The 57,671-nt window shown below is 41.7% G+C and carries 60 protein-coding genes, 1 tRNA gene and 1 pseudogene (1 of these 62 running past the window's edge); 6 read left to right on the top strand and 56 right to left on the bottom strand.

Annotated features, from left to right (window positions below; all coding sequences use genetic code 11):
* Nucleotides 1-414 carry the 3' portion of a LacI family DNA-binding transcriptional regulator gene (locus tag F602_RS0104475; RefSeq protein ID WP_018166764.1) on the top strand. Its footprint begins 552 nt before the window's first position, so the window shows 414 of its 966 coding nt (coding positions 553-966); the start codon falls outside the window, past its left edge; its stop codon occupies nucleotides 412-414.
* Between the two features lie 188 nt (nucleotides 415-602).
* Here F602_RS0104475 and F602_RS0104470 read toward each other — a convergent pair whose 3' ends face one another.
* From F602_RS0104470 to uvrA, 11 genes are all read right to left on the bottom strand, one after another.
* Entirely contained in the window at nucleotides 603-1,205 is a 603-nt protein-coding gene (locus F602_RS0104470) for an alpha/beta hydrolase (RefSeq protein ID WP_018166763.1), read from the bottom strand.
* A gap of 8 nt (nucleotides 1,206-1,213) precedes the next feature.
* Nucleotides 1,214-1,825: a flavin reductase family protein gene (locus tag F602_RS0104465; protein ID WP_018166762.1), complete on the bottom strand. Its 612-nt coding sequence runs from the start codon at nucleotides 1,823-1,825 to the stop codon at nucleotides 1,214-1,216.
* The gene (locus F602_RS0104460) at nucleotides 1,825-2,727 is read right to left on the bottom strand and encodes a VOC family protein (RefSeq protein ID WP_018166761.1); all 903 of its coding nucleotides are present in this window, start codon (nucleotides 2,725-2,727) and stop codon (nucleotides 1,825-1,827) included. The genes F602_RS0104465 and F602_RS0104460 overlap by 1 nt, the downstream gene beginning before the upstream one ends.
* The gene (locus F602_RS0104455; RefSeq protein ID WP_018166760.1) at nucleotides 2,711-3,703 is read right to left on the bottom strand and encodes a ring-cleaving dioxygenase; all 993 of its coding nucleotides are present in this window, start codon (nucleotides 3,701-3,703) and stop codon (nucleotides 2,711-2,713) included. Before F602_RS0104455 ends, F602_RS0104460 begins: the two co-directional genes overlap by 17 nt.
* A 60-nt stretch (nucleotides 3,704-3,763) precedes the next feature.
* Nucleotides 3,764-4,189 (bottom strand): MarR family winged helix-turn-helix transcriptional regulator, encoded by a 426-nt coding sequence (locus F602_RS0104450; protein ID WP_018166759.1) that lies wholly within the window; start codon nucleotides 4,187-4,189, stop codon nucleotides 3,764-3,766.
* Between the two features lie 237 nt (nucleotides 4,190-4,426).
* Nucleotides 4,427-4,849, bottom strand: a complete 423-nt coding sequence (gene nusB, locus F602_RS0104445; protein WP_026183303.1) for a transcription antitermination factor NusB — start codon at nucleotides 4,847-4,849, stop codon at nucleotides 4,427-4,429.
* On the bottom strand, nucleotides 4,839-5,231 hold the full coding sequence (locus F602_RS0104440; protein ID WP_018166757.1) for an Asp23/Gls24 family envelope stress response protein: 393 nt from the start codon (nucleotides 5,229-5,231) through the stop codon (nucleotides 4,839-4,841). Before F602_RS0104440 ends, nusB begins: the two co-directional genes overlap by 11 nt.
* A gap of 21 nt (nucleotides 5,232-5,252) precedes the next feature.
* Entirely contained in the window at nucleotides 5,253-5,810 is a 558-nt protein-coding gene (efp, locus tag F602_RS0104435) for an elongation factor P (protein ID WP_018166756.1), read from the bottom strand.
* 141 nt (nucleotides 5,811-5,951) lie between these two features.
* Nucleotides 5,952-7,028, bottom strand: coding sequence for a M24 family metallopeptidase (locus F602_RS0104430; protein ID WP_018166755.1), 1,077 nt, complete (start codon nucleotides 7,026-7,028; stop codon nucleotides 5,952-5,954).
* A 109-nt stretch (nucleotides 7,029-7,137) separates the two neighbouring features.
* A complete protein-coding gene (locus F602_RS0104425; RefSeq protein WP_018166754.1) occupies nucleotides 7,138-9,945 on the bottom strand; it encodes an SHIRT domain-containing protein in 2,808 nt (935 codons plus the stop codon).
* A gap of 151 nt (nucleotides 9,946-10,096) precedes the next feature.
* Nucleotides 10,097-12,922, bottom strand: a complete 2,826-nt coding sequence (gene uvrA / locus F602_RS0104420; RefSeq protein ID WP_018166753.1) for an excinuclease ABC subunit UvrA — start codon at nucleotides 12,920-12,922, stop codon at nucleotides 10,097-10,099.
* A 403-nt stretch (nucleotides 12,923-13,325) separates the two neighbouring features.
* On the opposite strand from uvrA, the gene F602_RS0104410 reads away from it, so the two are divergent.
* The gene (locus F602_RS0104410) at nucleotides 13,326-14,270 is read left to right on the top strand and encodes a magnesium transporter CorA family protein (RefSeq protein WP_018166751.1); all 945 of its coding nucleotides are present in this window, start codon (nucleotides 13,326-13,328) and stop codon (nucleotides 14,268-14,270) included.
* Between the two features lie 39 nt (nucleotides 14,271-14,309).
* A complete protein-coding gene (locus F602_RS0104405; protein ID WP_018166750.1) occupies nucleotides 14,310-14,954 on the top strand; it encodes a DUF1129 domain-containing protein in 645 nt (214 codons plus the stop codon).
* A gap of 74 nt (nucleotides 14,955-15,028) precedes the next feature.
* Here F602_RS0104405 and rpsR read toward each other — a convergent pair whose 3' ends face one another.
* The 15 genes from rpsR to truA all read right to left on the bottom strand — a co-directional run bounded on the left by rpsR (nucleotide 15,029) and on the right by truA (nucleotide 26,589).
* Complete coding sequence (gene rpsR, locus F602_RS0104400) at nucleotides 15,029-15,268, bottom strand: 30S ribosomal protein S18 (protein ID WP_018166749.1); 240 nt, start codon at nucleotides 15,266-15,268, stop codon at nucleotides 15,029-15,031.
* Nucleotides 15,269-15,301: 33 nt separating this feature from the next.
* Nucleotides 15,302-15,790 carry a single-stranded DNA-binding protein gene (locus F602_RS0104395; protein WP_018166748.1) on the bottom strand — a complete coding sequence of 163 codons (489 nt, stop codon included), beginning with the start codon at nucleotides 15,788-15,790 and terminating at the stop codon, nucleotides 15,302-15,304.
* A gap of 11 nt (nucleotides 15,791-15,801) precedes the next feature.
* Complete coding sequence (gene rpsF, locus F602_RS0104390; protein WP_018166747.1) at nucleotides 15,802-16,092, bottom strand: 30S ribosomal protein S6; 291 nt, start codon at nucleotides 16,090-16,092, stop codon at nucleotides 15,802-15,804.
* Between the two features lie 167 nt (nucleotides 16,093-16,259).
* The gene (locus F602_RS0104385; RefSeq protein ID WP_026183302.1) at nucleotides 16,260-17,927 is read right to left on the bottom strand and encodes a DAK2 domain-containing protein; all 1,668 of its coding nucleotides are present in this window, start codon (nucleotides 17,925-17,927) and stop codon (nucleotides 16,260-16,262) included.
* A gap of 2 nt (nucleotides 17,928-17,929) precedes the next feature.
* Complete coding sequence (locus F602_RS0104380; protein WP_018166745.1) at nucleotides 17,930-18,295, bottom strand: Asp23/Gls24 family envelope stress response protein; 366 nt, start codon at nucleotides 18,293-18,295, stop codon at nucleotides 17,930-17,932.
* Nucleotides 18,296-18,435: 140 nt separating this feature from the next.
* Nucleotides 18,436-18,624 carry a 50S ribosomal protein L28 gene (gene rpmB / locus F602_RS0104375; protein ID WP_018164578.1) on the bottom strand — a complete coding sequence of 63 codons (189 nt, stop codon included), beginning with the start codon at nucleotides 18,622-18,624 and terminating at the stop codon, nucleotides 18,436-18,438.
* A 125-nt stretch (nucleotides 18,625-18,749) separates the two neighbouring features.
* Nucleotides 18,750-20,054 (bottom strand): APC family permease, encoded by a 1,305-nt coding sequence (locus tag F602_RS0104370; RefSeq protein WP_051070662.1) that lies wholly within the window; start codon nucleotides 20,052-20,054, stop codon nucleotides 18,750-18,752.
* A gap of 276 nt (nucleotides 20,055-20,330) precedes the next feature.
* Complete coding sequence (locus F602_RS0104365; RefSeq protein WP_018166743.1) at nucleotides 20,331-21,212, bottom strand: class II fructose-bisphosphate aldolase; 882 nt, start codon at nucleotides 21,210-21,212, stop codon at nucleotides 20,331-20,333.
* Nucleotides 21,213-21,372: 160 nt separating this feature from the next.
* Nucleotides 21,373-21,458, bottom strand: a tRNA-Leu gene (locus F602_RS0104360).
* 316 nt (nucleotides 21,459-21,774) lie between these two features.
* Nucleotides 21,775-22,359, bottom strand: coding sequence for a DNA-directed RNA polymerase subunit delta (gene rpoE / locus F602_RS0104355; protein ID WP_018166742.1), 585 nt, complete (start codon nucleotides 22,357-22,359; stop codon nucleotides 21,775-21,777).
* 152 nt (nucleotides 22,360-22,511) lie between these two features.
* Nucleotides 22,512-23,795, bottom strand: coding sequence for a trigger factor (gene tig / locus F602_RS0104350; protein WP_018166741.1), 1,284 nt, complete (start codon nucleotides 23,793-23,795; stop codon nucleotides 22,512-22,514).
* A gap of 264 nt (nucleotides 23,796-24,059) precedes the next feature.
* A complete protein-coding gene (locus F602_RS0104345; protein WP_018166740.1) occupies nucleotides 24,060-24,623 on the bottom strand; it encodes a TIGR01440 family protein in 564 nt (187 codons plus the stop codon).
* Nucleotides 24,620-25,096 carry an ECF transporter S component gene (locus F602_RS0104340; protein WP_018166739.1) on the bottom strand — a complete coding sequence of 159 codons (477 nt, stop codon included), beginning with the start codon at nucleotides 25,094-25,096 and terminating at the stop codon, nucleotides 24,620-24,622. Before F602_RS0104340 ends, F602_RS0104345 begins: the two co-directional genes overlap by 4 nt.
* On the bottom strand, nucleotides 25,083-25,850 hold the full coding sequence (locus F602_RS0104335) for a bifunctional hydroxymethylpyrimidine kinase/phosphomethylpyrimidine kinase (protein WP_018166738.1): 768 nt from the start codon (nucleotides 25,848-25,850) through the stop codon (nucleotides 25,083-25,085). Before F602_RS0104335 ends, F602_RS0104340 begins: the two co-directional genes overlap by 14 nt.
* Entirely contained in the window at nucleotides 25,840-26,589 is a 750-nt protein-coding gene (gene truA / locus F602_RS0104330; RefSeq protein WP_018166737.1) for a tRNA pseudouridine(38-40) synthase TruA, read from the bottom strand. The genes F602_RS0104335 and truA overlap by 11 nt, the downstream gene beginning before the upstream one ends.
* 164 nt (nucleotides 26,590-26,753) lie before the next feature.
* On the opposite strand from truA, the gene F602_RS0104325 reads away from it, so the two are divergent.
* Entirely contained in the window at nucleotides 26,754-27,221 is a 468-nt protein-coding gene (locus F602_RS0104325) for a Fur family transcriptional regulator (RefSeq protein ID WP_018166736.1), read from the top strand.
* 49 nt (nucleotides 27,222-27,270) lie between these two features.
* Here the strand turns inward: F602_RS0104325 and F602_RS0104320 are convergent, their stop codons facing one another.
* From F602_RS0104320 to hisS, 20 genes are all read right to left on the bottom strand, one after another.
* Nucleotides 27,271-27,942 carry an amino acid ABC transporter permease gene (locus tag F602_RS0104320; RefSeq protein ID WP_018166735.1) on the bottom strand — a complete coding sequence of 224 codons (672 nt, stop codon included), beginning with the start codon at nucleotides 27,940-27,942 and terminating at the stop codon, nucleotides 27,271-27,273.
* A 127-nt stretch (nucleotides 27,943-28,069) separates the two neighbouring features.
* A complete protein-coding gene (locus F602_RS0104315) occupies nucleotides 28,070-28,948 on the bottom strand; it encodes a transporter substrate-binding domain-containing protein (protein ID WP_018166734.1) in 879 nt (292 codons plus the stop codon).
* A gap of 167 nt (nucleotides 28,949-29,115) precedes the next feature.
* On the bottom strand, nucleotides 29,116-30,573 hold the full coding sequence (locus F602_RS0104310; RefSeq protein WP_018166733.1) for an amidase: 1,458 nt from the start codon (nucleotides 30,571-30,573) through the stop codon (nucleotides 29,116-29,118).
* 93 nt (nucleotides 30,574-30,666) lie between these two features.
* Nucleotides 30,667-31,797 (bottom strand): molecular chaperone DnaJ, encoded by a 1,131-nt coding sequence (gene dnaJ, locus F602_RS0104305; protein WP_018166732.1) that lies wholly within the window; start codon nucleotides 31,795-31,797, stop codon nucleotides 30,667-30,669.
* 514 nt (nucleotides 31,798-32,311) lie between these two features.
* A complete protein-coding gene (gene dnaK, locus F602_RS0104300) occupies nucleotides 32,312-34,135 on the bottom strand; it encodes a molecular chaperone DnaK (RefSeq protein WP_018166731.1) in 1,824 nt (607 codons plus the stop codon).
* A 281-nt stretch (nucleotides 34,136-34,416) separates the two neighbouring features.
* Nucleotides 34,417-34,932 carry a nucleotide exchange factor GrpE gene (gene grpE / locus F602_RS0104295; protein ID WP_018166730.1) on the bottom strand — a complete coding sequence of 172 codons (516 nt, stop codon included), beginning with the start codon at nucleotides 34,930-34,932 and terminating at the stop codon, nucleotides 34,417-34,419.
* Nucleotides 34,933-34,961: 29 nt separating this feature from the next.
* Nucleotides 34,962-35,996 carry a heat-inducible transcriptional repressor HrcA gene (gene hrcA / locus F602_RS0104290; RefSeq protein ID WP_026183301.1) on the bottom strand — a complete coding sequence of 345 codons (1,035 nt, stop codon included), beginning with the start codon at nucleotides 35,994-35,996 and terminating at the stop codon, nucleotides 34,962-34,964.
* A gap of 295 nt (nucleotides 35,997-36,291) precedes the next feature.
* A complete protein-coding gene (locus F602_RS0104285; RefSeq protein ID WP_026183300.1) occupies nucleotides 36,292-36,987 on the bottom strand; it encodes a histidine phosphatase family protein in 696 nt (231 codons plus the stop codon).
* A gap of 143 nt (nucleotides 36,988-37,130) precedes the next feature.
* Complete coding sequence (locus F602_RS0104280) at nucleotides 37,131-38,468, bottom strand: PFL family protein (protein ID WP_018166727.1); 1,338 nt, start codon at nucleotides 38,466-38,468, stop codon at nucleotides 37,131-37,133.
* 18 nt (nucleotides 38,469-38,486) lie between these two features.
* Nucleotides 38,487-38,753: an ACT domain-containing protein gene (locus F602_RS0104275; protein ID WP_018166726.1), complete on the bottom strand. Its 267-nt coding sequence runs from the start codon at nucleotides 38,751-38,753 to the stop codon at nucleotides 38,487-38,489.
* Between the two features lie 116 nt (nucleotides 38,754-38,869).
* Nucleotides 38,870-39,982 carry a type 2 isopentenyl-diphosphate Delta-isomerase gene (gene fni, locus F602_RS0104270; protein ID WP_018166725.1) on the bottom strand — a complete coding sequence of 371 codons (1,113 nt, stop codon included), beginning with the start codon at nucleotides 39,980-39,982 and terminating at the stop codon, nucleotides 38,870-38,872.
* 34 nt (nucleotides 39,983-40,016) lie between these two features.
* A complete protein-coding gene (locus tag F602_RS0104265; RefSeq protein ID WP_018166724.1) occupies nucleotides 40,017-41,096 on the bottom strand; it encodes a phosphomevalonate kinase in 1,080 nt (359 codons plus the stop codon).
* Nucleotides 41,093-42,124: a diphosphomevalonate decarboxylase gene (gene mvaD, locus F602_RS0104260; protein WP_018166723.1), complete on the bottom strand. Its 1,032-nt coding sequence runs from the start codon at nucleotides 42,122-42,124 to the stop codon at nucleotides 41,093-41,095. Before mvaD ends, F602_RS0104265 begins: the two co-directional genes overlap by 4 nt.
* Before the next feature lies 1 nt (nucleotide 42,125).
* Complete coding sequence (gene mvk / locus F602_RS0104255; RefSeq protein ID WP_018166722.1) at nucleotides 42,126-43,052, bottom strand: mevalonate kinase; 927 nt, start codon at nucleotides 43,050-43,052, stop codon at nucleotides 42,126-42,128.
* Between the two features lie 109 nt (nucleotides 43,053-43,161).
* The gene (locus tag F602_RS0104250; protein WP_018166721.1) at nucleotides 43,162-44,433 is read right to left on the bottom strand and encodes an MATE family efflux transporter; all 1,272 of its coding nucleotides are present in this window, start codon (nucleotides 44,431-44,433) and stop codon (nucleotides 43,162-43,164) included.
* Nucleotides 44,434-44,477: 44 nt separating this feature from the next.
* The gene (gene thrC / locus F602_RS0104245; protein WP_018166720.1) at nucleotides 44,478-45,962 is read right to left on the bottom strand and encodes a threonine synthase; all 1,485 of its coding nucleotides are present in this window, start codon (nucleotides 45,960-45,962) and stop codon (nucleotides 44,478-44,480) included.
* A 140-nt stretch (nucleotides 45,963-46,102) separates the two neighbouring features.
* Nucleotides 46,103-46,804 carry a hypothetical protein gene (locus F602_RS0104240; RefSeq protein ID WP_018166719.1) on the bottom strand — a complete coding sequence of 234 codons (702 nt, stop codon included), beginning with the start codon at nucleotides 46,802-46,804 and terminating at the stop codon, nucleotides 46,103-46,105.
* Between the two features lie 186 nt (nucleotides 46,805-46,990).
* Nucleotides 46,991-49,639, bottom strand: a complete 2,649-nt coding sequence (gene adhE, locus F602_RS0104235; RefSeq protein ID WP_018166718.1) for a bifunctional acetaldehyde-CoA/alcohol dehydrogenase — start codon at nucleotides 49,637-49,639, stop codon at nucleotides 46,991-46,993.
* A 322-nt stretch (nucleotides 49,640-49,961) separates the two neighbouring features.
* Nucleotides 49,962-50,375: a DUF2871 domain-containing protein gene (locus F602_RS0104230; RefSeq protein ID WP_018166717.1), complete on the bottom strand. Its 414-nt coding sequence runs from the start codon at nucleotides 50,373-50,375 to the stop codon at nucleotides 49,962-49,964.
* Nucleotides 50,376-50,408: 33 nt separating this feature from the next.
* Nucleotides 50,409-51,686: a histidine--tRNA ligase gene (gene hisS, locus F602_RS0104225; protein ID WP_026183298.1), complete on the bottom strand. Its 1,278-nt coding sequence runs from the start codon at nucleotides 51,684-51,686 to the stop codon at nucleotides 50,409-50,411.
* A 559-nt stretch (nucleotides 51,687-52,245) separates the two neighbouring features.
* On the opposite strand from hisS, the gene rpmF reads away from it, so the two are divergent.
* Together rpmF and rpmG are read left to right on the top strand one after the other, a co-directional pair.
* Nucleotides 52,246-52,428, top strand: a complete 183-nt coding sequence (gene rpmF, locus F602_RS0104220) for a 50S ribosomal protein L32 (protein ID WP_018166715.1) — start codon at nucleotides 52,246-52,248, stop codon at nucleotides 52,426-52,428.
* Between the two features lie 15 nt (nucleotides 52,429-52,443).
* Nucleotides 52,444-52,593 carry a 50S ribosomal protein L33 gene (gene rpmG, locus F602_RS0104215; protein WP_002262412.1) on the top strand — a complete coding sequence of 50 codons (150 nt, stop codon included), beginning with the start codon at nucleotides 52,444-52,446 and terminating at the stop codon, nucleotides 52,591-52,593.
* Nucleotides 52,594-52,648: 55 nt separating this feature from the next.
* On the opposite strand, the gene F602_RS0104210 is transcribed toward rpmG, so the two are convergent.
* The 10 genes and pseudogenes from F602_RS0104210 to F602_RS10575 all read right to left on the bottom strand — a co-directional run.
* On the bottom strand, nucleotides 52,649-53,131 hold the full coding sequence (locus F602_RS0104210; RefSeq protein ID WP_018166714.1) for a hotdog domain-containing protein: 483 nt from the start codon (nucleotides 53,129-53,131) through the stop codon (nucleotides 52,649-52,651).
* A gap of 127 nt (nucleotides 53,132-53,258) precedes the next feature.
* Nucleotides 53,259-53,564, bottom strand: coding sequence for a BTAD domain-containing putative transcriptional regulator (locus F602_RS0104205; RefSeq protein WP_040839767.1), 306 nt, complete (start codon nucleotides 53,562-53,564; stop codon nucleotides 53,259-53,261).
* A gap of 101 nt (nucleotides 53,565-53,665) precedes the next feature.
* A pseudogene (locus tag F602_RS11185) lies at nucleotides 53,666-53,980 on the bottom strand (DUF1697 domain-containing protein); the annotation flags it as partial.
* A 31-nt stretch (nucleotides 53,981-54,011) separates the two neighbouring features.
* Entirely contained in the window at nucleotides 54,012-54,332 is a 321-nt protein-coding gene (gene imm40 / locus F602_RS0104195) for an Imm40 family immunity protein (protein ID WP_018166711.1), read from the bottom strand.
* Between the two features lie 138 nt (nucleotides 54,333-54,470).
* Nucleotides 54,471-54,773 (bottom strand): hypothetical protein, encoded by a 303-nt coding sequence (locus F602_RS0104190; RefSeq protein WP_018166710.1) that lies wholly within the window; start codon nucleotides 54,771-54,773, stop codon nucleotides 54,471-54,473.
* Nucleotides 54,774-54,946: 173 nt separating this feature from the next.
* Complete coding sequence (locus F602_RS0104185; protein WP_018166709.1) at nucleotides 54,947-55,300, bottom strand: hypothetical protein; 354 nt, start codon at nucleotides 55,298-55,300, stop codon at nucleotides 54,947-54,949.
* Nucleotides 55,301-55,311: 11 nt separating this feature from the next.
* A complete protein-coding gene (locus tag F602_RS0104180; RefSeq protein WP_018166708.1) occupies nucleotides 55,312-55,614 on the bottom strand; it encodes a hypothetical protein in 303 nt (100 codons plus the stop codon).
* 10 nt (nucleotides 55,615-55,624) lie between these two features.
* Nucleotides 55,625-56,389 carry an RHS repeat-associated core domain-containing protein gene (locus tag F602_RS0104175; protein ID WP_018166707.1) on the bottom strand — a complete coding sequence of 255 codons (765 nt, stop codon included), beginning with the start codon at nucleotides 56,387-56,389 and terminating at the stop codon, nucleotides 55,625-55,627.
* Nucleotides 56,390-56,619: 230 nt separating this feature from the next.
* Entirely contained in the window at nucleotides 56,620-57,006 is a 387-nt protein-coding gene (locus F602_RS0104170; protein WP_018166706.1) for a barstar family protein, read from the bottom strand.
* Between the two features lie 2 nt (nucleotides 57,007-57,008).
* Nucleotides 57,009-57,671, bottom strand: a 663-nt coding sequence (locus tag F602_RS10575; protein WP_051070659.1) for an RHS repeat-associated core domain-containing protein, incomplete at its 5' end; no start/stop codon positions are given.

The following is a 57,671-nucleotide window of genomic DNA, read 5'->3' as shown; positions in this document are numbered from 1 at the left end:
AGTGATTCCCCAACCACACGGCGAAGAATTGGCTTTAGCACCGTCCTTCCCCAGGCAACCTACATCAATATTTCCAGCGATTTTTCACCAACAAGGAAAAAAATGGAGATTAAGTCGCTCATTGAACATTTAAAACCAGATGGCATCTTTGCCTCTGACGATATGACGGCATTATTGATTATGAAAATAGCGGATGATCTTGGTATCTCTGTTCCGGAACAATTAAAAATTATTGGCTATGATGGGACGAGTTTCATCGAACACTATGTTCCCAATCTAACCAGTATCAAGCAACCCATCTCTGATATTGCCAAACTGATGGTCGATCTTCTCATTCAGAAAATCAATGGGAATCCTACCTCATCTTTAGAGTATACCCTGCCCATCTCTCTCCTTCCTGGAAAAAGCATCTAGAAACACAACTTATCCTCCAAAGCAAATAAAAAAGGATGACACCCTATATTAGAATGGGCGCCATCCTTTTTGGTTATAAACATGAAGAGATAACTCGAGTACATCGAAAAAGCACTCCAAAATCAGATTACTCACCCACTATTGAAGTGCGCTTCATCGTTCTATATCAACTCTTTCTTTGCAACGATTTAATGAAAGTGCTTTGTAAACCAATTGGTGTAACCTACAACAATTGACGATGTCAATTCGTGTGTGGTAACCCAATCCAGTTCTAAGTCAATACCTAGTCTGTCAAATAAATGAAGCAGTTCTTGGTTGTTTTCCATAGAGCATATCGGATCCATCCTTCCCATCGAAAGATAGATTTTTTTGTGCGAAAAGTCTTGTTCTTTCTCTACTTCGAGTGGATAAAGCGGTGCCATAAAAATACCAAAATTAAATTCATTTGGTTGATGTAGTAAAAGGTGAATCCCAATATTGGCACCATTGGAAAATCCGAAAAGGACGACTTTATCCATTCTAAAACCATATTCTTGACTAGATTTGAGAATAAACTCTCTTAAATGCAACATTTCTCTATCAAGACTGTCAAGGTCGTAAACACCTTCTGCTTTTCGAGCAAAAAAACGAAGAGCCCCATTTTCATTGACATTTCCACGAATACTCAAAATATTGCTAGATGTTTTTAAATGCTCAAGTGCTGGAAGGAGACTGGTTTCATTGCCTCCCGTTCCATGGAGGACCACAAATGTAGGAGCCTCGGAGCTGGTATGATGATAAATATGTTTCATGTTTCCTCCTAATTTGGACGCTCAAGAGTGATCATCTCACCTAAAGTGCTATAATTAGCACCCGCTAGACGACTAATCGGTGCCAATTCTGTCGGTAAAATATGGGTATCCTTTTTGACCGACTCATCTACATGCATATGCAAGACTTGCAGATAGAGAACATCTGCCACAACTTCACCATCTTCGCTGACAATAGTATCGTGCTTATATAAGGACAACTCATAAGCAATCTTGGCCTCTTGAACACGAGGGACAGCAACTATCTTGCTAGCCAATATATTAAGCTGTGTGAGCTCTATCTCACTTTTTCCTTGAGGTAGTGGTTGAGCCGTTTTGTTGACTTCCTCTAGTATCGAATGTGACAGAACATGACCGACAGCTTCCCCCTGCTCCACAATATTTCGGGCAGTGTCTTTCATTTGTCCCTCTTTACGTTGAACAGACACCATGAGAATAGCCGGATCATAAGAAACGAGATTGAAGAAGCTAAATGGAGCAGCATTGACAACGCCATTTTGATCCACACTGGTCAAAAACAAAACAGGTCTCGGAATAACAGAACCAATGAGTAGATTGTACTTTTCTTTTTTACTTAATTGAGCAAAAGTATATTCTAACATTAGTCTACCTTTCTTTGAATAGGGATCAATTTTTCTATAATCTCTTGCCGGCGAGACTCATAATGAGCTGGTAACATGAGATTGCTTCCTAACTCTGCTAAGTCCTCATCCACAGTAAAGCCCGGTCCTTCTGTCGCAAATTCTAAGATGACACCACCTACTTCACGGACATAAATAGCCTGAAAATATTTGCGATCTTTGACTTCTGTCGTAATATAATTGGCAGCAGCCAGTTGATCATGGATAGCTTGCTGATGCTGACGATCTTTGACACTGAAAGCAATATGGTGGACTGTTCCGACACCCCAAGCACCACGTTCTTTTGCTTCTTTTGGAATGTAGACATAGTGTTCCCGATCACCAGCCTGTAATACTAAATGACTATCTGTTTCTTTGACAAAGGTAAAACCTAATTGTTCAACGAAAAATGTCCGACTTGCCACCGGTTTAAAGGACCAAATTTCAGAACCATAAAAACCAAGCAATGCAGGTTTATCTTCCAACTTATCAGACTCCACAATACTCAACTCCAGTGCGTGTTGGTCTGTAAAGTCAATACTTGGGCGGTCAAACGTTTTTCCTTCTTCAACTGAGATGCCAAACGCAGCTAAGCGCTCTTTCCAATAATCCAAATGTCCTTTCCCAACGAAGAAAGCAATGCGGCCAACTTGACCACTACCTTTACGGCCAATATGCTTTGATTCCCAAGGAAAGAATGTAAAGACCGTTCCCTTCTCGACATTAGCATTGGAGAAATAAAGATGATAGGTATTTGGATCGTCAAAATTGACCGTTTGTTTAATCAAACGCAATCCCAGAATGCGCTCGTAAAAATCAAGTGCCTCATTCACATTCCCAACGATAGCGCTAATATGATGAATTCCATTAATTGTTGTAACCATTTGTTTGACCTCCCATTTGGTTTGTTTTAGATGTATCAAAATCACGTACTTCACTTTCAATATGCGTACGAAGTGCTTCCAAGAAAGGTGGCAAAGAGAGTTTCTCACCTAAACTTTCATAGGGTTCATCCTGCATAAAGCCAGGACCATCAGTCGATAACTCAATCAGGATATGCCCAATGCGAGCATAAAGTGCTCCAAAATAGAATCTGTCCACAAAGCCTGAATTTCCAATATTCATAGCTTGGTACTTGTCAATCCAATGTTGTAGAGCTTCTCTTGTTGCAACTCGGAAGGCAACGTGGTGGACCATTCCATAGCCTTCCATCGCATTTGGACTAGTCTGATCTTGTCGTAAGATGACACGACCTCCGTTGCCGCCTTCTCCCATTTCAAATAGTGTTCTACCTTCTTCTTTGACGATCGGTTTCATTTCATAAACTTGTTCAAGAATATCTGAAAATTCATCAAAATAGGAGACAGTTATCTCAACCGGACCCAAACCATAAATCGCAACATCTGTTGGTACTGGGCCATTTTCCCATGGTTCACCAGGTGCCACACCTGTATTATTTTCATCAGAAAATAGTCTGAAGAGTTGGCCATCTGCTTCTTCAAAAGGAAGAGTTTTCATTCCATACAATTCTTCAATCTCACCATGTTTCACGCCAAATTTTTCAAAACGGTCTAGGTAATACTCTAAAGCACGATCATTGGGTACACGGAAACCTGTACGCGAAATGGTATTTGTACCCTTACGACCACTTGGAATACCATTAAAATCAAAGAAGGTCATGTCTGTTCCTGCATTGCCTTTATCATCCGCATAAAAAGTATGGTAGGTCTGAAAATCATCCTGATTAACTGTTTTCTTTACCAATCGCATGCCCAAAACCTTGGTGAAAAAGTCATAGTTGCGTTGCACATCATCAGTAATAGCTGTCACATGGTGAATTCCTAAAAGTTTGTTTGTCATGTCATATTCCTCATCTTAAATTATTTCGAATTCGAATTTTCTTAGAAAGGATAATCTGGACTAGGTTAATCCAGATATTTTTTTTAATAAAAATCTCAGTTGAGTCAGTTCGCCGTCACTCAGACGATGAACTGCACTTTCAAGTACCCTTGCATGTTCAGGAAAAATTTTTGCCATCAACTTTTTCCCTGTCTCAGTTAAATCAATATAGGTAATACGTTTATCATTTTCGTCAATCTGACGAAAACAAAGTTCCTTCTCACATAATTTATTTAACAGGTAAGTGGTACTGCTATTTGCTACCAAAATCTTCTCTTTTATTGCTTGCACTTGCTGACGTCCCTTGTGGTAAAGCAACTCCAATACCGCAAACTCATTTACATTGAGATTGTGACGGTGCACATCCTGTCGCATAATGGACTCCAGATGCGCATTGACACGCTTGAGACCAACAATCGCTTTAAGAGCTTCTTCTTGTCTATCCATTAGTCATCCCTTTTATTTCGAATTCGAAATAATTATATCACCTCTAAAAATGGAAGTCAAGAATTTAAACTTGAATCATATTCATAGACCCTCTAAACTACTGCATCCACTATTAGAATGAGTCGACTTCTCTGAGATGAGTAGGGAAAATACCGACAGCTAAGAAGTAGTTTCTTTATTTAAAAATCTACCTTTCCATTCAAAGGAAGTAATAAAAAACCTCCGTACGGAGGTTTTTTAGTCTGTCACAAAGTGAGTCAGGATGCCGTTGATAAACTTGGCAGAAGCCTGATCTGAGAAGTCTTTAGCTAATTCGATAGCTTCGTTAACAGCTACTCGATCTGGCGTCTCATCACAATAACGAATTTCAAAGAGGCCTAGTCGCAAAATACTTTTGTCAATGGTGGTCAAACGATCCATACTCCAACCAGATTTGAGATGAGGTTCCAACTCCTTATCTAGCTCATCCCGATGTTGATCAACACCCGTCACCAACTGGAGAAGAAAGAGAGGAATCTCTGCCTCTTGGATCTCTTCTTGATCATAGAGATAAGAAAACTGAGCTGCTTGCAGAGGATCCTGCCCAAATTCTAGAGAGACGATAGCTTGAAGAGCCCGTTGACGCAAGTGCCTTCTTGAGTCTACAAGCTTATTCTTCATCTAGGAAGTCCTCGCCAAACAGATCTTGTAAATCTGGTTTTGGTGTTTCAACTGGTACGATACCTACAACATGGATATTAACAGCTGATACTGTGACATCTGCATAGTTAAAAACTGCTGTTTTGACAGCACGCTGGATATTCATGGAGACATTCGGCACAGACACGCCATACTCTAGATACACATAGATATCCGCTGTCAGATTACCTTCTTCGTCGGATTCTAGGTAAACACCACGGTTCAGGGAAGTCTTTGACCATCCATCTGTAAAACGCTTGTTGTGAAGAGAGTGGACACCTTCTACCTTAGCCGAAGCAATCCCAGTGATAACTTCTAGTACGTGAGGGGCAATAACGATTTCGCCGATATTTTCTACTGACATAACCTGTCCTTTCTAAGAGGCCTAAGCGCGAGATACGTAGGTGCCTTCTGCTGTATTAATGACTAATTTTTGACCAGCTTCAATAAAGTCTGGTACGTTGACAACCAAACCAGTTTCCATAGTGGCTGGTTTTCCTGAACCGGTTACCGTCGCACCTTTGATAGATGGTTGGGTCTCTGTAACGGTCAGTTCAACAGTAGTTGGTACCGTAACACCGATAACTTCTGTTCCATAAAATTGAATTTTGACATCTGAATTCTCTAAGATATAGAGCAATTCTTCTTGAATGGTCGCTACAGGGATTTCATACTGATCATATGTTTCAGTGTTCATGAAATAAGCTGTGTCATCCATTTGATAAAGGTATTGAGCTGGGACAGTCTCGATAATGGCCTGCTCAAATTTTTCATCTGGACGGTAGGTAGTATCGAAAGTAGATCCGGTACGGACATCACGCAATTTCATTCGCATGATGGTGTTTCCCTTACCTGGCTTGTGATGGCTCGCATCCAAAACCTTGATCAATTTGCCATCTGCTTCAAAGGTCATACCAGCTCTTAATTTGCTTGCTTCAATCATTGGTGCATTACCTCGTAATTTTATTTATTCGTTTTATTTTACCACAAATACGGCCTATTCTCAAATCTTTTCTTTCAAGCTACATCAGACCAAATGAAAGAGAATCTAGCACAAACTAAATTCTCTCTTTTAGGTATTCTATTACAGAACAATCAACTCTTTTGGTGCCAAGGTCAAGACTTCACATCCAGTTTCTGTAATCAAGAGGTCATCTTCAATACGTAGACCATATTGATTATCTAGGTAGATACCGGGCTCATCTGTCACCACCATGCCAACCTCCAATTGGCCTGTGCTGGCTGGACCAAAGTAAGGAATTTCATGAACATCCAATCCCATTCCGTGGCCGATACTATGGGTAAAATGAGGCCCATATCCAGCCTCTGCAATGACAGAGCGAGGGATGCCATCAAAATCTGCAAAGGAAAGACCAGCCTTCGCCTTTTCAATCAATGCTTGGTTGGCTCGCAGAACCACATCATAAATCTCCCGCTCTTGGTCCGTCACTTGACCGATATGGACAGTTCGTGTCATATCAGACACATAGTGGTTGTAGTAACAACCAAAGTCCAGAGTCAAACTCTCACCCGTTTCGATTACTTTATCACTAGCTACACCATGGGGCATGGCAGAGCGATAACCTGAAGCTGCGATAGTTTCAAAAGATACTCCCGAAGCTCCATATTCTCTCATCCGGAAATCAAGGAAGTTGGCCACCTGCAACTCTGTCGTCTGACCGGGCTTAATAAAATCCAACACATCAATAAAAGCCTTATCAGAGATAGAACAAGCATGACGAATAGTGGCAATCTCACTGTCATCTTTTATCATGCGGAGTTTCTCCACAAAACCTGTTAGAGACTTCAATTCATAATCTGCAAAGTTTTGGCTAAGTTGCTGATAAAAACCATAGGTCACCTGACTGTCAAAGCCAATGGTTGCCAACTTATCATCTGCAATGACCTTGGCAATTTCTCCCAAAGCATCCCTATTGTCTAAAATATCAAAATCCTTGACCACACTCTTTGCAATCAGAGTGTAACGGGCATCGGTCACAAAAATACGGCGTTTTTTGCTAATAAAAAGAGTAGCACTAGTACCTGAAAAACCAGTCAGGTAATAGATGTTGGTCAGATTGGTAACCAAAATCCCATCCACACCAGCCCCATCGAGGGCTGCTTCAAATTTCGCCAAACGTTTTGCTAAATAGTTACTCATGATTTCCTCCAGAAAATAAACTAAGTCTATTTTATCATGAAAAGCGTTCAATTCAAAATAAAAAAGAGAGAGAAAACTCTCTCTTGAAGCCCATCACAAGAATGATTTGTTACGATTTTTTGTTCGATTTAGATTGTAGAAACCATAAACTTATTAGCAAGGTCAATCCTACCGTCAACCATATCATCGAACTTGATTCCCCTGTACGAGGTAATACTTGATTGCCTTGTCTCGGTTTAACAACGACCGTTTTTGGAGTAGAACTGGCTGGTGGAGTCTCCGAAGGCACTGTTGACTGTGAGGTTGTTGGCGGAATTATTGGTGGAGTTGTCGGCTTTTTCTCCATATATTCAAAAACAACGTCTGTATTTCCAGCGACAACTGTTCCTTTTTCAGCACCTGACTTCAAACCTTTTTTTACATAAGTTTTACCATTAATCTTTATTTCATCTATTGCCAAGTTCGAAACGTCATATGGTGTGCCCTCTACAGCATCCTGAACGGGAATTGCGACCTTTAATTCAATACCATTGGTATCTACAAATCGTACAGTGACTGAACCTTTTTTAATAGCTGGTGGTGTAACAACTGGTTTTTCGTGATAAGCAATCACAATAACATTATTACCTTCTACAATCGTTCCAATTAAACTACCTGAAATTAGTGACTGTTTTGTATAGGTTTTACCATTGATGGTAACCTCATCTATTGCCAAGGCAGTAATATCATAAGGAGTGTCTACTTCTACATTTGTATATTGGCTTGGCATTTCTGTCTTCAATAACGTACCCGCTGCATCTACAAACTGAAGAATAACCGTTCCTCTTTTGATAGTCGGTGGGACTGGCGCTGGCTTTTCTTTATAGGTCACAACAATTAGATTATTACCAGCTACAAGACTTCCTGTCAGTGTTCCTTCTTTAACACCAACTTTTGTATAGGTCTTTCCATTCACTTCAATCTCATCTGTTACCAAATTTGTTACATCATATGGTATACCGGCATTAACATCTGTCAAATCTAAAGGGGTCTCCGTTTTCAGAAGGCTACCAGCTTCATCCACAAACTGAATGATAACAGTGCCTTTTGGGATGGTTGGAAGAAATCTCCATGTCCCAGTAATATGAGCATCAGTAGCTCCTATCGTAACTTTATCAGATGGGTAACCAATAAATTCCCAGTCTCCATTAGATACATGCACAGTCTCAACACTTGGTCGCTGCAAAGTGATTTCTTGCCCTTGTGTATAAGTTTGATTATCAACCGGTAACAAAGACATTACTTCCTGTGGTAGGGTCAATGTAGCGTCAGCGGACTCAAAATGATAATGTATGCCATACCTCTCTGCTTCAATTTCAACTAATCGAACGAATGGAACAGCATAAGCACCTTGGTTATCCTCAATCTCAGAAGGTAATTTTCCGATAATTTCTTCTTTTGCGTCTGGAGCTGCATAAGTATAGACTAACTTCACTTCTCCAACTGGAAACGCCTTAGAAACAAATGCATCCTTTAATTCATCGAATGTATAGGCCTTATCTTCGTAGGTGGTACCATCATTCAAACTAACTCGAATACGAATACGAGAGGTATCAACCCCTATCGATTCCCCATCTTTTTTGATACCAGCATCTATCACTTTGAAAGACTGAGCACCAAGTGTTTTTTCAAAATCAGCTAAAACAGTAGTTGATGTTAGATTGGATGACAAGTCTCCAAAATCGGTAAAATAAGGACGAGTCGTTTCAATGGTAAAAACAGACTCATTTGAAGAATAGAGATGTTTTCCATTTGAAGCAAGAGGAGTTGTAACTGTCACATCCGCTCCTGCTGTATACATATAATAGACAACATTCACAGTATCAAGAGCGTCTACCTCGCGATCTTGTGCAGAACTAGTATAGTTATCGTCAAGGTTTGACTGACGGTAAAAACCAGTTAGTTGAATTTGACCACCATTCCCAGAAACAATGGTGTTTGCTCCACTGGCAGATTGAATCGCTTGTAGATGTTTATTAATGATCGAAGAAAATTGGTCAACTCCAATTTTTGTCAATTCTCGGTTTGCAGTCCTGTAGGCTGTAGCACTAAATAATTTACCTCTCAAACCCATTTGTTCATAGGTTTTATCCGTCATTAATACTTTTGTGGTCGTATCAATATAAGACTTCGGGTTTGTGCCAGATCCAACGACAGTTTCTCCCTTTCGAGTAACATCCAGAAAAACTTGGGCTCCTTTTAAGTCAGCACCAAATAATCCACGACTACGCATTGTCAAATAAAGATCATCCCGTTTGCTATTGAAACGCGCAGGAATCACAACATCATTTTCAGGCACTAGCATATAATCCATGACTGTAGCCTGTTCTCCATATCCAATTTGAACTGGAAAACGATTATTTGTTCCATCAAACACACCAAAACTTGGCTGTCCAACGGTCAAACGAGAAAATAATATTGGATCTTCAAGTGTACGGTCGCCCCAATAAGCTCCGCGATCATGAGATGGACCAACATATGTAATATAGTCCACCCCTGTAAAACCTTTAGGATTTGGATTTGAATTTAGATAACCACCAGAAGGCAATAATATATCTTGACTTCCGTTGATTCCGACACCACGGTAAACTTGAAAGTTATCTTCTGGAGAAATCCCATTTGCTAAATAATACTGATTGAAGGTCATTCCCGGAGTATAGGTCACCAATTGCTTCGCAACAGCTACTTGAAATTTTTCCCAATTCTCCTGTCCAATGATACTTTCAGATATTTCCTGATCCAAAAAGCCCCTTGTAACCTGAGCATCAGTGTAATAATTTTTATCAGTCTCTAAATAAGTTGTTGCCGACGCAATAGCTCCTCCAACAAAACTCATCATAGAAAAAACTACGGCTGAAAAAAGTAAGCGCTTTCTCATGTGATTCTCCTTATGTACTAAGTTTCTGTTCTTTTGTACTTAGTATATCACAAGTTTATTCATCTAACAATGAGCAATCAGATATTGTAAACAGAAAATCTAAAAGCCCTCAGCAACTACTGAGAACTTTTCAATCATATTACAGCTTCAATTATAGTAATTTTTTCTTCAAATACTGGCCAGTAAAGCTTGCTGGATTTTCTGCTACTTGTTCTGGTGTACCGACAGCAACAATGGTACCACCACCAGCTCCCCCTTCTGGCCCTAAATCAATGATATAATCCGCTGTCTTGATGACATCCAAGTTGTGCTCAATCACAAGTACGGTATTGCCATCATCCACAAAACGAGCTAGCACTTTGATAAGTTGAGCGATGTCCTCTGTATGAAGACCTGTCGTTGGTTCATCCAAAATATAGAGAGACTTACCAGTCGAGCGTTTGTGGAGCTCAGAAGCCAACTTCATCCGTTGGGCTTCCCCGCCTGATAAAGTCGTCGCTGGCTGACCCAAAGTGACATAACCCAAGCCCACATCCTTAATCGTCTGAAGCTTGCGCTCGATTTTCGGAATATGCTTGAAGAATTCCAAAGCATCATTGACCGTCATATCCAAAACTTGTGCTATATTCTTCTCCTTATAGTGGACCTCTAACGTCTCACTATTGTAGCGCGTTCCATGACAAATTTCACACGGAACATAAACATCTGGGAGAAAGTGCATCTCAATCTTGATGATACCATCACCACTACAAGCTTCACAGCGTCCACCTTTCACATTAAAGGAGAACCGCCCTTTCTTATATCCCCGAACTTTTGCTTCGTTGGTTTTAGAAAAGAGCTCACGAATATCATCAAAGACTCCAGTATAGGTCGCTGGATTAGATCGTGGAGTACGTCCAATTGGACTTTGATCGATATCAATCAAGCGATCTAGATGCTCAATACCATGGATTTCTTTAAATTTACCAGGCTTTTCTGTATTACGATTCAGTTTCTGAGCGATGGCCTTTTTCAAAATAGCATTGACCAAGGTCGACTTCCCTGAACCTGATACTCCAGTCACTGCAATAAATTTCCCTAGTGGAAAACGTACCGTCAAATCTTTGAGATTATGCTCCTCAGCTCCAACCACTTCAATAAAACGCCCAGTCCCTACCCGCCGCTCTAGGGGAACGGGAATCTCTCGCTTGCCAGATAAATATTGACCCGTGATGGATTTCTTATTCTTAGCCACCTGACTAGGCGTTCCTGCTGCCACCACTTCGCCACCAAAATGCCCAGCACCAGGTCCCATATCAATCAGATAATCAGCCTCCCGCATAGTATCCTCATCATGCTCAACCACAATCAGGGTGTTGCCCAAATCCCGCATCTTCTTCAAACTTGCAATCAACCGATCATTGTCTCGCTGATGAAGTCCAATCGAAGGCTCATCCAAAATATAAAGAACCCCTGATAGGTTGGAACCAATCTGGGTGGCCAAACGAATCCGTTGGCTTTCTCCGCCAGATAGGGTCCCTGAGGCCCGTGAAAGGGTTAAGTAATTGAGTCCCACATTATTGAGAAAGGAAAGACGATCCCCAATTTCTTTTAGAATCGGCTTAGCGATGATATCTTCATTTGCTGACAGTTTGAGCTTACTCAGAACATCCAAATGATCCCCAATAGACAAGTCTGAGATTTGCCCGATATGAAGGCCTGCTTCACCACCGACTCGGACAGATAAGGCTTGATCATTGAGGCGATAGCCCCGACAGGTTTGACAGGTCAACTCATTCATATACGCCTGCATGGCATTACGAGTGTAGTCACTAGCTGTTTCTTTATACCGACGATGAATATTGTTAACAATCCCTTCAAAAGGAATATCAATGTCACGTACTCCGCCAAACTCATTTTCATAGTGGAAATGGAATTCTTCCCCATCAGAACCATACAGAATCAGATTCTTTTCTTCCTCGGAAAAATCTTCAAATGGCTTATTCATATCCAAGCCAAAATGAGTCATAGCCTGCTCCAACATCTGCGGGTAATAATTAGAAGAAATGGGATTCCAAGGAACTAAAGCACCCTCGCTCAAACTTTTACTACCATCTGGCACTACCAAATCCAAATCCACTTCTAATTTCATCCCCAGACCATCACAGTCAGAACAGGAGCCAAAAGGAGCATTAAAAGAAAAGAGACGAGGTTCTAGTTCAGGAACTGTAAATCCGCAAACTGGACAAGAATAATGCTCTGAAAACAGCAATTCTTGTCCATCCATGGTATCAATAACAAGATAACCATCTGCCAGACGCAAAGCGGCCTCAACTGAATCAAAGAGACGAGAACGAATCCCCTCTTTATTGATGAGTCGATCGACTACAATCTCGATGGTGTGCATCTTATTTTTTTCTAGCTCAGGAACTTCCGAAACCTCAAATATTTCCCCATCAACCCGAACCCGGACATAACCATCCTTTTGTACCTTATCAAAAATAGTCTTGTGCTGTCCTTTCTTCCGACGGATAATAGGGGCTAGTACCTGCATTCGCGTCCGTTCTGGCAAGTCCAACACCTGATTGACAATCTGCTCCACCGAAGAAGCTGTAATGGCACCATGACCATTGATACAGTAAGGTGTACCAACACGAGCATACAACAGACGGAGATAATCATTGATTTCCGTTACAGTACCCACAGTCGAGCGTGGATTCTTCGAGGTAGTCTTTTGATCAATCGAAATCGCCGGACTCAGACCCTCAATAGAGTCTACATCCGGTTTCTCCATATTGCCTAAAAATTGCCTAGCATAGGCAGATAGACTCTCTACATAACGACGCTGGCCTTCCGCATAAAGCGTGTCAAAAGCCAAAGACGACTTTCCAGAGCCTGACAGTCCCGTCACCACGACCAATTTATCACGTGGGATAGTCACATCAATATTTTTTAAATTATGGGCCCTAGCCCCATGGATGACAATCTTATCTTGCATAACAATACTATCCGGTGCCTTAAGACAATAAAAAGAAAAGAAGTGATGGATCGTGTGTGGCAGCACACAAAAATCTATTCTTTTCCCAAGACTTTTAACACCTACTCAAATCCTCTCATAAAATAACCAGAGCTTACCAAAAACAGGAAAAACATTGAACAAACCGCAAAATATCCGATTTCCCAAAAACAATCCATCCCTCTTTCGATATCACTCCAACTCATATTCAAATCCTATCTGAGTTGGTCTCTTGCAGCAGATTTCTTTTTTAAACACCGCTGCTCCCAACATTTTGACTACCCCAATTATACCATACTTCAAAAAAAACTTTTCCTTTAGAACGCTTTCTGGTATAATAAGAGGTACGCTTAAAAGCAAAAAAGTAAGTAAAGGAGGGGTTGGTATGAAACAGATTTTTCTTTCTACACTAACTGACTTAGAAGAAATCCAAACATTTGAACCTGGAAGTTGGATAAACTTGGTTAACCCTTCCCAGAGCGAATCAATAGAAGTAGCAGAACATTTTGGTATCGACATCGCCGATCTGCGGGCACCGCTCGATGTGGAAGAATCTTCTCGTATCGTAGTAGAAGATGACTACAAACTTATCATTGTCGACGTCCCTATCTTAGAAGATCGAAACAACGAGACCTATTATGTTACTATCCCGCTTGGTATCATCTTGACAGAGAATACCATCATTACCACCTGCTTGCAAGAATTACCACTCTTTGAGCTTTTTCGAAGCAACCGCCTGCGCAACTTTTATACCTTCATGCGGTCTCGGTTTGTCTTTCAAATTCTCTACCGCAATGCCCAACTATATTTGAGTGCCCTACGGATTATTGACCGTAAAAGTGAGGATATTGAAAAAAGACTCCACGAGGCCACACGAAATGAAGAATTGATCGACCTCATGGAGCTAGAAAAAACTATCGTTTATTTCAAGGCCTCCCTCAAGATGAACGAGCGTATCGTCAAGAAACTAGCAGGTTCTTCTAGCCTCTTACGTAAGTATGAAGAAGACGAGGATTTACTGGAAGATACCTTGATTGAAAACCAACAGGCAATCGAAATGGCAGATATTTATGGTAATATCTTGAATTCTATGACCCAGGCCTATGCCTCAATCATTTCGAATAACCAAAATACCATTATGAAAACCTTGGCCTTGGCGACCATCGTTCTATCCATTCCAACCATGATTTTCTCGGCCTATGGAATGAACTTCAAGGGTAATAACATCCCCTTTAATGATCATCCTCATGCCTTTGAGTTGATTATTCTCGTTGCCTTTGCCATCAGTCTTTTCTTAACCTTTTATTTCATCCGAAAAAAATGGTTCTAAAACCCGTTTTCAACGGAATATTTCAGGAGATTATTCCCTATGCAATTAGAAAACCTTACGAAAAAAAACCAAGAATTCATCCACATTGCCACTACCAAGCTCATAAAGGATGGTAAAAGCGATGAGGAGATCAAAGCACTCCTAGAGGAAATCCTCCCTAGTATCCTTGAATCCCAAAAAAAAGGAGTTACGGCCCGGAGCCTATACGGGGCACCAACTGAATGGGCAGCGAGCCAGACAACGGTCGCAGAGAATAACAATACTCTGCCTGAAAATGACAACCCTTGGCTCATGTGGCTCGATTCTAGCCTGCTGATTTTAGCTATCTTAGGATTTGTAAACGGTGGTATGAACCTCTTCACACAAGGCTCCCAATATGGTCTTGTCACCTTTATTATCGTCGGCTTCGGTGTTGGTGCAGGGATTTACTTTATGTACCACTTCGTCTATCGCCACATGGGCGAAGGCAAACAACGCCCAAAAATCTGGAAAGCTATTCTGGTTCTATTGCTCGCAACTCTAGCTTGGTCAGCCATCTTCTTTTTAGCTAACCTTATTCCAGCTAGTATCAACCCCGTTCTCTCACCAGTTGCTAACATTCTAATCGCCGCAGTGGCCTTCGGTATCCGTTATCTCCTCAAGAAAAAGTACAATATCCGCAATGCCATGCAGCCTGTTCGCTAATCACACAAAAACCAGATTGACATTCCAATCTGGTTTCTTTTTCACTAAAAAACAGCCCGTAGGGCTGTTTTTAATTAATCTTCAGTTACAAATGGAAGCAAAGCCATTACGCGAGCACGTTTGATAGCTGTTGTTACCTTACGTTGGTTCTTAGCTGATGTTCCAGTTACACGACGTGGTAAAATTTTTCCACGTTCTGAGATGAAACGGCTAAGAAGTTCAGTATCTTTGTAATCAACATATTCAATCTTGTTAGCTGCGATATAATCAACTTTTTTACGGCGTTTGAATCCGCCACGACGTTGTTGAGCCATGTTTATTCTCCTCTATATTTTTTATTCGTCGACCTAGAATGGTAGGTCATCATCTGAAATATCCATCGGATTTCCACCAAATGGACTTTCCTCACGAGCGAAGTTTGGTGCTACTGTCGGTGCTTGCGGGCTTGAACCAAAGCTGTTCCCAGCTGAATATTGGCCACCATTTGCAAAGCCACCGCCCTGACTTTCACGTGCAGTACGGCTTTCCAATACTTGGAAACTCTCGGCAATCACTTCTGTTACATAAACACGTTGACCTTGCTGGTTGTCATAATTACGCGTCTGAATACGACCAGTAATTCCAACCAAGGTCCCTTTTTTAGCCCAATTCGCCAAGTTTTCAGCCTGTTGGCGCCAGATGACACAATTAATGAAATCTGCTTCACGCTCACCAGCCTGATTTTTGAAATTGCGGTTTACTGCAAGAGTAAAGGTCGCAACTGCTTGGTTACTTGGAGTGTAACGAAGGTCTGCATCACGGGTCATTCGACCGACAAGTACTACATTGTTAATCATAGGGCACCTTCTTACGCTTCGATTTTTACAATCATGTGACGAAGAATGTCAGTGTTGATTTTTGACAAACGGTCAAACTCATTGAGAGCGACAGCGTCAGTTGCTTCAACATTCACGATGTGGTAAAGTCCTTCACGGAAATCTTTGATTTCGTATGCAAGACGACGCTTTTCCCATGATTTTGATTCAACGATAGTGGCACCGTTGTCAGTCAAGATAGAGTCAAAGCGTGCTACCAAAGCGTTTTTAGCTTCTTCTTCAATGTTTGGACGAATAATATAAAGAATTTCGTATTTAGCCATTGATTGTTCCTCCTTTTGGTCTAGTGACCCCTAGTCCTTGCTAGGGGTAAGTGAGGGATACTCACAAGAAACTATTATATCATATTTTCAAAATATAGCAAGTGAAATCTTTTGCTATTAGAAAAGAAACATAATCATACCATTATGTTTCTCTATGATTTTATAATTTATTCTACACTAAAGAGATATGGGTAAACTGGTTGGTCACCTTGGTGGATTTCCACTTCGATATCTTCGTATTGGTCTTCCAGATTTTGAGCCAAGGTCTGAGCCAAATCTTCATCTCCATCTTCTCCGACATAGATGGTTACGATTTCGCTGTCTTCGTCCAACATGTGACCAAAAGTCGCTTCCAAGGTAGTCATCATATCTGGATTGGAGACAACAATCTTGCCATCAACCATACCGAGATTGTCATTTTCATGAATTTCCAAACCATCGATGGTGGTATCGCGGACCGCAGTAGTCACACTGCCACTCTTGACATCGGACAAAGAAGCTGTCATAGCAGCAAAGTTTGCGTCGATATCTCTGCTAGCATCAAAGGCCAACAGACTAGTTAAGCCTTGAGGTACAGTGCGGGTCTCGATGACTTTCACCGCTTCTTCAGCTACTTCGGCTGCGGATTGGGCTGCCATAAAGATGTTCTTATTGTTTGGCAAAATGATGATGTTGCGGGCATTGACCAATTCGATAGCCTTGATGAAATCCTCTGTTGCAGGATTCATGGTTTGGCCACCTGAGATGACATAATCCACACCTTGAGCCTTCAAAATTTCCGTCAGACCTTCACCAGCAGCAACAGCGATGATAGCATATTCTTTCTGTTCAGCTGGTTTTTGGAAACCTGTCGCTTCTTTTTCTACTTGTGCTTCATGCTGGTTACGCATATTGTCCACTTTTACCTTTACCAGGCTACCATATTGGAGACCTGCCTGCATGACCAAGCCTGGGTCCTCAGTATGGACATGAACTTTAACAATCTCATCATCATTGACCACAAGGAGCGAATCTCCCAAGTCATTGAGGTAGTTACGAAACTCTTCATAATCAAAGTCCTTGACATAGGTTGGACCTTGACGAAGTGCCACCATGATTTCGGTACAGTAACCAAATGTGATGTCCTCTGTTGCCACATGACCAGCTACTGACTTGTGGTGCTCAGCATTGATCATTTCACTCATGACAGCTGGTGTAGCTTGGAAGTCTTCTGAAGTGATGTACTCCCCTGTTAAAGCTGAAAGGAAACCTTCATAGATATAAACCAAACCTTGGCCACCTGAGTCCACAACACCAACTTCTTTTAGAACTGGAAGCATGTCCGGGGTTTTAGCAAGAGCACGCTTAGCACCCTCTACTGTTGCACGCATGACTTCAACCGCATCATCTGTTTCCTCGGCTTTTTTCAGAGCAGCCGTTGCTGCACCACGAGAAACTGTCAAGATTGTACCCTCAACTGGCTTCATCACCGCCTTGTAGGCGACTTCAACACCTGATTGGAAGGCTTGAGCTAAATCCTTACCATCCAGTTCAACTTTGCTCTTAATTGATTGACCAAAACCGCGGAATAATTGAGAGGTGATAACACCTGAATTCCCACGAGCACCCATGAGCAGTCCCTTTGATAAGATTTGTCCTACTTCACCCACAGTATTAGCAGGTTTATCAGCCACTTCCTTAGCACCGTTGGTAACGGTCATGCCCATGTTTGTACCGGTATCCCCATCTGGAACAGGGAATACATTCAATGAGTTAACATATTCAGCTTGTTTATTCAAACGAGTTGATGCTGCTTGCACCATTTCCTGAAGTAAACTTGTTGTAATCTTAGACACCATTATTCTCCTACGACCTTGATATTTTGGATATAAACATTAACCGTTTCTGCAGTGATTCCCAATTGGTTTTCCAAGTTGAATTTCACGCGTTCTTGGATATTGCGCGATACTTCAGAAATTTTTACACCATAGCTCATTACAGTATAGACATCAACCACAATGGAGCCTGATTCGGTTGTTTTGACTACAACACCTTTAGAATAATTTTCTTTCCGCAAAAGAGCTTGGAAGTTATCCTTAATAGCTGCTTTACTAGCCATACCAACCACACCAAAGATTTCAGTCGTTGCACCGCCAACTACAGTCGCAATCACATCATCAGTTAATTCGATTTGGCCGTCTTTTGTATTGATTTTAACAGTCATGTTTTGTTACCTCAAATAGTTTTATCACACTATTTTATCATATTTTACTGACCATGTAAAAAAGAAGGCTGTCACAACAGAAAAAGCCTGTTGTTTTCTCTATTTCTAAAGAGACAAAAAAAAAGCCAGGGGCCTTTTTCTTAAACGCGTTCAACTTTGCCTGATTTTAGAGCACGAGCTGAAGCCCAAACTTTCTTCGGTTTGCCATCAATCAAGACAGTAACTTTTTGAAGGTTTGGTTTTACGGTACGTTTTGTTTGGTTCATAGCGTGCGAACGGTTGTTGCCTGAAACAGTCTTACGACCTGTAAAGTAACATACTTTAGCCATTTGTGTTTTCCTCCTACGTAGTTTCTTAAGGATGTGCTAGCACCACATACTTAAACATTCTACCAGAAACAGGGGCATTTGGCAATAGAAATGATAGTTATTTTTTCATCTTTTCCTAAAGGGTGTTACTTCGACTTCTGCTTGCTCTGATTTTTCTGATAGTATAAAAAGACGATCAGGCAGAAAAAGAAGCAGAAGACTAGGAAAAAGAAGACATTTCTAAAATTGGTCAAGAGTCCACCAACTAAAAGAACCACTGCAGCCACCGTGGCCAATATGGGAGAAATAAGACCTGTTAGTTTGTTTTGAATGACACCTTTACGATAAAGCATAAAGACAATCCAATACAAAAAGACAAAGGATAAATTGTTAAAAACGATGGTGATTTCACTAATATCACTACCGGGTAAAAGATTAAACTTGCTAACTAGATAATGGACACCTAACCAAAATAAGGTAACTCCCGCAACAGAGAAGCTGGCTGGTAGGGAGAGCTGATATTTTAAGTCAATCTTAGCAAACTTAGACTGTTCAATCCAACCCAAAGAGGCAAAGGCCTGAGGCAACCGCATAGTAGCAAGCAACATGCCATTTGATACCCCTAAAACCGCGATAATAATAACCAATAGAAGCACTTTACTAACTAATTTTCCATAGATTAGCTCTATCGCATGAACAACAGCATCATTGCCAACCATCAAGATATAATCTGGCCCCAAAATCTGATTCAATCCATAGAAAAAGAGAAGGTAGAGTGCTAAAATAACCATAGGGGCAAAAATAAAAGCTCTGGCCAAGTTTTTCTTAGGATTTTTAATCTCAGGTGCAATACTCGTTACCACTGTCCAACCATCATAGGCAAAGTAGAGAGGCACCAAACCAGAGAGCCAACCCCAACCGACTGAGATAGGGGTAACATTAGGGGTTGCTGGAAAATCTTTTTGCCAGAAAAAACCAATGATGGCGATAGCCAATAAGGGAACGACCTTGATGAGGGTAGAAAGGGATTGAAAAAGTCCCGCTAACCACTTGGAGTAGATATTTAAGACGGTCAGAACAATGAGATAGAGGGCAGCCAAAAGGATTTGAGCTTCTAGACTAGACTGTCCTCCCAGTGTAAAGACTGCTCCCACCCAAGTAATCACTGCAATGACAGTCGGCATATACACATAGGAAGCAAAGATGCCCAGAGAGGTTGCTAACCCAGGATGGATATAATGGGCATAGTAATAAAAAATACCACCCGCATCTGAATGTCGAACTGCCAGCTCTGAAATAGAGAGACTCCCAAAGACAATGGCGAAAGACCCAAGGACAATAATGAGCATCCCCAAGCCAACATTTCCCCCTGCATAATTCAAAATATCATCAACTTTAAAGTAAATACCTGAACCGATGACGACTCCCACAATCATAGCGATAGTCGTCATTAAACCATACTGTTTTCTTTCTTTCACTCTGTCACCTATTATTTCTCAAAATGATCTCCCCCATTATAACGGAAAAACGAAGTAGTTACAAGATATATGGAAAAATAGCAGTCCTTTAATCTAGCTTCTATAGAATCTTCTCCTATGCAAAGAAAACGACTTTGGAAACAACTTGTGATGCACCTCACTTCCCTTCTGGTTGATTCTTAGCTATATATGACAATATTACAAAAAACCTAGCCAAAGCTAGGTTTTTTCTTGATATGAAAAGCGAAATTATGCTTTGTTTGCTGAACCAAATACGTCAATGCGTTCTTCAACTGATGCTTGGATAGCTTTTACCCCGTCAGCCAAGAATTTACGTGGATCGAACAATTTCTTCTTGTCGTATTCTGCTTCGTTTGCTTCATAAGCTGCAGCAAATTTACGAGTAGCATTTGCAAATGCGATTTGGCACTCAGTGTTTACGTTTACTTTTGCCACACCAAGACGGATAGCTTCTTGAATTTGCTCATCAGGGATACCTGAACCACCGTGCAATACGATTGGGAAGCCTGGTACAGCTTCAGTCAATTTCTTCAAGTGATCGAGGTCAAGACCTTCCCAGTTTGCTGGGTATGGACCGTGGATGTTACCAATACCTGCTGCAAGGAAGTCAATACCAGTCGCAACCATAGCAACTGCATCTTCGATTGGTGCCAATTCACCCTTACCAACGATACCGTCTTCCTCACCACCGATAGTTCCAACTTCAGCCTCAACTGAAACACCTTTAGCGTGAGCCAATTCAACCACTTCCTTAGCCTTAGCCAAGTTTTCTTCAACTGGAAGATGAGAACCGTCAAACATGATAGAAGTGTAACCTACTTCGATACACTCAAGAGCATCTTCGTAGTGACCATGGTCAAGGTGGATAGCTACTGGTACAGTGATGTTCATAGACTCAATCAAGTTAGCAATCAAGTTACGGGCAACCTTGTAACCACCCATGTACTTAGCTGCTCCCATAGATGTTTGAATAAGAACAGGAGCTTTTTTGCTTTCCGCTGCACGCAAGATAGCTTGTGTCCACTCCAAGTTATTTGTGTTAAATCCACCAACTGCATAGCCGTTTTCACGAGCTGCTTTGACAAATTTTTCTGCTGAAACTAATGGCATTGTGATAGCCTCCTAATATTTTTTAAGGGATAAACCCATACACTGATATTCTACCACTTTTCTCTATAAAATGCTAGCTGAAATATAAGTTTTGTGTTAGTTTTCACATTCGTTTTCAGAAAGATACAAAAAAAGACAGGCAAACTGCCTGTCTAGATGATGCGGAAAGGGGGACTTGAACCCCCACGACCTAAAGCGGTCACAGGATCCTTAGTCCTGCGCGTCTGCCAATTCCGCCATTTCCGCTTAACACAAGAAATAGTATAGCATGGTAAACTGTTCCTTGTCAACAGTTTTTTTCTAAAACTTATCATTTATTTCAGAGTCTCTGACGTTTGACAGAGTAAAAAAATAAGAAAAACACTATATTTTAGTCTTGATTTTCAATCGCTAGAGTCACAAAGGATACATGAAACTCAGAGTGGTGGCAATGCCAAAGCTACAATTGTAAGGGTGTTCAAAAACAAAAGAAGCTTCCTGATATCAGGAAGCTTTCTTATCCGACCTCAAGCGAGGTGACTGATCAGTATTTTAAACTTTGTGAAGCAATTGATCAAATGAATTATTCTTCCAGATGCTCTTCATCGTCAGAATAATCTTCATCTTCTTCATTTAAATCTACTTCTTCTTCATCTAATTCATCATCTGGCACAATCTCATTGATTTCTGAATCATAGGACTCTACTTCATCCTTTTCATCATCTGGATTTTCTTCGTCATAAGTCGAGTGGGATTCAGGAGCCTCATAGTTGTCATCTTCTGGATCGTCATGGCCATAGTCAATCGCATCCTCATCTCCATCCATAAAGGCATTGACACGTTTTTTCTTGCGTTTTGGTGCATCTTCATCATCTTCCTCTAGAGTGATGACTTCTTCATCAATCTCGTCAATGGCATACCAAGAGCGCAAGCCCCACTTGTTTTCTCCAAGTGGGATAAAACTACCATCTACGTTCAAGTCTGAATAGAATGTCGGAAGAGAGGCACGGATATCACTGTTCGATTTTTCAAGATAATTTTGTACTTCATTGACCAAGTCATTGAAGTACATTTCATTGTCACGGCCACGTTCTTCTAAGATAGCACGCGCCACTTCAATCATGGACAATTCACTTTTTTCTTGACCTGCAAATACGTTTAATTCCAAGGCTATTCTCCTTTTTTGTCTTTCCGTACTATTTTACGCTAATTTCCCCAATTAGTCAAAGAAATTTGTACTCTGAATAACTAGATTAGAAAAATAATAAAGAGGTCTTTCAGCTTCTAGGGACAGAAAAAAATGGTCCTAGGACCATTTTTTTATTTCACTGTTGCAGTTGATGTCACCAATTCTACAGCTTTCTTCACAGCGATGTCATGGTGTAGCATGTCTGCTGAAAGAAGTGACTTCACTTGAGCTACTTCCATGTTGTATGTAGCTGCCAAGTCAGCAATTTCTTTTTCTACTTCTTCTTCACTTGCTTCAAAACCTTCTGCTTTCGCAATAGCTTCAATTACCAAGTTGGTCTTAGTACGTTTTTCAGCATCTGCCTCATGTTGTTTGTGAAGGTCTTCTTCAGTCGTACCAGTGATTTGGAAGTACAATTCTTTGGTGATACCTTGTTGTTGCATACCATTTAAGAATTCGTTCATTGAGCGGTGTACTTCTTCATGAACCATTTCACTTGGAAGTTCAACAATTTCTGCATTTTCAACAGCCAACTCGATAGCTGCTGCTTCAACTGCATCATCAAAGGCAATTGCTTTAGCTGCTTCTAATTCCTTGCGGTATTTAGCTTTCAATTCATCTAGTGTTTCTACCTCTTCGTCGATGTCTTTTGCCAACTCGTCATCCAAGGCCGGTACTTCCTTAGCTTTTACCTCATGAATGGTTGTTACGAAAAGGGCATCTTTACCAGCAAGATCTGCTGCTTGGTAGTCTTCTGGGAATGTCACATTAACATTGACAGTATCACCTGCTTTGCTACCTACCAACTGGTCTTCAAAACCAGGGATGAATTGACCAGATCCGAGTTCAAGAGAGTAGTTATCGCCTTTGCCTCCGTCAAACTCAACGCCATCAACAGAACCAACAAAATCAATCACAACTGTATCTCCAGTAGCTGCTTCGTCTTCTTTGATGACCAATTCAGCCAAATTGTTGCGTTCACGCTCAACTTTAGCGTCCACTTCTTCATCTGTTACTTCTTTAGATACTTCAACAGAAACCTTGAGGTCTTTGTACTCACCTAATTTTACTTCTGGCTTAGTAACAACTTCTGCAGTAATGGTCCAATCTTGACCTTTTTCCATAGAAGTAACATCAATTTTTGGCTGTGCTACGACTTCAAGACCAGCTTCTTTTACAGCTGCTTCATAGGCTGCCGGTAATAGGGCATTCACAACATCTTCGTATAGAGCTTCTTCGCCAAATTTCTGGTTAAAAACAGCGCGTGGCAAGTGACCTTTACGGAAACCAGGCACATTGATATTCTTTTTTACTTTGTTAAATACGCGGTCTAACTCTGGTTTAATCGCATCTTGACTAATGGTAAAAGTCAATACACCGCGGTTAGTTTCTTTTGCTTCAAATGATACAGACATTCTGTCATTCTCCTTATTATTTTTTTGCATACTCTTCATTATAACACAATTATCAGGCTTTTCAATGATTTTATAACGACATTTCGGAAATGAACAGCTTAGTGCTGAACTTCTTTAAAACAAGGAGAAAGGTCAGCTTCTCGTCTTAATCCAATTCTTTTATAACAACACCATCAATCGTCTGTTTTTTTGTTTATTGTAGTGAATAATCGTGTACACGAATGAAAGAAGTTTTATTTGAAAAAAGTCAGCCTAGGCTGACTGCTAATTTTTTCTAATCTCATCCTGCCCGTAGTTAGCACGTGCTCCTCCAATCAATTTTGGGCGGCTAGCTAGAGCAGTTACGTGGGCACCACCTAGCTCTCTTTGGATGGGAACTAGGGGAACTTGAACTCGTTTGATATGCATACCAATACTGGTATCACCGATATCCAAACCTGCGTGAGCCAGGATTTCTTCAACCTCAACGGGGTCCTTCATTAGCTTAAAGGCTGCAACCTGCCCACTACCACCAGCATGCAAGCTAGGCAATACATTGACAATTTCCAAATCCTTATCTTCTGCTACTTGACGCTCAACAGCCAAGGCTCGATTGAGGTGTTCACATCCTTGAACGGCTAGATGAATTCCGCGCTGGTTCAACTCATCTAGAATGCTCTTAACAATGACTTCGCCAATTTCCGCACTGGAGTTTTTACCGATAACGCCGCCTGCTACCTCGCTCGAGGATAAACCAAGCACAAAAATCTGGCCTGGTCGGATAGCAGATCGCTCGAGAATATCTAGGAGTATCGCTCGAGTCTGTTTTGCAAGTTCAACTAGGTTCATGCTATACCTCTCTTTGGAATCTGTTTAACAGCAAGAAACAAGACATAACCGCCGACGGCTCCGACAGCATTTTGCAAGATATTTCCCCAGATACCTGCTAATGCTCCTCCTAGACCATAGCCTAATAGAAGAGCTGCCAAAACATACCAGCCAACCATAATGATGCTAGCTAAAACAATGCCAAAGGCGCGCTTCTTCCCTGTCCATCCGGCAAAGAAACCTTGAGCACCATGGGCAATCAGACTGTGAACCATGTACTGCGGATAACCTAGAAGCAAATCAATTAGAAATCCAGCTAAACCGCCCACAATTGCCCCTGACTTGGAGCCCAAGTAAAAAGCTGTAAAGTAAACACCAATATCCAGCAAGGTCAAAAAACCCGTTGGCGAGGGAACATGTATATAGGCTAGAGCTATACTCAGCGCTGTTAAAATAGCCAATAAAGTTAATTCTTTGGTTCTATGTTTTGTCATAATGTTGTTTTACTCCATATTGGTCTGAATGTAGAATAGCCTGGTAGACAAAATTCTTGGAAAATTGAACAGCCTCTAAAACTGGATTCCCCAAAAGAAGTTGGCTAGCAATACTAGAAGCAAAAGTACAGCCAGCACCGATATTGTTATGATTCAAAACAGGATTTTCCAATACATGAAAGTCTTGCCCATCGTAAAAGACATCGACAGCCACCGTTTGACTGAAGCGATTGCCACCCTTAATGACCACATTTTTTGCACCCAATTCATGAAGTTCCTTGGCCACAGCCTTCATATCCTCCAAGGTTTGAATACTTTTTTGGGACAGAAGCTCTGCTTCGACCAAGTTTGGTGTAATGATGGTGACATAGGGGAGGAATTTCAAGAGTTCATCACGCAGAACACTCACTTCTACATCATGGTTCTCCTTGCAGACCAGAACCGGATCTAAAACGATGGGAATATCTGCATGTTCTTTGACAAATGCTAGGGCTAATTCCGCAATCTCTACATTGGGAAGCAGACCCAATTTGATGCCAGAAAAAGGAACATCCTTCAAACTCTTTAATTGATGAGAAAAAACAGATGAATCTGTTGCAAATACTTCAAACCCTTTGTCCGTCATAGCAGTCAGACAAGTCACCGCTACAAATCCGTGAAGATGGTGGGTAGTATAGGTGGCTAAGTCCGCATATAAACCACCACCACTAAAAATGTCATTGCCAGAAATGGCTAAAATATACTTAGTCTTCATAGATAATCTCCTTTAGATAGAGACCGTTACCGGCAGCGGTTGGACCAGCAAGATTGCGGTCCTTTTTTTCGAGGACAGTCTTGATTTGGCTGATGGGCATCCGTCCATTACCAATCTTGAGTAAGGTTCCAACCATATTGCGGACCTGTTTGTAGAGAAAACCATTGCCAGTAAATGTAAATACCAAAAATCCTGTCTTCTCATCCCGATGTAACTTAGCTTGGCTAATAGTACGAACCTTGTTTTCAACAGCTGTCCCAGAGGCGGTGAAGCCTGTAAAATCATGGGTTCCCACTAGGTCCTTTATGGCTTCCTGCATAGGTTTCAAGTCTAGATGATAGGGATAATGAGTAGCGTAATGGCGCATCATAGGATTTTTTGGACGACCATTGTCCACTAAAAATTCGTAGGTCTTACTATGCTTTTGGTATCGGGCATGAAAACGATCAGAGACCTGCTCAACCGAGACAATGTCCAAATCCTCTGGCCCTTGCGTATCAAGAGCAAAACGCAACTTTTCCACATCCCTAGATTGAGGCAAATCAAAATGAACTACTTGACCATAAGCATGCACACCAGCATCTGTCCGCCCCGCCCCATGGACTGTGACAGGCTGACCACTATTTAATTTGCAGAGGGTTTTTTCTAATTCTTCCTGAACAGTCCGCTCCTGAGGCTGGCGCTGAAAACCGGCAAAGAGGGTCCCATCATAAGAAATGATTGCTTTGTATCTTGTCATGTAATGATTGTAGCATGAGCAGGCTTAGCAAACAAGCACAAGTATCTGTATCTGTGCTAGCACAGATAAGGCCAAGGAATATTTGTAGGAGATTTTGTAAAAAAGGGGTATAATAAAGAAAAATTATGTAGAAACTTTCTGTTTATAAAAAGAAGGAGGAAGCCATGGAACTCCACTCCCACCTCAATCACCAAGAACAAACTAGCTATGAACATGTCATTACCCACCTCAAAGAAAAAGGTATTCGCATCACCGAGACCCGTAAGGCTGTGGTGGCTTATATCATTGAAAGTGACAGCCATCCCAGTGCTGAGATGATTTATATGGATTTGCTGCCTCAGTTCCCAAACATGAGCTTAGCGACTGTTTACAACAACTTGCGCCTGCTCTTAGAAGAAGGCTTTGTGACCGAGATCAAGCGCGCCAATGATACCACCACCTACTATGACTTTATGGGCCACGAGCACCTCAATATCATCTGTCAGGTCTGTGGTAAAATCACCGATTTCATGGATGTTGAAATCCCCAGCTTGAAAAAAGAAGCTCAAGAGCAAACTGGCTATAAGATTACCAAAGAAGTCTTATCCATCTACGGCATCTGCCCAGATTGTCAACAGAAACTAGCAAAGTAAGGAGCTCTTGATTTTAGAACTACAAAACCCAGCTCGGTGAGCTGGGTTTTTAATAAGTCGCTAAACGTTTTTCCAATTGCAGTTGACCAAAAGCATAAATTGTACAAATGACCCAATAAATCAGGGCTACGCAGATGTAGACAGTCATGTAGTCCGATTTGGCTCCACCAACAATCTTTGCCTTGTTGAAGATTTCAGGTACGGTAATCATAGCGGTCAGAGAGGTACTCTTAACCATGTCCAAGAGGACATTGCTTAAGGGGGGAAGAGCAATGCGAAAGGCTTGGGGAATAATAATCTTTCGATAAATAATCGGTGTCCGCAACCCAAGAGATCTGGCCGCCTCCCACTGCCCCTTGTCAACCGCCTGTAGTGAAGAACGAATAATTTCCGATATATAGGCACTGGACATAGAAGTAAAAGCGATAATAGTGGAAGAAATCGCATCTAACTGAATCCCCATAAAAGGCAATCCAAAATAGATAAAAAAGAGCAGAACCATAAGCGGAATCCCTCGCATGAGGGAGATGTGAATCATAGCCAACCAACGAAAGGGTACTATTTGGGACATCCTTAAGAGGGCTACAAAAAAGCCCATAAAAGTACCAAGACCAAAACCGATAAGAGATAAAGCCAGAGTATAGGGAAGTCCTTCTAGGATTTGCGGTATGGCTTCTAAGGCAATCTCTAGATTGAAAATAGCTTGCCAATTGAGGTTCATGTGTGCTCCTTTTGCGTTTAAAAAGAGTCTGGAGCAAACATAGCCCCAGGACTCTTTGTACTTTAACCTATTTTGAAAGTGTTTGTCTTATCTGACGGTTTAGCAATTTCGTCTGAACTCTTTTGACCTATTCTACATCAGCTGTGTCAATAACTGGAAGGTCTTCTGCTCCTTCAATTGGTTGAGTCAAATCTTGACCTGCATAGTATTTTTCAGAAATAGATTTAAGAGTTCCGTCTTCTTGCATTTCCTTGATGACCTTATCCAGTTGTTTCTTGAGACTGTCATCTGTCTTTTTCATGACGATACCTTGCTCAGTTGGGTTATATTTCGCTTCACCCATCTTAACCTTGATGTCAGGGAAGTTGCTCTTAACCCACTTGATAGCCATAACTTGTGTATAGTAGTCATTTGGAATAAAGTCTGTACGACCAGTGGAGACATCACGCAAGTACACATCGTTGGTAACATTGTCATAAATAACTGGCTCTGCTCCTAACTTCTTAGCAATCTTCATGTACTGAGTCCCAGCTCCTCCACCAGCCTTCTTGCCTTCCCAGTCACTCAAATCTGCTTTTTCTAGCCCGGAAGTACCATCCTCACGGACGATGTAGCCACCTACAGAATACTTATAAGGAATAGAAATGTTGTACTTTTCCAAGCGCTCAGGTGTCGTATCAAAGTTATTGACAGCGATGTCTACCTTGCCACTATCCACCGCAGTAAATGCTTCCGCAACACCGATTTCTTGGTATTCAATCTGGAGATCCAAACGCTTACCAATCTCGTTCATCATATCAATTTCATATCCAACCAATTCTTTATCGTCATTGTAATATGAGGTTGGGAAAAGAGTACCGGGTGTTGCTACTTTAAGGACACCAGCTTTCTGAACACGGTCCCACTCTGTGCTTGTTTTTTCCGATGATTGAGATGCACCATTAGAACAAGCAATCAAAGCTAACGATGAGAGAACGACGGCTGAAGCCCATATTTTTTTCAACATAAAATCTCCTTTTATTAAGATACTGAGAATGGGGGATTCGTTAGAAAATCTGCTATCAGACACTTTTTCTAACTGATCTTACGGTTAAAAGAAAACTCTTGTTACCGTATAACAAATAAAAGGTTAACATAAGAAAAAATCTTTATCAATTATTTGAACCGAAAATTTTATAAGGCTTTAACTTTAAGAAAATCCAGTAGCTCCAACTGTCTCGAAAGAGCTAAAAGTAGATCTTCGCGGCCCTTGGCCGCAATCAGCTGAATTCCGATAGGTAGGCCATTTGCTGTTTCATAAGTAGGGAGAGAAAGGGCAGGCTGACCAGTCAGATTGGCAAAAAGAGTAAAAGGAGTCCAAGCTAGGCTGTCTGCAAACATCTCCCAAATCAAATCTTGCTGATCCAGCATGGAGAAACTAGCCATATTGGCCAGATCTTGCTGAAGAGAAACCGATAGTTGGAATTGATTGTGTAGAGGAGCTACATCCGCTACTGTCGGTGTCAACAAGATATCGTATTCCTTGTGAAATTCTGCCATCTGGGCACTATAGACATCCCAGTCCTGTAGGTTTTTAGAATAAATTTTGGCTGGAATTGTTTGACCTGATTGGTAGATAGCCCAAGTCATAAGCTCCATATCATCAACTGTCACGGAGCGACCAAGCATGGATTCAATCCCATCAAACATTTGGGCAGTCTCTACGCTGTTCATCAGATAATAAGATTTGACAACTTCTATTCCATTGATAGGAAATTCTGCCAATTCTACTATCTGATGTCCTAAGTTTTTCAACTGCTCAACCGCCTCTAATACAGCCTGCTGGGCATCTATCGAGACAGGGCTACCGATAGGAGAAGCTAGGCAATAAGCGATTCTAAGTGGTCTGGCGAGTTCAAAAGCTAGTTCTGCTTCTGATAAGGTGGGGAGGGGAAAAGGGCTTTCTAGTTGGCAAACTTGCATGTTCTTTAAGAGTACCTGTGTATCTCGGATAGACTTGGTTAAAGCAAAATGGACAGAAGCCCCTTGCCAACCCCGATAACTTGAGGGGCCGACTAGCATACGACCACGACTAGGTTTAAGGCCAATTAAGCCATTGAAGCTAGCTGGGATACGAATAGACCCACCACCATCAGACGCGGCGGCAATTGGAACCATGCCAGTTGCTACCGCAGCAGCAGAACCACCACTTGAACCACCCGCATTTCGCTGTCGGTCCCATGGCAAATGAACTGGACCATGAAGACTTGAATCCGATATATTCTTGAAACCAAATTCAGGCGTACTGGTCCGACCTAGTACGATAAACCCCAGACTTTCCAGGCGTTCCACAAAGCAATCCGTCTGTCTAGATTTGTATCGAGCAAAAAGTCTGGAGCCTGAAGTAGACATGTGCCCTGCTTGATTTTGCCCCAAATCCTTTAACAAAATAGGTACTCCACCAAACACCTTGTCTGCACCATGAATAGCAGTCGCTCTAGCTAGAGCTTCATCGTACTGTTTGTCCACCACCGCATGAATAGAAGGGTTGAGTTCCTCAATTCTATCGATACTAGCTTGTACCAATTCAATAGGCGAAACATGGCCATCTTTTACCGCCTGGGCCATGGCAGTAGCATCTTTAAATTCCATCTTCTCCCCTTTCGCTTTCCCCTAGCTTATCATGAAAACCAAGTGGTCCGCAAGAGAAAAGACCCAGTTCTTACAACTGAGTCTCTTTATAGTTTATAGGTCTTCAAAGGCATCTTTTACCTTGTCAAAAAAGCCTTTTTTCTGCGGTTGAACCTGGATGTTTCCCGCTTCGGCAAAATCTTTGAGGGCTGCTTTCTGGCGCTCATTGAGGCCAGTTGGTGTGACAACATTTACAGTCACGTATTGGTCACCAACTGCATTGCCACGTAGGCTAGGTGCACCTTTGCCCTTAAGGCGGAATTTCTTGCCTGTCTGGGTTCCTTCAGGAATAATCAAGTCCACATCACCGTGCACAGTTGGCACATGGACTGTATCCCCCAAAGCAGCTTGAACAAAGTTGAGGTTCAGCTTGTAGTAGATAGTCATGCCATCACGCTCAAACTTATCAGATGACTGCACTTGGATAATAACAAAAAGATCACCATAAGCACCACCATTGAAACCTGCTTCCCCTTGGCCGGCCAAACGGATTTGTTGACCCGTTTCGACACCAGCTGGAATCTTAACAGTCACTGTATGCGAACGTTTTTCATGCCCAGTACCGCGACAGGTTTCACATGGATTTGGAATTTGTTGACCACGGCCATGACAGGCGTCACAGGTCATTTGACGGCGCATGGTTCCAAGCGGGGTTTGAGTGTCAACATTGATGACACCTGACCCATGACAACGGCTACATGTGACCGGACTGGTTCCTGGTTTAGCTCCTGAACCCGTACAAGTGCGACAAGTCGCTTCACGGTGATAGCTGACCTCTTTTTCTGCACCGAAAACAGCCTCTTCGAACTTGAGCTGAACACGGTATTGCAGGTCATCACCTTGACGTGGAGCGTTTGGATTGCGCCTTGCTCCCCCGCCACCAAAGAAGCTAGAGAAGATATCTTCAAAGCCACCAAAGCCTCCACCATCAAAACCAGAGAAACCGCCACCACCAAAACCACCGTTGGCACCAGCTGGTCCATATTGATCATAGGCAGCACGCTTTTGTTCATCACTCAAGGTTTCGTAGGCTTCCTGAACATCCTTATATTTCTGCTCAGCACCAGCCTCCTTATTGATATCTGGATGGTATTTCTTGGATAGCTTACGATAAGCCTTTTTTATCTCGTCTTGTGAAGCGTTTTTGGAAACCCCAAGACGATCGTAATATTCTGTATTGTTCATAATGTAAGATATTAAGCCGTTAAGCGACTCAAAGAAAAATAGAAAATCCGACAGAGATAACTTTCTATCTAGGAGGATTTATCTTTTTTCACAGAGTTGTAGGCGTATTCAGTTGCACCAATAAAATCACGCAAGAATACCATTTTTAAACGACTGTGTTCGTATAATCGAACTTTATTCCTTTCTGTAAAAGTTAAACAAAGTGAAAATAGGAAACTGACGCAGTGTGTACTTCACACTAGAAAATGTATCTTTTTCACCAGGTTTTTAGCCTGTGTTCAAATGACCGAACTTGTATTCCTTTTCTTGAAATTTAAAAAGTAGCCCGTGTTCAGTTACGAACACTTTCCTTTCTATAAAAATTAGGCGGATATTACCCAAAAACAGAGGCTGGGTGCAACCTCTGTGATTGGACTACTATTCATTGTTTCTTAACCCGGGATAAAACAGTCCACCAGGCTTATCGCTCGTCTCTTGTTTTTTCCTCACAGGCTAAACCAATCTGTTGATTGTCTTACTTCTCAGTAAATTCTCCATCAACGATATCATCATCACCTGTTGGGTTAGTTTGAGCACCCTCTGCACCTTGAGCTGCTTGTTGAGCTGCGGCTGCTTGCTCATACATTTTCACTGCAAGAGCTTGTGCTTTTTCATTGAGGGCTTCCAATTTTGTCTTCATATCTTCGATATTGTTCGCTTCTTGGGCTGCTTTCAACTCATCAAGAGCTGCTTGAGCTGCATCGCGTTCAGCATCAAAGCCTTTGCCTTCTGTTTCTTTAATAGTCTTTTCAGTCGCAAAGATAGCTTGATCCACGTTGTTGCGGAGATCTACTTCTTCTTTACGTTTCGCATCTGCCTCAGCGTTGGCTTCCGCATCCTTCATCATACGGTCGATTTCTTCATCAGTCAGACCTGAGTTAGATTGGATGACGATGTGTTGCTCTTTTTGCGTACCAAGGTCTTTAGCTTTTACAGAAACAATACCATTTTTATCAATATCAAAGGTTACTTCGATTTGTGGAATACCACGAGGAGCTGCAGGAATGTCTGTCAATTGGAAACGACCAAGCGTTTTGTTGTCTGCCGCCATTGGACGCTCACCTTGAAGAACATGGATATCTACCGCTGGCTGGTTGTCAGCTGCTGTTGAGAATACTTGTGATTTAGAAGTAGGGATAGTTGTATTACGCTCAATCAGTTTAGTAAATACACCACCCATAGTTTCAATACCGAGTGACAATGGTGTCACATCCAGAAGAACAACATCTTTCACATCACCAGTGATGACACCGCCTTGGATAGCCGCACCCATAGCAACTACTTCGTCAGGGTTAACAGATTTGTTTGGCTCTTTACCAGTTTCAGCCTTCACTGCTTCAACGACTGCTGGGATACGGGTTGAACCACCAACCAAGATCACTTCATCGATTTCTGACAAGCTGAGGCCTGCATCAGAAAGGGCTTGACGAACAGGAACTTTGGTCCGCTCTACCAAGTCACGTGTCAAATCATCAAATTTAGCACGAGACAAGCTCATTTCCAAGTGAAGAGGACCAGCTGCACCTGCAGTAATAAACGGCAAGCTGATTTGAGTGGTCGTCACTCCTGACAAATCTTTTTTCGCTTTTTCAGCTGCATCCTTCAAACGTTGCAAGGCCATCTTGTCAGCTGCAAGATCGATACCATTTTCTTTCTTGAACTCAGCAACCAACCAATCAATGATTTTTTGGTCAAAATCGTCACCACCGAGCTTGTTGTCACCAGCAGTTGCTAATACGTCAAAGACACCATCACCCAACTCAAGGATGGATACATCGAAAGTACCACCACCAAGGTCAAAGACTAGGATTTTTTCTTCTTTGTCAGTCTTGTCCAAACCATAAGCAAGAGCTGCTGCAGTTGGCTCATTGACAATCCGCTCTACTTCCAAACCTGCAATTTTACCTGCGTCTTTGGTTGCTTGACGTTGTGCATCATTGAAATAAGCTGGAACAGTAATAACAGCTTTGGTTACTTTTTCACCAAGATAGTCTTCAGCATATCCTTTCAAGTATTGTAGAATCATAGCTGAAATTTCTTGTGGTGTATACTCTTTGCCGTTCGCTGAAACTTTTTCAGATGAGCCCATTTTGGATTTGATGGACATGATAGTATCTGGATTGGTCACTGCTTGACGTTTTGCCGCATCACCTACGATAATTTCTCCATTCTTAAAGGAAACAACAGATGGTGTTGTACGATTTCCTTCTGGATTTGCGATGATTTTGCTTTCAGTTCCTTCAAGAACTGCGACTGCTGAGTTTGTTGTACCTAAGTCAATACCGATAATTTTAGACATAATAATGATCCCTAGAACGCCGAACATGGAACTGAAAATTAGGAAACCTACGAAGTATTGGATGAATGCAAGGTAGTTAATTTATTTTCGAGTATTTCGTTCGAGTTCAAATCCTTTCAAAAATTAATTTTTTTATTCTTTTCAATGATACTCTTCTTAAATAGCAAAGAGTATCAGGATAACTCACTGCATTCGCTGTGAGGCAAGCCTACGGCTTTATTTTTATAAGATTTTTTAGTAGTTTAACGACTTTCCGGTCAGTTTGCTAAGCAAGCACTAAACTAATTGTATACTACCACCATGGCTGGTCTTAACAAACGTTCGTGAAGCTTATAGCCTTTTTGGAAGACTTGAGCGATACTATCTGCTGGGTGGTCATCATCTGCTGGCAGAGTTTGGACAGCCATGTGGAAATTTGGATCAAAGTTCTCTACTGGAACTTCTTCGACGCCTTCTCCTTTCAATGCTTGCACCAAACTTTCTTGAACCATCTCGATACCTTTTTTGACATCTTCTGTCAGACCTTCGACTTGAAGGGCCCGCTCCAAGTTATCTAGGCTCGGCAAGACTTTCTTAGCCAAATCCTGCGAACGATAGCGCTGCAGGCTTTGGCGCTCTTCGTTGGCACGGCGCTGGATGTTTTGCATTTCTGCATGAGCCCGTAAGTATTTATTTTCAAAATCTTCCGCACGCTCATTAGCCAAATCTAATTCGGTTTTTTCTGGCGTTTCTTCAACCGTTTCATCGACGATTTCCACTTCTTCTAAAACCTCTTCATTTTTTACTTCTTCAGACAAGATTTTCACCTCTTTATACTATTATTTGTTTAATGGACTTCATAATGGTTGCTATTGAGATAGCGATAGTAATCACCTAGCTTCATGGCCAGAACTCGACCAACGACATTCACTAGACTAACACTACGTCGGTAATCCATATCAATCGGGCCAATCAAGCTCAAAATCCCGAAGCCCCGATAAGGAATCAAAAAACGATGAGTCAGGACCGTGACATTAGCCAGAGCCTCCTCCTTACTGTCTGCGACCTGGACACTAGCCATCTGGTCCTCTGCCAAATGTTGACGAAAGGCCAAGGCTACTCCCTGCTTATCATCTAAGAACTGATAAGTTTGAAAATCCGCATACTCTAGAGAATTAACTTTCCCAGCCACAAAGACTGTTTCCTTGAAGAGCTCTGCAAAGACATAGTCAAACAAGTCTAATACATTGTCTGTTGTGGTGAAATACCGCTGTACAATCTGTGGAATCTCTGTCCGCAGTTTGTAATGGATATCCATGACTGAACGTCCAAGTAAGCGATCGTCTACTATCTGCTTGATAGTCAACAAATCACGTGTTAGGAAATTTTTCGGAATAGCGAACTGTACCGTCGCTGGCTTTGATTCATCCAATGTTAGAACTGCCAGAGCATCATGGTTAGATAGCTGAACAATATCGAAAGCTGTCAATTTTTGCCTAGCTGGTTCGACATCCAAAATCACAGCCGAATAGCCTGTTAAATCTGCCAGAATCTGACCCGCCTTCTGCAGAATATCTTCTAGCTTAAAGGCTTCAAAATCAAAAGCCTTAACCACCTGATAAATATCCTGTTCATCAATATTATCCATATTTAACGAGTGTTTGACAAAATATTGAAAACCTGCTGGACTAGGCATACGACCACTGGAAGTATGCGCTTTTTCTAGCAAGCCTAGCTTCTCTAACTTCGCCATATCATTTCGAATCGTCGCACTGGATGAAGCAATGAGAGCTTGTAAAGCCTTGGAACCAACTGGCTCATGGGTCTGTGTAAAAAGTTCCACAATCAGATTTAAGATTTCATTTTGCCGTTGGGTTATCACAATGCCCATCACCCCCTTGGTCTACAGATATTTGCCTCTTAAGCTATATTTCCAGCTATATTCACCCTAGTTTCAGGATGATTTAGCACTCTATCAGCTGGAGTGCTAAAACCTACTTCCATTATACCTTGATTTTCCAACTTGTCAAGAAAAAATTAGCACTCTTTGTACAAGAGTGCTAAAAATCCGTCTAAAGACCTAGGTATGTAATGTTTTTTTGATTGCCCTTCCTGCTTTCTTTTAGATATTTTCCGAAAAAAAGCCAAGAAACATTTCTTGGCTTTCGTTAACTCGATTAGTTCATTTTCTCTAGCATCTCTGCTCCACGTTGGCGATAAGACATATCACCTACTGACTCAACTGTCATCTTGCCATCTGCATATTTGATAACAGTCACACTGCCATTGTCAAGGACTAGTCTTTTTTGACTTTCTGGTTCTAGCAAGTCCACTAAGGTTGCAATCGTCATACCATGGCTGACAACTAAGGCATTGCCTCCACCTTGGCGCTCAACTTTACGAGCAATGGAAGCAAATCCATCCAAAATCCTACCACTCAACACTTCCCAACTCTCAGCCCAATTAGCTGTATCAGCTTCCACGATACCATTGGCAATCTCTTCAAAAGACATAGTAGTAGCATCTACAATACCACTAATCCGTGGCAGGACTCCACTAAATAGATCTGCATCATACATTCCTTCAAAACTTCCAAAACACCACTCACGGATACGCTTGTCTTGGTAATAAGGGATTTGGCCCAAAATATCTAACTCTTTCTGGGCAATCGTAATAGTTTGAACAGTTCGTCCTAAATCACTGGAAACAGCCAATTTAAAATTGAGACCAGCATCCTTAAGACCCAGGCCCAATTCGCGAATACCTTCTTCACCAGTAGTAGTCAACGGTGTATCTGCCCACCCCTGAATTCGACCAATTGTATTAAACATGGTCTTGCCATGACGTGCAATATACAGTCTTGTTTCTGTCATCATTTTTCCTCCTGTAGATAGTTCTATTATACCAAAAATACACCAAAAAGCAGGAATTCTGAAGAATGAAAAGTCGGTTTGACATTAAAAAATAGCAAAGATGGATAGTCTCTGCTATTTCTGACTAGTTACCAAATGATAGATTAGTTCTTAAAACTATGAATAGGAGCCGGAATTTGCCCACCTCGAGCAATAAAATCAGCTGATGAATGTTCGTTGACTCTCATCACAGGGGCTGTCCCCAACAGACCACCAAACTCAATCATATCACCTTCTTTTCCTTTCGGAATGATACGCACCGCTGTAGTCTTTTGATTGATAACCCCAATCGCAGCCTCATCTGCAATCATAGCAGCAATGGTCTCATATGGTGTATTCTCTGGAATAGCAATCATATCCAAACCAACCGAACAGATAGCAGTCATAGCTTCTAGTTTTTCCAGATTGAGAGAACCAGCCTGAACAGCAGCAATCATCCCCTCATCTTCTGATACAGGAATAAAAGCACCGGATAAACCACCGACTTGGTTGCAGGCCATAACACCACCTTTTTTTACTGCATCATTGAGGAGTGCTAGAGCCGCTGTCGTTCCGTGGGTCCCAACCATTTCAAGTCCCATTTCTTCTAGAACACGAGCTACAGAGTCACCGACTGCTGGAGTCGGTGCTAGGGATAAATCCACAATTCCGAACTTAACACCTAGACGTTCAGAGGCTAGTGTACCAACTAATTGACCGATACGAGTAATCTTGAAGGCTGTTTTCTTGACTGTTTCAGCTACTACATCAAAACTTTCACCACGCACTTTTTCTAAAGCTCGCTTCACCACACCAGGTCCTGAAACCCCGACATTGATGACTACATCTGCTTCACCAACACCATGGAAAGCTCCAGCCATAAAAGGATTATCCTCGACTGCATTAGCAAAAACCACAAGCTTAGCAGGTCCCATTTCAGAAGCTTCTGCTGTCTCTTTGATAATCCGCCCCATATCTCGTACGGCTGTCATATTGATGCCAGTCTTGGTGGAACCGATGTTGACCGATGAACACACCTTCTGGGTTTCAGCCAATGCTTGGGGAATGGAGTTGATGAGGATTTCGTCTCCTTTTTGGTAACCTTTTTGTACCAAAGCAGAATAGCCACCAATAAAATCAACACCAATTTCATGAGCAGCCTTATCTAGAGCCTTGGCGATGGGAACGTAGTTGGTCGCATCCGTTGCTGCCCCAATCAAGGAGATCGGCGTAACGGACACACGCTTATTGACAATAGGAATTCCAAGCTCCGCTGCGATTTCATCACCAACTGCTACTAGCCTACCAGCCTTAGTTACAATCTTATGATAAACTTTGTCTGCCACTCGGTCGATATCGGTATCAATACAATCCAAGAGCGAAATCCCCATCGTAATGGTCCGAATATCGAAATTTTGCTCTTCAATCATCTTAATGGTTTCAGTAACCTGTCTAATATCCATTTTTCACAATCCCCTATCTTACAAGTTGTGCATCGCATCAAAAATAGCCGCACTTTGGATGTTAATTTTGACCTGCAATGACTCACCATAAGCTTCTAATTCTGAGCGCAGAGCTGTAAAATCTTTTTTTTCATCCGAAGAAACTACTGCCATCATGGTGAAAAATTCATCCAAAACTGTTTGCGAAATATCATCAATATTGAGACCTAAATCTGCAATCTTACCGGCAACACCCGCCACGATTCCCTTACTATCCTTACCAACTACTGTCACAATCGCTTTCATGTCAAGCCTCCTTTAATTTTCTATCATTTTATCACAAAAAGGCCTAAAACTAAAGATTTTATAAATAATAAAAGCCCATGATGGGCTTTTAACGAATATTTTTTCTTATTTGGTTACTAAATACCTGTTTTTTGCGACCGATTAGCATAAGCTTGCCAATCAATACCGCGCGCCTGACACCAATTTTGGACAGCAGGGCCAAGAATCAAATCCTTCTGACTCAATTCTTCTAGGTTCCTTGCTCCAAGCATGGTCATCATCATCTTGGTCTGCTCTTGCATGATACGGATGTTCATCAAAGCATCTTCAATACGCTTATCCTTGCGAGCCATTTGCAAGAAATGATTGGACATCCCGACTAGTTTAGCTCCCATAGATAAGGATTTAACAATATCCAACGGATTCTTGACACCGCCTGAAGCAATAATATCCGGGCGTTCCTCTTCAGGAAGAGACATCGCCTCAGCTAGAGAAATCATAGTTGATTGGCCCCAACCGTGCATATAAGGATAACGGTCATAGGGGCGACGATTGTCCTCAATCTTGGCAAAATCTGTCCCACCAGCACCAGAAATATCAACTGTCTTGACACCGACAGAAGCCAACTGCTTGATTGTCTCACGACTCATACCAAAACCAACTTCCTTGACAATAACAGGTACTTCAAGCTCGCGAACTAAGGTTTCGATATTGCTTAGCCAATTGCTGAAATCACGATCACCTTCTGGCATTAGAATTTCTTGAGGAGCATTAACATGGATCTGTAAGGCATTCGCTTCCAAAATATCCACTGCTCGTTTGGCATTTTCGATATCATGATGGGCTCCCAAATTGGCAAAAATGATGCCTTTTGGATTTTCTTGGCGGATGACAGAAAAAGTTTCCGCTACAGATGGATCTTTAATAGCCGCACTGACTGAACCTGAAGCCACAGGAATCTTCGCCAAAAAACCCAAGATCCCTAGAACACGGTTGATACGTCGCGTCTCCTTTGTTCCCCCTGTCATGGCATTGATAAAGAAAGGTGTTTCCAACTCAAAGCCTGCTACACAAGTAGAATAATCCACATCTTCTACCTTTATCTGCGGCAGAGACTGATGAACAAAACGCGTTGTTTCAAAATCAGGAGCAGACCCCTGATGGTACTGCTGGCTAGCTAGCATTACATGCTGATCCTTTCGATCATGCCCCCAAACACTATAATGCAATAATTCATCACTTATCTTCAAATTCGAACTCCTTACTTCTTTCTAGATACCTTGTCTATCTTATCTCATCAGCGATGGTTAGTTCCAAAGGTACAATATCCGCTTCTTGCCATTTTTGGTAAATCTTCTTCATGTCATGCTCTTGGCTCACAAATGCAATTCCACAATCACCGCCACCAGCACCAGAGGACTTTGCAACTGCTCCCTCCTCTTCAGTTAGCTGACAAAGATTAGTTAGAGCTGGTGTCTCAATAACCATCTCCATCTCTTGAGAAAATACCTGTAACAACTTTCGGTTTTCAGAAATGCCTTCTTTAAAACTAGCTACATCTCCCTGTCGACAAGCTTGGATGAGACGATGGAGACAAGCCTTGCTGTTGCTTAAAAATTCTCGATGACTGTTTTCCTTATCTGTCTGATTCCCTTTCTGTCTAGCCTGGTCTACTAAGGAGGGGGTTGAAGCAGCTCTTCCAGTCCAACCAATCAAAAGAGACAGTGAGTTTGGTAAGGAAAGCCGTTCGATACCCACGTCCTTCCAAGGCATTGCCAAGATTTCCGAGAGTGTACAGGTATCAAGAAGACCTGCCAACCAGTTGCGATCTAAGGAATGATAGGCAATCAAGCCACCATAGCTAGAGGCTGCTAAATCACCAAATGAGCCCGTCATACCCACTTGTAACTGAGCTATTGCTGCCAGCTGAAATACGCGATAGGCTGACACCTCTAGACCATAATAAAGCAAAACAGCCTTGATAGTCGCCACCGTAACCGCACCTGAAGAGCCCAACCCATACTTTATACCAGATTGACTGTCGTCCAATTGGCTACTCACTGACAAGGAATAAAAAACAACCGTCTGTTGGTCCAACATCCGAACATAGGCTTCTGCTACTTTCATGGCCGAAAAGATTAGGGCATAAGAATCGTCTTCCAGTGGCACTACATCCTCATCACTTCGATCCCAGAAAACTGTTAATCCTTGCTGGCTGGAATAAACACTACCTTTGTCACTGGTTTCAACAGTGACGGTCAGATATCGGTCTAGAGCAGCAACTAGGGCAGGATAACCAGTTTCTACCACCGCATATTCTCCAGCTAAAAACAGTTTGCCTGGGGCAGATACTTGAACCTTCATCCTTGACTTCCTTTTGCAAAATGTATTTTAGATTGTTCCCAATCTTCTTCGGATAAGACATAAGCAGCTGGACCAGGTAGACTGGCAATGATTTTTTCGGATGGAAAATAAGCAGAAAGAGCCTCAATCAATATCTTCATATCACTGACCCGACAGAGAACCTTGACATTGGGACCTGCATCCATGGTCATATAGGCTGGCATTTGCAACTCTTCCCGCACCCGTCTAACAGCCTCCTGGGCTAGGAGAGAATCCGCTGTCCAGTATGTAAAGGGAGGATTAGCAGACAGAGTCGTAGCATGCATTTTCATACCATTATGCTCGGTAATCTGACCAACTGCTTCAAAATCTTTTGTGGTAATCGCCGCTTTGATAGCCTTCAAATCCTCCTTGGCCGTTTCTATCCAAGCTGGATAAAAAGGGGAGGTTTGTACCGTATGCTCCATACCAACACGGCTAGCAATCTTCTTTTCTTGCGTATCCACTGCCAGGACCAGCATCCCGACATCCCAGTCTGCATCGTCAACAGGATGAGCCATCGAATCACCAGATGAAGTGCCCATACTCCACTCGACAAAACCACCAAAAAGGCTACGAGTGCTAGAACCCGAACCCCGTCTAGCAAAGGTGGATAACTCTTGACGGGTCATGTCTAGTTTTAGAGCATCCGCAACCGCCAGAGCCAGGGCCGCAAAGGCTGAAGCTGAGCTTGCCAAACCAGCCGCAGTTGGAACAAAATTAAAACTTTCAACACGCGCAAAAGGCCTCTCACCTGTATATTCGCAAAACAAATCCAAAAAGCGTGAAATTTTTTGAATCTCTGTTTCAGACTGTTTTATTCCATTTAAAAAGAAGCTATCCGCCGTCAATTCCTCATCAAAAACCACCTTGGTATCAGTATAAAAAGCTTCCAAAGTTAAGGATAGGCTGGAATTCATAGGTAAAAATAAATCCTTATCCCGTTTCCCCCAGTATTTTATCAAGGCAATGTTGGTATGTGCTCTCGCAATTCCCACAGCTTGTGTCATCTTATTCTCCTAAGTATTGTATCCAGGTTTGGCAGGCACCAGTATCTCTCAGGGCTTGGGCAAGAATGTCAGCCTGCGCACGATTTTCAACTAGAGCAATCATACAACCACCACGGCCACCACCGGTTAATTTAGCACCGAGAGCTCCTTGATGACGGGCGGTTTCTACCAAAAGGTCCAACTTGTCATCCGAGACACCCAATTGCTGCAACAATCCGTGAGATTGATTCATGACCTGACCCAGTTCTCGAATGTCACCTGACGAAAGGTAAAGCTTGGCCTTACGCGTCAGATCCCCTAAAGCTTCAATCCAATCTCTAGCTTCTTTTTTATTCTGATAAAGTTTAGCCACATCCAAAACAGCCTCTAAGGTCTGACCTGTCTTACCCGAATCTCCCACCACTAGATAAGCATCCAAACACAAATCTAAAGGTTCCATCTTCTGATTTTTAATAAAGAAAATAGGCTGCTTGCCACTGGTCGTAGCTGCATCCACACCAGATGGATTCCCATGAGCGATTTTTTCGGAAGACTGAACGATATCCCAGAGTTCCTGATAACTCAAATCTTTTTGATAAAAAGCAAAGAGAGCCCTGGCCACCGCAACAGCTACCGCAGCGCTTGACCCCATCCCCCTCTCCGCTGGAATGGTTGAGTCAATCTGCACATGAATAGCAGGATCGCTGGGGGCACCAATGCGGTAGAGGGAAAACCGAATAGCATGCTTTAAGCTCTCCCAAATCTTGGGCATCTGATGAACCAGTCCGTCATAAAAATCGCAGGATACAGTCAAGGCCTCACCTTGAGCACTCACGGTTGCTCGAATCTCCACAGCCGAAAAAGGCAGGGCAATCGCCGGCTGACCATAAACCACCGCATGCTCTCCCATTAGGATAATCTTCCCACTTGCCGTTCCTACTGCTTTCATTATTTTCTCCTTGCCTAATCAAGATTATTATACCACTTTCAGCTTCATCCTACTAGATAGAGAAATAAAGCAAGAGTTCTGTATGTAGAAAAATAGACTGTTCACCTCATCATTTTAAGGTATATTTTTGGAAATAAACGGATAAGAAGAGCCATCGAAAGAAATTATCTAGAATGGTGGCTAGGCAGACACCGACTAGCCCCCACTTAAAACCAAAGATGAGCACGGAAGCAATACCAATACGAACGAACCACATACCCAGACTAGTCGCATAGAAGGGAAGTTGAGCCTTGCCGAGACCCTGCCATAAAGCTGTGTAAATCAAGGTCCCTGCTGTAGTTGGACTTCCAAGAAGTGAGAAAACTATCACTAAAGAACTAGCTTCTAAGGCTAGAGAATCATCAGTATAGAGCCCAGACAATGGACCTGAAAAGAGAAAAATGGTTGTAGCGATGAGTAGCATCAATCCTAAAGAGAGAAGATAACTAGCTCTAACCACCTCACGAATCCGCTTCTCATCGTGGGAACCTCTAGCCTGAGCAACCAAGATAACCGTCGCTGTCGCAATACCGAGTCCTGGCATATAATTGAACTGAGTCAAGGCTTCTCCAATAGCATTTCCAGCTACAACTGCAGTACCCAGACTCACAATAATCGCCACTACAGCCACATCACCAGCCCGCATCATGAGGCGCTCACCTGTAGCCGGCAGTGCCAATCTTATCAATTCTCTGTCTAATTTCCAACTAGGTTTAGAAAACTGAAAAGGGATACTCCTCAAAAGAATTAAACAGGCAATCATCCGAGATAAGATAGTCCCAACCGCTACACCCACAATACCAGCTTGAAAAACGAAGACAGCCACAGCTGAAAAAAGAGCGTTGAGGAGGTTGCTGACAAGACTGACATACATAGGTAGCTGACTTTTCCCTAAAGAACGCAAAATAGCGCCTAGAGTTACCATGAGACCCAAAAAAGCTATCGTACCTCCTACTAAAACCAGATAAACACCACCTGCATGAGCGACTGCTTTTTCAGCACCTAAAAATAGGAGAAAAAGGCGACCAAAACAGATGGTCAATAAACCCAGAACTAAACTAATCAGAATTGTCAATTTGAGGGCTTCTGTCGCATGATGAGCTAGTTTTGCTGACTGCTGTCTCCCTACTAAACTTGCCAAAATCACAGAGACAGCCCCACCCAAAGCCAAGAAGATGGCCTGGAAAACAGTAATGAGGTTATTAGCCACAGCCACACCTGAAAGAGCAACTAGGCCCAGATGAGACACTAGATAGGAATCCACCATCCCCATTAAAAATTGCAAAAAATTCTCTGCCATAACAGGCATGGCAATCTGTAAAATATCTTTATAAATTTTCATTTTTATCTACATAGAAAAGAGCCCGAAGGCTCTTTTGTTACTTCTTAGACTCCAAGGTAAGTCTCAACAGCTTTTTGCATATCTGCTGCTGCAACCACTGTCTTGTGAAGAACCGGAGCTGTCTCCAGTCCATCGACCGCTCTCGGATACGGCACACCAGAAACCTCATGTAGCTGCTCCAAAGCTTCAAAATCAGTCAATCCTGAACGACCTGTCACGGCTTCAACTGCTACCACTGGGAACTTATAAGGGCTAGCTGTTGACACGATGACCGTTGGGCGCGCATCTCCTGTCCGCTCAGTATAAACTTTATAGACAGCAGATGCGACCGCTGTATGCGGATCCTCTATATAATGATTTTCTTCGTAAACACGATTGATTTCAGCTGACGTTTCTTCTTCTGTCGCAAAGTCAGCTGCAAATAACTCTAGAATCGTTTCATCAACATCCTCTAGGCTATACTGACCTTTTTCGGCTAAGGCCTCCATCAACAGCTTGGTTTTTTGTGCATCATTACCCAAGAGGTGAAAAATAAGACGCTCGAGGTTAGAAGAAACTAAAATATCCATAGATGGGCTAGTTGTTACTTTAAAAGGTCGTCTCTTATCGTAAGTCCTCGTTGCAAAAAAGTCAGTCAAGACATTGTTGTCATTGGAGGCACAAATCAACTTGCCAACTGGAAGACCGATTTGTTTGGCGTAGAAAGCCGCTAAAATATTCCCAAAGTTACCTGTTGGAACAGTGAAATTAATCTCATCACCTGCCTGAATGTCACCTGACTTCACAAGCTGGGCATAGGCCCAAACATAGTAGACAATCTGCGGTACCAAGCGACCGATATTCATAGAATTGGCAGAAGAGAACTGGAGTTTATGGGTAGCCAATTTTTCCCGCAAGGCTTCATCATTGAACATACGCTTAACATCCGTCTGGGCATCATCAAAGTTGCCATCAATAGCCACGACATGAGTATTAGCTCCTGTTTGCGTCGTCATCTGCAATTCTTGAACCTTGGAAACCCCGTCACGTGGATAAAAGACGATGATTTTAGTACCTGGCACATCCGCAAAACCAGCCATGGCAGCCTTTCCTGTGTCACCAGATGTTGCAGTCAGAATCACAATTTCATTTTCCAAACCATGTTTTTTCGCCGCAGTGGTCATGAGATAAGGCAAGATAGACAAGGCCATATCCTTGAAGGCAATGGTCGAGCCACGGAAGAGCTCAAGGTTGTACTGCCCCTTCAATTTAATGAGGGGCGCAATGGTTGGCGTATCAAACTTATGGTCATAGGCATGGTTAATACAATCATCCAACTCCTCAGAGGTGAAATCATCCAGAAAGGCTGACAAGACAAGTTTGGCCACTTCCTGATAACTGGCATGCTTCAAGACATCAAAATTCAAGTCAACAGACGGATAAGTAATTGGAGTAAACAAACCGCCATCTGTTGCCAAACCTTGAAGAATAGCTTGACTAGCAGTGACTTGGTTTTGAGCATCGCGGGTTGATTGGTAAACTAGAGTCATAGTAGGTCCTCGAAAATGTATTTTTATTATTTTACCATAAATAGGCAGAAAATTGGCAATAAATATGTATTAATGGAGTAATTGTCCGTTTTTTTAAAAGAAAAAGATTTGCCTGTAAGCAAATCTTTTCTCATCATTTATTATTTCTTTTCAAAAACAAGATCATCCTCAGAACTTTGACCTTTGAGGGTTAGTTTATTGCCTTTTTGGCTGTATTTGAAAAATTCATTTGTTGAAAGCAAGCCTTGGCTAATCATGGCATTGGTTTTTGTTACTTTAACAGTTTGAGAAGTCCGGTCAACATCCCCTTCAAATACCATTGCAGTTACGGCACCTTTTTCTTTATCATAGGTTCCATCAAGAGATGTAGCCATTTGTTCAATTGATTGGCTAACTAGTTCTCTGATCTTCTCATCTGAGAGACGGGATGCATCAATTTGAGCCTTGAGTGTGCTATCCAGTTCCTCATAGGTATAGCCCATTTTCTTCAATTCTTCAGTGAAAGCCGCATCCTGCTCATCTTTTAGGGCTGTGAAGAAGGCTTCATCATCCACATGCATCGCTATGACAAAACTAGCTTTATCATCTGTAACATTTAGCTCCAACTCGGCCTTAGTCAAAATTTCTTCTATTTTATGGTCAGAATAAGTAAAGACTGCCTCTCCACCAGCATATGCCAAAGCATCTTTGTACATAGCTTCTGCCCCTGTGGGACTGGTCCAAGAACCATCAATACTTTCTCCCTGAAAGAAAGAGCAAGCTGACAAGCCAATCAGTAACAAAACTGCTGATAAACTCGCTAGGACAAGCTTAAGTAGGGACTTCATTGATTTCTTTTTCATAAATGCTTACCTCCTTTAAATGGCAAATAGAAATATATACACTGTTATTATACGAATATTTCACCAAAAAGTAAAGATATAGTTGGAGGTGATAAGGAAAGATGATACAAAAAAACGACCCTAGGGTCGTTTTTTTGAGCTTCAGTTTTTCAGACTAAAGCGGTAGAATAGTTTTTGGAGGCTATTTTATTTGCGACGGCCTGGTTTTTTTGCATAACCATAGTAAGCATCTGCCATGATCTCTTCCATATCTGCCACCATTGGTAAGCGTGGGTTTGCTGGTGAACATTGGTCTTCATATGCTAGAAGAGCAATTTCGTGTAGGCTATCTTTCCAAGCTTTTTCATCAATTCCTTGATCCTTAAAGTTCATCTTGATACCAACGGCAGTACCCAAGTCGTAAACTGCCTTGGCATAAGCTTCAACCGCCTCTTCTGGAGTTGAATGAGGAAGACCAAGCATTTTCGCAATATCTTGGAATTTTTCATCTGCTTTCCAGTAGTTGTATTTAGGCCAAGTAGTTGTCTTAGAAGGACGAGTACCATTGTAGCGGATAACGTATGGAAGCAAGATAGCATTCGTACGGCCATGCACTGTATGGTGTACACCACCAATCTTATGGGCCATTGAGTGGCTCATTCCAAGGAAGGCATTGGCGAAGGCCATACCAGCCATGGTAGAGGCGTTATGCATTTTTTCACGAGCTTCTGGATCTGCAGTTTTCACTGATTTTTCAAGGTATTGGAAGACCAACTTAATGGTTTGAAGAGCAATACCATCTGTATAATCATTAGCAAAGTTGGAAGTATAGGCTTCAGTAGCGTGGGTCAAGACATCCATACCAGTGTCCGCTGCGATAAAGTCTGGAACTGATTCAACCAAAGCAGGGTCAACAATGGCGATGGTCGGTGTCAATGAATAGTCAGCCAATGGGTATTTGCGGTTATTCTTCTTATCAGAGATAACAGCAAATGGTGTAACTTCTGAACCTGTACCAGATGTAGTTGGAATACCAATGTATTTCGCTTTCTTACCAAGTGATGGGAATTTGAAAGCACGTTTACGGATATCCATGAATTTTTGAACCAAGTCACGGAAGTCCACTTCTGGTTGTTCGTAGAAGAGCCACATTACTTTGGCCGCATCCATTGGTGAACCACCACCGAGGGCAATAATCGTGTCTGGCTCAAAGGTACGCATGACTTCTGCACCACGTTCAACAGTTGTGATGTCTGGATCTGGCTCAACATCTGAGAAGACTTGGACTGTTACTTGATTTGAGCGAGCATTCAACTGATCGATGACACGTTGTACAAAGCCTAGGCGTTCAATTGCTTTATCAGTGACAATCATGACACGTTCAATGTCTTCAGCTGTTTGAAGGTATTGAATAGAGTTACGTTCGAAGTAGATTTTTGAAGGAACTTTAAACCATTGCATATTATTTCTACGTTTCCCTACTTTCTTGATGTTAAGAAGGTTGATAGCAGATACGTTATCACCAACTGAGTTGCGTCCGTATGAACCACATCCAAGGGTTAATGATGGCAAGAAGGCATTGTAAACGTCCCCGATACCACCAAAGGTAGATGGTGAGTTCCAGATAATCCGCATAGCTTTCATTTCTGTTCCAAAACGTTTTGCCAATTCTTCATCTTTAGTATGGATAGCAGCTGAGTGACCTAGACCATTGAATTCTACCATTTGACGCGCTTTTTTCAAGCCATCTTCTACATCATCCGCTTTCAATACAGCGATAACTGGAGAGAGTTTTTCACGAGTCAATGGCTCATTTGGACCAACTTCTGCACATTCTGCCGCCAAGATATTGGTACCTTCTGGCACTTTGAAACCTGCTTGTTCTGCAATCCATGTTGCTGGCTTACCAACGATGTCCGCATTCAATTTTGCACCAGCACAGTCCTTGCTGTTAGCTTTCACACCAAAGCAGAATTCTTCAAGAAGAGCCTTTTCTTTTTTGTTTACAAAGTAAGTCTTGTAGGACTTGAACTCCTCAACAAATTCTTTGTAGATGTCTTTGTCAATGATAACAGCTTGTTCAGAAGCACAAACCATACCATTGTCAAATGATTTAGACATAACAATATCATGAGCTGCTTGGCGGATATCTGCAGATTTCTCGATATAGGCAGGAACGTTACCTGCACCCACACCAAGAGCAGGTTTACCACATGAGTATGCCGCACGCACCATAGCGTTACCACCTGTTGCAAGGATAGTAGAAATGCCATCATGGTTCATCAATGCATTGGTTGCTGCGATAGATGGTTCTGTAATCCATTGGATACAGTTCTCAGGAGCCCCTGCCTTCACAGCTGCATCATAAACGATTTTTGCTGCATGAGCAGAAGATTCTTGAGCAGATGGGTGGAAACCAAAGACGATAGGATTACGTGTTTTCAAAGAAATAAGAGCCTTGAAAATAGCTGTTGAGGTTGGGTTAGTCGTTGGAGTTACACCACAGATAACGCCGACTGGTTCTGCAATTTTTGTCAAACCTGTGATTGGATCATCTTCAATGACACCAACTGTTTTAACACCACGCATGTTATTGACAACATGCTCACAGGCAAAGAGGTTTTTGGTGGCCTTATCTTCAAAGACACCACGACCAGTTTCTTCTACCGCATGAGCTGCCAAGATCCCGTGGGCATCCAAAGCTGCTACAGAAGCCTTAGCCACGATGTAATCTACTTGCTCTTGGTTGAGTTTGCGGAATTCATCTAGGGCAACAAGACCCTTTTGAACCAACTCATCCACATGCACTTTCGCAGCTTCTACTTTTTCTTCAGGTGATAGTTGTTTATCAGCCATTAGGTTTTTCCTCCAAAAAATATTGTTTTTCTGTCAACAATTTTGTTTGTTAACTTTTTCACAATACTATTTTACCCTATTTCTTTTTCTTTGTAAAGAGTTTGTTAAATATTTCACAAATATTTTTTTATTTATTGTGAAAAATAGAATAAAATGCCCCTATTAAGGCATTTTATTTGTTAGTTTGTGATTTTTTTCTCAAAGTTTTTTTCTTTCACAAGAGAGAAATTGATTTTCTTTTTAGGTGTAAACCCTTACATTTTTAGAAATTGAAAAGACCTTCTACCAATTACAGAAGGCCTTATTCGTTCTTTGGTTCTTTTTAATCTTTGACAACCTTTTTCAAAGCGAGCAAGAGGCTGACAATGCCTATACTAACTAGAATGTGGCCAATTCCCGCCATGCCAGCGATGGAGGCATTGAGTCCCTTTGATAAGGTCGTTCCCAAAACCTGAGTCACACCACGAACAGCCATGGTAATCGCTACTAAGGGCAAGCCAAGGTTGTGGAGCTTCATGAAGAGACGAAAGGCTTTTTGTCCTTCTAGATCATGGTCTTTGGCAAATAAAGCTACTAAGAGAAAGAGAAACATACCCAGCATAAAGAGATGGGCGTGAATCTTACCCAGTGTTGTCTCACCAGTAAAGCCATTCCACTTAGTGAACTCCCGATAGAACACTCCTGCTACTAGGCCGGCAATGGCATAGATGAGTGCTAGATTGATGTATTTTTTCATGATAAATCTCCTATTATTATCTTATGTATAATCCTAACTCAAACGTTGCAACAAACTTTGAAAATCTGTCTCAATTTCTTTGAAGCTGGCTAGGATTTCTTGACGAGTCGTGTTATTCTTGATAGTCACCTGACCGACTTCTACTTCGCTTTCACCCAGTGTGATGACGGTTTTCGCTCGGAAACTATCAGCCGATTTGAATTGGGCCTTGATTTTACGGCCTAGATAGTCACGTTCCGCTGTAAATCCTTGAGTTCGCAGGCTTTGGACCAATTCGAGAGCTTTGAGATTCGCACCCTCTCCCAAAACTGCGATATAGACATCCATATCCGCTGCTACTGGTAGATCAATGCCCTGTTTTTCCAAGATTAGAAGAAGACGTTCCAAGCCAAGACCAAATCCAAAACCTGGAGTCTGCGGACCACCAAAATATTCCACCAAACCATCGTAGCGTCCGCCCGCACAGATGGTTAAGTCAGAGGTATCTACTTTGGCGATAAATTCAAAAATCGTGTGGTTGTAATAATCCAGCCCCCGCACCATATTGGTGTCGATGATATAAGGAATATGGAGGACCTCCAACATCTGACGAACTGCATCAAAGTGCGCCTGAGAAGACTCGTCAAGATAATCCAAAATCGATGGAGCATTTTCCACAGCCTGTTTGTCCTCCTTTTCCTTAGAATCCAAAACCCGCAGAGGATTTTCCTCTAGACGACGCTGGCTGTCCTTGGACAACGTCTCCTTGATTGGGGTCAAATAATCAATTAAGGCTTGACGGTAGGCTGCTCTACTTTCTGGACTGCCCAAGGTGTTGAGGTGAAGAGCGACATCCTTGATCCCCAATTCATTGAAAAGCTGATAAGCCATGGCTATGGTTTCTACATCCAATGCAGGATTGTTGGACCCGAAACACTCCACCCCAATCTGGTGAAATTCCCGCAAACGACCTGCCTGTGGACGCTCATAACGAAACATGGAGCCAATGTAATACATCTTAACAGGCTTTTGTACCTCTGGCGCAAAGAGCTTGTTTTCCACAAAGGAACGCACAACTGGCGCAGTCCCTTCTGGTCGAAGGGTAATATGACGCTCTCCCTTATCGTAGAAATCGTACATTTCTTTGGTCACAATATCGGTCGTATCCCCCACTGAGCGCGAAATGACTTCATAGTGCTCAAACATCGGCGTACGAATTTCTCCGTAATTGTATTTCGTAAAGGTTTCACGGGCCAGATTTTCAACATACTGCCACTTAGCGGCCTCAATCGGTAGAATATCCTGGGTCCCTTTTGGTTTTTGAAGTTTCATTCTATTCGATACAAAGAGCATTCAAGAAACGAGAAGAAACAAGGTTCTAATCTTTTCTCGACATGGTTAATCCCTAATCATCATGACAGGTGTTCCCATGCTCCATTCCTTTCTTATTCTCAAAAAGACTCTAAATTGTAGAATCCTTGACTTGTAATCTTTCCTATTTTACCACAAAAGCTCTGTTTTCATCAAAAAAAGCAATAGCCAGTATCAGCCCATTGTTACTTAGACTGATACAATCAAGATAGGAGCTAGAAAATCAAGCGATTTGGTGTAGGAAAGTTCCGATGAAAGATACCAGCTCCTAGAAAATCATACTAAACAGTTTCGATCAATCATCTTGATAATCACTGCATATCTGCCAATGATAGCCTACATCATACCCTCCACAATATATCTTAATAGATTCATTTTTTTGACTCTAGCCGCTAATCTCTCCTATTTTTCTAAAAAAATTGAAAAAATCGTGTCAAGTAACTTTACTTTACAACAATCTTTTGTTATACTGTTAAAGTTGGCAAAAGCCAAAACACATATCTGAAAGGAAGAACTTAAAATGGCAGTACCTGCACGTCGCACCTCAAAAGCGAAAAAGAACAAACGTCGTACACACTACAAAGTAGCAGCTCCAACTGTGAAATTTGACGAAACTACTGGAGATTACTCACGTTCTCACCGTGTATCTTTGAAAGGATACTACAAAGGACGTAAAATCGAAAAAGCAGCTTCAGCTGAATAATAGAAGGGAGATACCATGCGCGTAAATATTACACTTGAACATAAAGAATCTGGTGAGCGTTTGTACCTTACTTCAAAAAACAAACGTAACACTCCAGACCGTCTTCAATTGAAAAAATACTCACCAAAATTGCGTAAGCACGTGATTTTTACAGAAGTTAAATAAGACAAGATACAAGAAGCCTATGAAATCAGTGTTCATAGGCTTTTTGTTATTATTGCTACATATCATCCTTCACACCAACGGCAATGATTCTAGCTTGGGCACGGACGACGCCTGCTGCTTCCATTTCCATGTTAACGATGACTTTGCGTTCACCAATTTCTTCAACTGATGATGTAATAGTGATTTCTTCGTTGATTGGGAGTGGTTTTCTGAAGTCAACTTCCAAACGTGCTGTGATAAAACGTCCGATAACAGTATCTTCTGTTAAGTCAAGCCCTTTATTTTTATGAGCAAACCACGCTGCTGAAGCTGTACCGTGGCAATCAAAGAGCACAGCAATCATGCCACCAAACAAATTATTTGGAACCCCACCAGTGTAGATATCTTCAGGTGTGATTGTTGCAATACATTTATCCCCTTCTTCGTTTGGATAGGTTTTTAGATGCAAGCCCGCTTCATTGTTGGCACCACATCCCCAACAATGACGGAATCTTTCCCCATAGGTATCTTGAACGGCAATTTTTTTCTCAGTTGTCATGATAATCTCCTTTGAAATGTAAGCGTTTTACTATCGTTATTATATCACCATCTAATCTTTAAAGCTAATTTGATAAACTGCTAATTGAACAAATGAAAGCCAGCCACCATGGCTAGCTTTCAACACTTTATTCTGTTAATTTATTGATTTTTTCTTTGATAGTGTCAACGTGTGCGCCAAACTTATAATCCCAATCATCCTTGAGAACTTGCAAGACTTTTTGATACGCCTTAATGGCATTAGCCTTGTCATTGAGACGAAGATAGCAGAGAGCAATCGAACCATGATAATCTGTGTAACGAGGTTTTTCCTGGGCTTGATAGGCTAACTCCCAGTAGGTAATCGCTTCTTCATAGGCACAGTTTTGCGAGAAAGAATTAGCTACAGAGAACAAAGCCCTCCAGTCATCTAAATGGTTTTGGGCATACGTCACATAGTCCTTTTTAACTGAGGTAAAATAAGACGATATACAGAAAGCCCTTGAAATCAACGTTTCAAAGGCTTTTTCCGTGCTTAAATTGCAGTTTTATCTGATTAAAACTTTGTAAGTCGATTTATTACACTCAACTTTCGCATAGTCATACGAATTCCAAATTTCTTTTCAAGATAATTAGTATTTAAACGTTTTTTATGAGCATCACGTGGCAAATATAGGTAACAACACTCCTGACCACCATAGAACTCTTCATCTCCAAAATTCTGCCGACTAAGTTCTATTAGACTACTTTTGGGAATCTGTTCGTTAGTAAAAACTAGATGAATACGAGAACTATCATAAGTACCATCAAATGGGTTTTCTTGAGCAGCAATCTCTAATTGCTTACAATACTCAGTCAAATAGATAATTATAAGATTTTCTAACTATTATACACTATTGAATTTAAAAAGACTCTAACACAAAAGAAAAGTAGCAGTCTCGATCATTCTGTTCTATGTAATTATAGATGTATTCTCTCGCTCTATCTAGTGATTGAGAATAATCTAATGGAGAATTTTTTAGATTGTAATACCAATTATCTAAAGTTAAAATTAATTCGGCATCATCCGAAATGTAAACATCTCCGCCCAAAATAATCAGTTTTAATCTTTTTATCTCATCTAATATTTCACCAATACACTCCCAACTATATGCATAGTTATTAATACCAATTTCAGATAAATTTATACCTTTATCCAGAATATTTATATATGTAGCGCTCATTTTAAACATATCTCCTACCTAGTCAGTCTGAAAAACCTAAAGTGCTTGTTCGTAACCATCAGAAGCTTGGTAATTTTTTGCTAGACTTCCTGATTTTGTTATATCATCTAATCCCTTAATGAAGCCATCCGCAATATTCTAATCCGATAGACCCTGATATGGGCTCTCAGGTTTCATTGGTTTTGGTTGCTGAACCGGAGAATCAGCTAAATTTTTATTAGTATGATTGCTAGAAGGTTGCTTAGCTCCTTTCCCTCCAGCATTCTTCTGTTGACCAAAGGCATAACCAGCTGCTATAGACTGGACGATCGGCGCAACAATCAGAATTTTTTGTTGGAGTTGGGCGTGGGCAATCTCGGCTGGACTAACCTTCTTCCCTGTCCTTGGGTCAATCCCCGTTCTTGCTATAGCCGAGTAGTAGGCATAGTTTGGATCATCCACAATAGATGGTGGTTTAGGTGCTGATTTTTGTAAGAACTCATAATACCGAGCAATAATGTAGTCTCGCTCTTTTGCATTAGAAGCAGAGTATCCTTGGTAAGGGGTGACATTGTGCAGGAATGGATACTGACGGGTCAGCTTTATACTTTATCTGCAATACTTACAACTTGATTTCAGACTCTAACCTCATACTTCAATTTATCTAAAGTAATCTTGTCAACCTGCAATTCTAAACCAGCAGCATTATAAACTTCCAATTCCCTGACAAAACCATCTACAATATGAATTAAGAATTCAATTGGGATGCCGTCTGATTGATACGCTTGCATAATAATTGGAACGCTTTCGTGTAATAAATATCGTTCTGTTGAACTTGTTTCTAAAATTAAAGATAAATTTGAACAGCTTTTATCTTCGAGTATGATATGTGAACAAGTTAGCTGTCTCCTCAAAATATCTCGACCTAAAAAATTGATACCAAGCATTAAATCAATCCACTGCTTCTCTATTGTGTTAAATAGTCTCATGACACCTCTTTTTACTTTCTTTTTATAAAGTATGTCCCAATATTATATAAATTATCTCCCCTTTTCATTATCCGGTATTCTATCAATTCACCACCAATCTCAATATATCTACTCACAGAGTCCTCACCCACATTTGGTAAATTGCGACTTGCATTTTCCATGATTGCATTTTGAACTTGGTCTATAGATAAATTACTTCCTTCTAAATGTCTACCACCATGTCCAAAAGTAAATCGCTTATTTCCACTAGTGAGTTCGCCAGTTATTCCTCCTCCTTTAGGAGGAGCATAAGTGCTCTCGATATTTCCAGCCATATCTACTTGGTCAGCTACCTTTTATCAACTGGAGAATGGCAGTTTTATCGTCTTTGCTTATCCTCTCTTGAAGGTCTTGCAGTTGTTTTTTAGATGGTCTAATACTTGATTTGTCACCAGCCTTCATCCTCTTTGGATCACAGACATGTTTCTGGGTTTCTTCTAATGCTAGCGTCCAGTTGCGGTGGATGTTGCGAGCTTCTTTGGATTTTGACTTGCCCCAATTATAGGTGGACTGGCCATTGGCTTGTGCTTGTTGGAGAGCTGTTAGAGGATTGAAGACGAGGGGTTGCCTCTGCTGTTGCTGAGAATAAATATGGCTGGTCCGTTGGGCCGGTTGATAGACTGCCGCATGTGGTCCAAATGCAGCGTAGTAGCTAGCTGGTGGTCGGTAACTTGGGTCGGTGTAGTTGACCGGGTTGTTCTGGACATAGCTACAGAGGTTTTGGCTGAGTGGGTCTCGGTCGTCACCTTGGTAGCTATCCTCTATCAGGAAGGTGCCGACTTGGTGATCATAATACCTCGCCCTTAAGTAGTCCAGCCCTGTGATATCTCTTGCTTCTCCGTTGTAGGCGAAGGGATTGCCAGTCTGATCTGTTGTAGACTTGGTAGACCCATAGAGGTGATAGCTAGTGCTTGCGACTGCTTGACCATCCTTGGTCAGTCCTGTGACAGAGCCAGATTGGTTGGTCAGATACTGGTAAGTATCTCCCGTCTGGTGGTTGTGGTAGCCAGTTCGCCCATTGCCATAGGTGTAGGTTTCACGGGCCTGCATCTGGTCATCATAGGTTTGGAGGACCTGGGCATGTTCCTGGTTGACATCGTTGATGTAGGATTTGCTTTTTGAAAAAAGCAGAGCTTCTCAGCTAGTCTTGTATAGTAGTTAGATTTTCAAAGAACGATATATTTATTCTATCATACTGAAATGAAAACACCTAGAAATTCTAGGTGTTTTCAAATGTTTACACAGAACCCCACAGAACATTCAAGCACTGAGGAAGATAATTAGTCAACTAAATAGACATTAAATGACTTTTTCTTTCCTTCAATAACATATTTTTCGACATCTCCATCCCACCATTCTACTGTATCTTGAAGAATGCTCAAGAAAATTCTTTTGGACAGTTCGTCATTAGTAAATAAACATTTAGAATTGTCAATAAAAATATGTATGTTCTCTGGAATTATATAGCTTGGCCGTTCAAGTCTATCTTGTAAAGCATCCCAATTTCCATCTACTAAGTCATTTATGTTAAAAATATTTGCTAGCGCACTAACTGCATTTTCCTTAGTTTGTATTTTCTTTCCATCTAAGTTTACTATAAAGTAATTGCGATACTTCATTTTTAAAATTATTTTTTTAAACTTACTTATTGGACTAAATATATTCATTATCATTTCACCTTGATAAAACTTTTGTAATGCTTGTCAGTATAGTAAATGCTTCCATCACTCCCTCGAACAAACCTTTCTGCATCCCGACCGCTATCGGCGACTTTAGAATTAATATCAAATTCTCTGTAAGTAATTTTATTACCTGAATTGTCAAAATTTGGCAAATAACCTTCATTATCGTTATATTTCCCACCTGCTCTTGTATCTGGGCTTTGCCCTCTATAATTTCCTTGCCAACCCACTCCATCATAACCTCCAACATAGGACGGACTTGGGCGATAGACTGCCGCATGTGGTCCAAATGCAGCGTAGTAGCTGGCTGGTGGTCGGTAACTTGGGTTGCTTTGGACGCGGTGGCGGATATGGTTGGCTGCTGAGTAGTAGCCTCCTCCGCTATGGGAGTGATTGCCATAGAGAGCCGGGTCTACTCTCATCTGACTATATTTGCGCTGATTTCTGGTGTTGATGACTCGTCGTCCACCACCACCCAGCAGTCCCATCGCCCGATGTCCACTTGGGTCGGTGTAGTTGACCGGGTTGTTCTGGACATAGCTATAGAGGTTTTGGCTGAGTGGGTCTCGGTCGTCACCTTGGTAGCTATCCTCTGTCAGGAAGGTGCCGACTTGGTGATCATAATACCTCGCCCTTAAGTAGTCCAGCCC

Source organism: Streptococcus minor DSM 17118 (assembly GCF_000377005.1).
GTDB lineage: Bacteria > Bacillota > Bacilli > Lactobacillales > Streptococcaceae > Streptococcus > Streptococcus minor.
Note: the sequence above shows the minus strand (reverse complement) of the source record. Positions and strands in the feature narration are given on the sequence as shown.

Bases quoted from the DNA above. Each gene is read 5' to 3' on its own strand.
- F602_RS0104470 (WP_018166763.1), bottom strand. From the start codon at position 1,205: ATGAAACATATTTATCATCATACCAGCTCCGAGGCTCCTACATTTGTG.
- F602_RS0104465 (WP_018166762.1), bottom strand. From the start codon at position 1,825: ATGTTAGAATATACTTTTGCTCAATTAAGTAAAAAAGAAAAGTACAAT.
- F602_RS0104460 (WP_018166761.1), bottom strand. From the start codon at position 2,727: ATGGTTACAACAATTAATGGAATTCATCATATTAGCGCTATCGTTGGG.
- F602_RS0104455 (WP_018166760.1), bottom strand. From the start codon at position 3,703: ATGACAAACAAACTTTTAGGAATTCACCATGTGACAGCTATTACTGAT.
- F602_RS0104450 (WP_018166759.1), bottom strand. From the start codon at position 4,189: ATGGATAGACAAGAAGAAGCTCTTAAAGCGATTGTTGGTCTCAAGCGT.
- nusB (WP_026183303.1), bottom strand. From the start codon at position 4,849: ATGAAGAATAAGCTTGTAGACTCAAGAAGGCACTTGCGTCAACGGGCT.
- F602_RS0104440 (WP_018166757.1), bottom strand. From the start codon at position 5,231: ATGTCAGTAGAAAATATCGGCGAAATCGTTATTGCCCCTCACGTACTA.
- efp (WP_018166756.1), bottom strand. From the start codon at position 5,810: ATGATTGAAGCAAGCAAATTAAGAGCTGGTATGACCTTTGAAGCAGAT.
- F602_RS0104430 (WP_018166755.1), bottom strand. From the start codon at position 7,028: ATGAGTAACTATTTAGCAAAACGTTTGGCGAAATTTGAAGCAGCCCTC.
- F602_RS0104425 (WP_018166754.1), bottom strand. From the start codon at position 9,945: ATGAGAAAGCGCTTACTTTTTTCAGCCGTAGTTTTTTCTATGATGAGT.
- uvrA (WP_018166753.1), bottom strand. From the start codon at position 12,922: ATGCAAGATAAGATTGTCATCCATGGGGCTAGGGCCCATAATTTAAAA.
- F602_RS0104410 (WP_018166751.1), top strand. From the start codon at position 13,326: ATGAAACAGATTTTTCTTTCTACACTAACTGACTTAGAAGAAATCCAA.
- F602_RS0104405 (WP_018166750.1), top strand. From the start codon at position 14,310: ATGCAATTAGAAAACCTTACGAAAAAAAACCAAGAATTCATCCACATT.
- rpsR (WP_018166749.1), bottom strand. From the start codon at position 15,268: ATGGCTCAACAACGTCGTGGCGGATTCAAACGCCGTAAAAAAGTTGAT.
- F602_RS0104395 (WP_018166748.1), bottom strand. From the start codon at position 15,790: ATGATTAACAATGTAGTACTTGTCGGTCGAATGACCCGTGATGCAGAC.
- rpsF (WP_018166747.1), bottom strand. From the start codon at position 16,092: ATGGCTAAATACGAAATTCTTTATATTATTCGTCCAAACATTGAAGAA.
- F602_RS0104380 (WP_018166745.1), bottom strand. From the start codon at position 18,295: ATGACTGTTAAAATCAATACAAAAGACGGCCAAATCGAATTAACTGAT.
- rpmB (WP_018164578.1), bottom strand. From the start codon at position 18,624: ATGGCTAAAGTATGTTACTTTACAGGTCGTAAGACTGTTTCAGGCAAC.
- F602_RS0104370 (WP_051070662.1), bottom strand. From the start codon at position 20,054: ATGACGACTATCGCTATGATTGTGGGAGTCGTCATCGGTTCAGGTATT.
- F602_RS0104365 (WP_018166743.1), bottom strand. From the start codon at position 21,212: ATGCCATTAGTTTCAGCAGAAAAATTTGTCAAAGCAGCTCGTGAAAAC.
- tig (WP_018166741.1), bottom strand. From the start codon at position 23,795: ATGTCTGTATCATTTGAAGCAAAAGAAACTAACCGCGGTGTATTGACT.
- F602_RS0104345 (WP_018166740.1), bottom strand. From the start codon at position 24,623: ATGAACCTAGTTGAACTTGCAAAACAGACTCGAGCGATACTCCTAGAT.
- F602_RS0104340 (WP_018166739.1), bottom strand. From the start codon at position 25,096: ATGACAAAACATAGAACCAAAGAATTAACTTTATTGGCTATTTTAACA.
- F602_RS0104335 (WP_018166738.1), bottom strand. From the start codon at position 25,850: ATGAAGACTAAGTATATTTTAGCCATTTCTGGCAATGACATTTTTAGT.
- truA (WP_018166737.1), bottom strand. From the start codon at position 26,589: ATGACAAGATACAAAGCAATCATTTCTTATGATGGGACCCTCTTTGCC.
- F602_RS0104325 (WP_018166736.1), top strand. From the start codon at position 26,754: ATGGAACTCCACTCCCACCTCAATCACCAAGAACAAACTAGCTATGAA.
- F602_RS0104320 (WP_018166735.1), bottom strand. From the start codon at position 27,942: ATGAACCTCAATTGGCAAGCTATTTTCAATCTAGAGATTGCCTTAGAA.
- F602_RS0104315 (WP_018166734.1), bottom strand. From the start codon at position 28,948: ATGTTGAAAAAAATATGGGCTTCAGCCGTCGTTCTCTCATCGTTAGCT.
- F602_RS0104310 (WP_018166733.1), bottom strand. From the start codon at position 30,573: ATGGAATTTAAAGATGCTACTGCCATGGCCCAGGCGGTAAAAGATGGC.
- dnaJ (WP_018166732.1), bottom strand. From the start codon at position 31,797: ATGAACAATACAGAATATTACGATCGTCTTGGGGTTTCCAAAAACGCT.
- dnaK (WP_018166731.1), bottom strand. From the start codon at position 34,135: ATGTCTAAAATTATCGGTATTGACTTAGGTACAACAAACTCAGCAGTC.
- F602_RS0104285 (WP_026183300.1), bottom strand. From the start codon at position 36,987: ATGACAGAAACAAGACTGTATATTGCACGTCATGGCAAGACCATGTTT.
- F602_RS0104280 (WP_018166727.1), bottom strand. From the start codon at position 38,468: ATGGATATTAGACAGGTTACTGAAACCATTAAGATGATTGAAGAGCAA.
- F602_RS0104275 (WP_018166726.1), bottom strand. From the start codon at position 38,753: ATGAAAGCGATTGTGACAGTAGTTGGTAAGGATAGTAAGGGAATCGTG.
- F602_RS0104265 (WP_018166724.1), bottom strand. From the start codon at position 41,096: ATGAAGGTTCAAGTATCTGCCCCAGGCAAACTGTTTTTAGCTGGAGAA.
- mvaD (WP_018166723.1), bottom strand. From the start codon at position 42,124: ATGACACAAGCTGTGGGAATTGCGAGAGCACATACCAACATTGCCTTG.
- mvk (WP_018166722.1), bottom strand. From the start codon at position 43,052: ATGAAAGCAGTAGGAACGGCAAGTGGGAAGATTATCCTAATGGGAGAG.
- F602_RS0104250 (WP_018166721.1), bottom strand. From the start codon at position 44,433: ATGAAAATTTATAAAGATATTTTACAGATTGCCATGCCTGTTATGGCA.
- thrC (WP_018166720.1), bottom strand. From the start codon at position 45,962: ATGACTCTAGTTTACCAATCAACCCGCGATGCTCAAAACCAAGTCACT.
- F602_RS0104240 (WP_018166719.1), bottom strand. From the start codon at position 46,804: ATGAAAAAGAAATCAATGAAGTCCCTACTTAAGCTTGTCCTAGCGAGT.
- adhE (WP_018166718.1), bottom strand. From the start codon at position 49,639: ATGGCTGATAAACAACTATCACCTGAAGAAAAAGTAGAAGCTGCGAAA.
- F602_RS0104230 (WP_018166717.1), bottom strand. From the start codon at position 50,375: ATGAAAAAATACATCAATCTAGCACTCATCTATGCCATTGCCGGCCTA.
- hisS (WP_026183298.1), bottom strand. From the start codon at position 51,686: ATGAAACTTCAAAAACCAAAAGGGACCCAGGATATTCTACCGATTGAG.
- rpmF (WP_018166715.1), top strand. From the start codon at position 52,246: ATGGCAGTACCTGCACGTCGCACCTCAAAAGCGAAAAAGAACAAACGT.
- rpmG (WP_002262412.1), top strand. From the start codon at position 52,444: ATGCGCGTAAATATTACACTTGAACATAAAGAATCTGGTGAGCGTTTG.
- F602_RS0104210 (WP_018166714.1), bottom strand. From the start codon at position 53,131: ATGACAACTGAGAAAAAAATTGCCGTTCAAGATACCTATGGGGAAAGA.
- imm40 (WP_018166711.1), bottom strand. From the start codon at position 54,332: ATGAGCGCTACATATATAAATATTCTGGATAAAGGTATAAATTTATCT.
- F602_RS0104185 (WP_018166709.1), bottom strand. From the start codon at position 55,300: ATGAGACTATTTAACACAATAGAGAAGCAGTGGATTGATTTAATGCTT.
- F602_RS0104180 (WP_018166708.1), bottom strand. From the start codon at position 55,614: ATGGCTGGAAATATCGAGAGCACTTATGCTCCTCCTAAAGGAGGAGGA.
- F602_RS0104175 (WP_018166707.1), bottom strand. From the start codon at position 56,389: ATGCAGGCCCGTGAAACCTACACCTATGGCAATGGGCGAACTGGCTAC.
- F602_RS0104170 (WP_018166706.1), bottom strand. From the start codon at position 57,006: ATGAATATATTTAGTCCAATAAGTAAGTTTAAAAAAATAATTTTAAAA.